The sequence below is a fragment of the Serratia sp. CY40230 genome (genome assembly GCF_052168835.1).
GTDB lineage: Bacteria > Pseudomonadota > Gammaproteobacteria > Enterobacterales > Enterobacteriaceae > Serratia > Serratia nematodiphila.
Genome location: NZ_JBJNLX010000001.1, coordinates 114500 through 170674 on the forward strand (window position 1 = coordinate 114500; position 56175 = coordinate 170674).

A 56175-nucleotide genomic window follows, 5' to 3' on the forward strand; every position below is an offset into this window, starting at 1 on the left:
GCAGTTGCACCAGCAACCGCTGAAAATGCACGTTCTCAACGCTGAAAAAATGCGCCTGAACCACCGAGGCGAAACGTGCCAACACCTGCGGTAAATCCACACTCTCCTGTGTCAGAATGGTGGCAATTGGCGGCTGCATCTTTTCGATAAGATGGTTGAACGTCTCCAACACCAAGGCATCCTTGCTCGGGAAATGATTGTATAAGGTTTGACGGGTGGTTCCCGCCTCGTTGGCTATCTCGTCCAAAGAGATGTCCAAGCCCTGCTGCAAAAACAGAACGCTGGCGGTTTCCAGTATCCGGGGCCTGGCCTTCATCGGCCTTCCCGGTTGACGGTTGATCATATTATCTCCCCTGCCCAGAGGCTCATTTTCGCGCTTTAAGTCGTGCCAACCCTTGTTTAGTCAGAACAAAAAACAGCGGTACGAACAATAATGTCAGCAGTGTGCCAGAAATCATGCCGCCTATCACAGCAATACCGATTTCGCGCCGGCTGGCGGCCCCGGCACCGACAGAAAGCGCCAGCGGGATTACACCAGCGACAAACGCCAATGAAGTCATCACGATGGGCCGCAGACGCAATCGCGCCCCTTCCAATGTCGCCTGCAACAAAGCGGATCCCGTTTTTAGCTGTGTTTCAACAAACTCGACGATCAGGATCGCGTTTTTCGCCGCCAGACCAATCGTCGTCAACATTCCCACCTGGAAGTAAATATTGTTTTCATACCCCGCAAGGCGTGCGGCAACAACGGCTCCGATAATCCCGAGGGGAATGATCAGCATCACAGACAACGGAATAGACCAACTCTCATACAGCGCGGCAAGACAGAGGAAAATGAACAACACCGAGGCTAGATACACCACCAGTGTTTGCCCGGCGGCCAATTGCTCCTGATATGAGAGCCCACTCCACTCAAGGCGGTAGCCGTCTATATCGCCGATGATACTCTGCATACGCGCCATCGCGGTGCCGGAGCTTTCTCCCTCGGCTGCCGCCCCCTGTAACTGCGTGGCCGACAGCCCGTTAAAGCGCTGAAGCATTTGTGGGCCTGAGAGCCAACGCGTAGTCGCGAAGCTGGCAAAGGACGCCATGCTGCCGCTTTCACCACGTACAAACCAACTATCGATATCATCCGGCGCCGAGCGCCAGGCCGCATCCCCCTGCATGTAGACCCGCTTCACGCGGCCGCGATCGATAAAATCGTTAATATAAGCGCCTCCCCATGCGGCAGAAAGCGTGTTGGTGATGTCAGCCTGCTGCAGCCCTTGTGCGCTAGCTTTTTGCTGGTCGATATCGACCTGCAATTGCGCTTTATCTTCGAGGCCGTTTATGCGCACCGCCGTTAACAACGGATCTTCGGTAGCGGCGGCGATCACCTGCCTCTGAGCAGCTTGCAGCGCGTCATGCCCGACGCCGTTTTGATCTTGTAACCACAATTCAAATCCACTGGACTGCCCCAACCCGCGCACCGCCGGCGGCGACAACACATTGATCTGCGCGTCACGATAGCTTTTGAAATGGCGATTGGCGCGGCTAATAATCGCCTGCGCGTTATTTTCATCACCGCTGCGTAGCGACCAATGTTTCAGTTCGGCAAACGCCATACCGACATTCTGACCACTGCCGGCGTTATTGCGCCCGACAACCATGAAGATTACATTCAGGTTGTCCCGCTCGGCGGTCATGAAATAGTCGGCGATAGCGTCAGCAGTCTGTTGCGTTCTGGCCATCGGGGCACCTGGCGGCAGAGAAAACTGGACCATTACCGAGCCCTGATCCTCAACCGGGAGAAAACCGGTAGGCATACGCAGATATTGCCAGATCATGAAACTAACCAGCAGCAGCGCCAACAGGCAAAAACGCCCCTTGCGCGCCATCACATGGTTCAATCCCAGTCCATAACGCCGCTGCCCGTATTCCACCAGGCGGTTAAAGCCGCGAAAAAAACGGCTGCGCGGCCGGTGCACCGGCGGTTTCAGCAAACCGGCACACAGTGCCGGCGTCAAGGTCAACGCAACTAAAACCGACAGCACCATAGCCGCGACCAGCGTGATGGAAAACTGTCGGTAGATCATCCCGGTTGAACCGCCGAAAAATGCCATTGGAATAAATACCGCCGAAAGTACCAGCGCGATGCCGATCAGAGCGCCATTGATCTCCCGCATCGAAAGCAACGTCGCCTCGCGCGGTGACAATTGCGCCTCCTCCATCACGCGCTCAACATTTTCAACCACCACAATCGCGTCATCTACCAACAGGCCGATCGCGAGCACCATGGCGAACAGTGTCAAGGTGTTTACGCTGTAACCCAACAGCGCCAAAACACCGAAAGTGCCGAGCAACACTACGGGTACCGTAATGGTGGGGATCAGCGTGGCGCGCCAATTTTGCAAAAACAGATACATCACCACAATCACTAGCGCGATCGCTTCCAACAGCGTTTGTACGACGCCTTCAATGGAAACCAGTACGAACGGCGTGCTGTCTCGGGGATAAGCCACCTGCAACCCCGGTGGAAACTGCGGGGCCCTGCGATTCACTTCGGCCCGTACCCGCTCTGCCACCTCCAGCGCATTGGCGCCGGAAGCCAACTGAATCGAAATACCCGCCGCCGGGTGACCATTGAGGCGCGTTTGGTTTTGATAGTTTTCCGCCCCGATTTCAACACGAGCAACATCGCGCAAATACACCGCCGAACCGTCGGTATTGGTACGCAGAATAATATCCTCAAACTGTTCCGGCGTTTCCAGCCGCGATTGTGCGGTCACGGTCGCGTTCAACGACTGGCCTTCTATCGTAGGCAAGGCTCCGATCTCACCGCTGGTGACCTGGGCATTTTGCGCTTCTATGGCGACCTGCACGTCAGACGGCATCAAACCATAGCCGCTCAGTTTGATCGGATTGAGCCAAATGCGCATAGCATATTGGGCACCAAACACCGTCGTCTCCCCGACGCCATCCACCCGGCTCAGCGGATCTTGCAGCGAACTGACCAGAAAATCATTGATATCAACGCTGTCCATACGGCCTTGCGTGTCGTACAAGGCAACCACCATTAGGCTATCACCCTGCGATTTAGTCACAGTGATGCCTTGCTGCTGCACTTCTTGCGGCAATCGCGACGTTGCTTGATTGACCGCATTTTGCACTTGAACCTGAGCAATGTCCGGATCGGTTTGTTGTTCGAAGCTAAGGCTGATGCGAGCCTGGCCCGCCGAACTGCTGGTTGATGAGAAATACAACAGGCCATCGATGCCTTTAATTTGTTGTTCGATAATCTGAGTCACGCTGTCCTCTACCGTTTTGGCCGAAGCACCGGGGTAATTGGCTGTCACCGTGACACCAGGTGGCGCGATGTCGGGATATTGCTCAATCGGCAATGTCCAGAGCGCCAGAACACCCGCTGCCATAATGCAGATGGCCAGCACGGCCGCAAACACCGGTCGAAAGATGAAAAAATGCGCTAGCATGCCTGACCCCTCTGATTATCTTGCTGACGGATGCTTTGATGGTACGTTTAATAATTAAATTTACTTTACAGTAAAGTAAATAAATTAAATCAAACCTGAAATCAAGCAGGAATAGACACCGTATTGTCATCTGACTATGGCACCCTGCACACTAAACTTTGTTTGGAATACTGCCTGCCATGACGTCACTCTCTCCACGGGACATCGAGGCGCGCTACCGCTTCGCGCGTGAGATCGCCCGCGCCGCCGCCGATCTCGCCTTCAGCTTTTATCAGCGCCGGCAAAGTCTGGCCGTCGAGTTTAAACAGGGCCTGCAGGACGTGGTCAGCGAAGCCGATCGCCGCGTCGAGGCGCTGATCCGCCGTATGATCAACCGCCGATTTCCCCAGGACGGGTTTCTCGGCGAAGAGAGCGGCGGCAGCGGTGATAACGCCGCCTGTATTTGGGTGGTCGATCCGATTGACGGCACCGCCTGCTTCCTGAACGGGTTGCATACCTGGTGTATCGCGATAGGCGTGGTGATCGACGGCGAGCCAACGATCGGCGTGGTCTACGATCCCAACCACCGCGAGATGTTCCGCGCCTGCCGCGGCCAAGGCGCTTTCCTCAACGGGGAACCGATCGGCGTGCATGCCGGGCGCAGCGTCGCGGATGGCGTGATGGGCGTCGGGATATCACCGCGCGCCTCTGCGGCGGAATTCAGCGGTTTTCTCTGTCGCCTGCTGCAGGCGGGCGGCATGTTTGTGCGCAGCGGCTCCGGCGCGTTGATGACCGCCCAGGTGGCCGCCGGGCGCCTGCTGGGCTATTACGAACCGCATATGAACGCCTGGGACAGCCTGCCTGGGCTGGTGCTGACGCGCGAAGCCGGCGGCGTGGCGAACGACTTCATGAACAATAACGGGCTGCGGCGCGGCAACCCGCTGCTGCTGGCCAACGCGGCGCTCTATCCGCAATTGGCCGAGCTGATTCAAACGCCGGGCTTGATCGGCTCGACGTGCCCTATCGCGCGTGAGATGGCCGGATAAAGCGCGCGCAGCCGCCGCTCGACCCGATCGACCGCATCGTGCGCGGCGGCGATGGTTACCGCCGGCGACACCCGGCAGTGGAAGTTGACGATGATGCCACCGTCGGTTCTGCGCGCCCGGATGTTATGGACGTCTTGCACCTTATCCCCCTGCTCCAGCGCCGACTGCAAAATCAGCCGGATATCGGCCAGCTCGGCGGCGGAAACATCCTCGCTGGCCAGCCAGTGCGGCGTCTGCGGTTCCAGATGGGTCTCTATCTCGGTGTCCTCGCCGATCGTCTGACGCAGGATCCCTTCTATCTCCGTGGCGATATCATGCGCCTGCGCCACGCTGGCGTTGGCCGGCACCGCCAGATCCATGCCGATCGCCATGTGCGTCGGCAACTGCTGCAAGGTGACGTTCTGCACCTGCGCGCCGTGATTGGCGGCGATCGCCCGAATGCGCGTCGCCATGTCTTCGTCGCTGCGGGTCTGCGGCACCGCGATGACGGTAAACTCCGCCTTGGCATACTGCTCCCGCAGTCGTTCGACGATTTCTCGCTTCAACGCATCGATGCGCTCCAGCGGCAAGGTGCGGCACACCGCCACCGTGATCTCGACAAACAGTACGGCGCCGGCGTTGCGAATGCGCACGCTGTCGCAGGCCAGCACCGCCGGGAAGCTGTCCAGCGTGGCGCGAATCGCCTCGGTGGCTCCGGCCGGCGCGGCATCCATCAGCGAGTCGAAGGAGCGTTTACCCAGTTTGATTGCCGCGACAAAGATAAAACCGGCGACGATCAGCGCGGCGATGGCGTCCGCACGGCCAAAGCCCAGCAGCACAAACACCATGCCCAGCAGCACCACGCCGGACGAAAGCATGTCGGAGAAGAAATGCAGCGCATCCGCCTCCAGCGCCGCGCTGTCGGTCGCCTTGGCGACGCGGTTGAGCGCCCGCACGCGGAAAAAATCGACGCAGATGGAAATCAGCAGCACCGCGATCACCACCGGCGCCGCGACGATCTCATGCGGTTGTCCGAGCAGGCTGCTGCCCGCCTCGTAGACGATCCAACCGGCGGCGCCGAGCAACAGCAACACCTCGAACAGCGCCGCCAGGTTTTCCACCTTGCCGTGGCCGAAGTGGTGATCGTCATCGGCGGGTTTATCGCTGATGCGCACCGCCAGCCAGGTGATGCTGGTGGAGATAAAATCGGTGAAAGAGTGGATCCCTTCGGATATCAGGCCAATACTGCCGGTAAAAATGCCGGCGACGAATTTGCCCGTGGCCAGCAACCCGCTGGCGATCATCGAGTTTCTGGCCACGGCCTGTTTTTCATTTTGCATGATGCTGCTCACATTCGGACGGTGATTTATTTTTTTACTTTAGAGGATAATTGCCAGACAAAGGCGATCAGCAGCATACTGCCAGAGAAAGTCAGCATGAGGCTAGTAAGAAAATTGGATTTCCCGGTGGAATAAAAATAAATCTCATTCACCCCCACCGAAATCATTAAAATGGCGTAGAGCAATCCCAGAATAAGAATCGTCATTATTATCAACTCCCGTATCAGGCCGCGCGTTCAGCGCGCCGCTAAATCCTCCCCATAATAAATAGCGGTTACGGGGAGGATGCATCTAGGCGGATCTTTAGCGTTCATCAATCATCCCATTTGGTACTCATATAGGCCGCCAACAGGCCCAGCGAGCTGATCATTGCCAGGAATCCCATAAAAATAGTCATGTTTCCCATTATTTTGTCCTCAGGTTAAATGTTATCGATAAAATCCCCTTGCGTTAAATGTCGGGGTTGGTCGGCGTCCATGGTTTTTAACGTCCTCCTCAGGTTTGTCACATTTCCGCCCTTTACGGGCGGAGCGGTTTAAATACCCAAAACGTGCTGGGCGATTTTGAAATAAATAATCAGGCCGGTGCCATCGATAAAGGTGGCGATAAACGGCGCCGACACCACGGCAGGATCGATGCCGAGACGTTTCAGCAGCATCGGGATGATCGACGAAACAATGGCGCTCCACACGGTGATCGCCACCAGCGACAGGCTGACCACCAGCGTCACCTCCATGCCGACGCCCATGATCCAGGCGCGCACCCAGGCCGCCAGGCCGATGGTGACGGCGATCAGCAGCGAGGTCGTGACCTCCTTGCGGATCACCGCGCCCAGGTTGCGCAGGCTGACCTCGCCCAGCGCCATGGCGCGCACCAGCGTCGAGGTGATCTGGGTGCCGCTGTTGCCGCCGGTGCCGATCAGCAGCGGGATAAAGAACGCCAGCGCAATCGCCGCTTCGAGCTGATCTTCAAACGCTTTCAGCACGTTGCCGGTGTAGGCTTCAGCGACGAACAACATCAGCAGCCACACCGAGCGTTTACGCCACAGCGCCCACGGGCTGGTCTCCAGATAAGGCTTGTCCAGCGGCAGGCTCGCGCCCTGGCGTTGTGCATCCTCGGTGTTTTCATCCTCGACCAGCTGGGCGATCTCACGCTCGCCCAGTACGCCGACCAGCGTGTTATTGGCCACCACCGGCACCACGTCCAGCCCCCCTTTGCCCAGCAGATGCGCCACGTCGTTGCGGTCATCGTCGGGCGAAACCTGGAAATAGCTGTAATCCATCATTACGCCGACGGCTTTATCCTGTTCTTCGCACTGCAACAGTTTTTTCACCGACAGTGTGCCGCGCAGATGATAATCGTCCGCGGTAATAAATACCCGGCTGGGAATTTCGTCCGTTTTGAGCTGCGAAAGTAAATATTCCCGGGCATGATTGACCGTCATCGTTGCGGGAACGGTAATAAAATCGGCGTTCATATAACCGGCGACCGAAGTCTCGTCGAGAGTTTCAGTCGCGTTCAGCGCCGGAGAAGAATAGTGTTGATGTGACTTGATCATTTTGTCAGTCCCTATTTCTGTTGTGAACTTCAACAGCGAATCGCATAGGGGCGTAACCACAGAGGGAGTGCAGACTGCCTATCTCCGCGTCCAGGTTTTAGCACTATACAACGTATCCGAGTTGTTGCTCGGAAGTTACTTTGGGCTAAACCTTAATCCGATAAAGCCTGTCTTAACCTTGGGCATCTCTCGATGTCGTCAGATCAGTAACCTGTGTTTGTATAGGAGCCTCGCCAAACGAGATACTGCATATAAACTACCGGCGCAGTATAGGCGTTGTTTTATCCGGCGGGAAGAAAAGATTGCCCGTCGTTTATGGAGTATTTAGGATAATTTTAATTAAACGGCCATTTATAAAAACGGCTGATATAAATCAGCCGTTTTTTATTTTTCAGTGTTCGAGAATGTAGACGTTTTTATCGTATAAGGCGCCCTGACGAGTAAAGTCGATCCCCTTCACGTAAGGTTTGATGAGCGTGGCGTTGGCTTCGTAGTACACCGGCGCGACCGGCGTATCGACGGCCAGCACCGCCTCGGCCTGCTGGAAATACTGCTGCACCTGCTGCGGTGTCGGCGCCGCCGTCGCCTGATGCAGAATGCGATCGTACTCCGGATTGCGGTATTTGGGGCTGTTCTCGCTGCTGTCGGAACGGAACACGTTCAGGAAAGTAGACGGATCGTTGTAATCCGCCAGCCAGCGGGTAAAGGCCACGCCGTACTGCCCGCGGTTGATATTGTCCAGCGTGACTTTGCGCTCCTGGCTTTGCAAGGTGGCCTCTGCGCCGAGGTTCTTTTTCCACATGGCGGCGGCGGCGATGACGATCTTCTTGATGGTGGCGTCATTGCTGTACAACACGGTAAAGCGCAGCGGATGCTCGGCGTTGAATCCGGCCTGCGCCAGCAGTTGCTTCGCCTGGGCGTGGCGTTGTTCCGGCGTCAAACCGGCCGCGGCGCCGGGCTGCAGGCTATAGCCGCCCGCCCCGGTTGGGGTAAAGGTCCAGGCCGGCTGCTGGCCGTATCCCAACACTTTGCCGGCGATAATCTCTTTGTCCAGCGCCAGGTTCAGCGCCTGGCGCACCCGCACGTCGTTAAACGGCGCCTGGCGGTTGTTGAAGGCGAAATAGCTGGTGGAGAGCAGTGGATAGGTCACCAGCTGTTGCTCGCCGAGCGTTTTTTTCAGCTGCTGATACAGCTCCGGCGGCGTGGTATACCCCAGCTCAACCTCACCGGCGCGAAAACGCGCCACTTCCGGGAAGCCCTGGATCGGCAAGAAGGTGACCTTGTTGAGCACGGTATTGGCGTTATCCCAATACTGCGGGTTACGTTCCACCACCACCTTTTCGTTGACCACCCACTGGCTGAGGCGGAACGCCCCGTTGCCGACAAAGTGCGCCGGCTGCGTCCAGTTTTTGCCGTACTGCTCCACCACCTTGCGGTTAACCGGCAAAACCGGGAAATGCACCAGTTGCTTGAGCAGATAGGAATTAGGCTCCGACAGCGTCACCTGCAGAGTGTGCGCATTCAGCGCCTTAACGCCCAGCTCGCTCGGCGGTTTGCTGCCGGCGTTGATCGCCGACGCATTCAGCACGTAGGCCGAAGCCAGATAGCTACCGTACGGCGAGGCGGTTTTCGGATCGGTGAGGCGCCGCCAGCTGTAAACGAAATCGTCGGCGGTCACCGGATCGCCGTTCGACCATTTGGCCTGCGGCCGCAGATGGAAAGTCCAGACGTTGCCCTGATGCTCCCACGTCTGCGCCAGTGCCGGGATCACTTCACCGTCTTTTCCGACGCGCAGCAAGCCTTCGAACAGATCGTTGAAGATGTAGAACTCCACATTGCTTTCGGCCAGGTTTGGATCCAGCGTCGCCGGTTCATACCCGTTGGCGCGCACCAGTTCTTGCACCGCCGCCAGTTTAACGCCTGCCGGCACCTCGGCGGCATGGGCAGCCGTAGCGTTAAAAGCCAGGAGGATTAAACCAGCCAGTTTCTTGCCATTAAATGAATATTTCACGTCGATATCCCTGATTAGTGTTTTATCGCGTTTAATATGCAATGAGGCAGTGGAATAAATTAAATCATTAATCGCTATGAGTCATAACCAAAAGCGGTGTTGAATTTCTTTCATTATCAAAGAAGTACTGGCGACAGAACGATGAAAAACACGAGGATAAACGCGGAGACCGGCATTGCCGTCAGGAACGCCGTGAACCGGCGGTGACATAAATTCAGGCAATCAATACAGATTATTCCAGCCGAAGCTTAACTTATCCTTAGGGCAATTCATTTTGTGAGCGATCGTCAAAAATAATTTAATACGAATCGTTTTCACTATCATTATTGATGTTCTTGGCTAAAATCGGCCTGCTTGCGCTCGCCAGGCGATATTCGTTTTCTTCATTCGAACGCTAAAAAGGATAACTGCATGAAGCTGCGTATTTCATCTCTCGGCCCCGTCGCCCTGCTCGCCTCCTCGATGATGCTGGCCTTTGGCGCTCAGGCGGCCTCCGCCGACCAGGGCATCGTTATTTATAACGCCCAGCATGAAAATCTGGTGAAATCCTGGGTCGACGGATTTACCAAAGACACCGGCATCAAGGTGACGCTGCGCAACGGCGGCGACAGCGAACTGGGCAACCAACTGGTACAGGAAGGCAGCGCTTCACCTGCCGACGTGTTCCTGACGGAAAACTCCCCGGCAATGGTGTTGGTGGATAACGCCAAGCTGTTCGCCCCGCTGGACGCTGCCACGCTGGCGCAGGTGGAACCACAATATCGCCCAAGCCACGGCCGCTGGATCGGCATCGCCGCCCGCTCTACCGTATTTGTTTATAACCCGGCCAAACTGAGCGACGCGCAGCTGCCGAAATCACTGCTGGATCTGGCCAAGCCGGAATGGAAAGGCCGCTGGGCCGCTTCGCCGTCGGGCGCCGATTTCCAGGCGATCGTCAGCGCGCTGCTGGAGCTGAAAGGCGAGAAAGCCACGCTGGCGTGGCTGAAAGCGATGAAAACCAACTTTACCGCCTATAAAGGCAACAGCACGGTGATGAAAGCGGTCAATGCCGGCCAGATCGACAGCGGCGTGATCTATCACTACTACCCGTTCGTGGACGGCGCGAAAACCGGCGAGAACAGCAACAACATCAAGCTGTATTACTTCAAACATCAGGATCCGGGCGCATTCGTCAGCATCTCCGGCGGCGGCGTGCTGGCTTCCAGCAAGCATCAGCAGCAGGCGCAGGCGTTCATCAAGTGGATCACCGGCAAACAGGGCCAGGAGATCCTGCGCACCAACAATGCCTTCGAATACGCCGTCGGCGTCGGCGCGGCCTCCAACCCGAAACTGGTGCCGCTGAAAGATCTGGACGCGCCGAAGGTAGACGCCGCGCAGTTGAACAGTAAGAAAGTTGTCGAACTGATGACCGAGGCCGGCCTGCTGTAAGGCCCGCCGGCAAACCGAGAGTTTTTGATCGTTATGTCAAACCTGAGTACCCACGCCGCGCAGACCGCGCGGCGTTATTCTGTTGTCCCCCGTCACCCGCGGCCAGGGGCGATCGTGGTGGTCAGCGCCGTGTTGCTGTCGCTGCTGGCGCTGTTGCCGCTGGGATTCGTTATCGGCGTGGCGTTTGAAACCGGCTGGCAAACGGTCAAAGCTCTGGTTTTCCGCCCGCGCGTGGCGGAACTGCTGTTGAATACCCTGCTGTTGGTGGTACTGACGCTGCCGATCTGCGCCGTGCTGGGGGTGGCCCTGGCCTGGTTGACCGAACGCACCACGCTGCCGGGCCGGCGTCTCTGGGCGGTATTGGCGACCGCGCCGCTGGCGGTGCCGGCCTTTGTGCAAAGCTATGCCTGGATCAGTCTGGTGCCGTCGATGCACGGCCTGGGCGCCGGCGTTTTCATCTCGGTGCTCGCCTATTTTCCGTTTATCTACCTGCCGGCCGCCGCCGTGCTGCGCCGCCTGGATCCCGGTATCGAGGACGTCGCCACCTCACTCGGCTCCCGGCCGCCGGCGGTGTTTTTCCGCGTGGTATTGCCTCAACTGAAACTGGCGGTCTGGGGCGGCTCGCTGCTGATCGCGTTGCACTTGCTGGCGGAGTATGGCCTGTACGCCATGATCCGTTTCGATACCTTCACCACCGCGATCTTCGATCAGTTCCAGTCGACCTTCAACGGCCCGGCGGCCAACATGCTGGCCGGCGTGTTGGTGCTGTGCTGCCTGGGGCTGCTGTTGCTTGAGGCCATAAGCCGTGGCCGCGCACGCTATGCCCGCGTCGGTTCCGGCAGCGCCCGCAGCCAAACGCCGCGCCGCCTTTCGCCGCCGCTCGCCGCGCTGGCGCTGCTGCTGCCGATCGCGCTGACTGCGCTGGCGTTGGGCGTGCCTTTCATCACCCTGGCCCGCTGGCTGTGGCTGGGTGGATTCGAGGTGTGGCGCAACGCCGAGCTGTGGCCCGCGCTGTGGCAAACGCTGTCGCTGTCCGCCGCCGGCGCGCTGCTGATCACGCTGTGCGCCATTCCGATGGCCTGGCTGTCGGTACGCTATCCGGCCCGGCTGTATCGGGTGCTGGAAGGCTGCAACTACGTGACCAGCTCGCTGCCCGGCATCGTGGTGGCGCTGGCGCTGGTGACCATCACCATTCACAGCTTCCGGCCGATTTACCAGACCGAAATCACCCTGCTGCTGGCGTATCTGCTGATGTTTATGCCGCGGGCGCTGATCAATCTGCGCGCCGGTATCGCGCAGGCGCCGGTGGAATTGGAAAACGTGGCGCGCAGCCTGGGTAAATCGCCGGCGCAGGCGTTGTGGAGCACCACGCTGCGGCTGGCGGCGCCGGGCGCCGCTGCGGGCGCGGCGCTGGTATTCCTGGCGATCGCCAATGAACTGACCGCCACGCTGCTGCTGGCGCCGAACGGCACCCGCACGCTGGCCACCGGCTTCTGGGCGCTGACCAGCGAGATAGACTACGTCGCCGCCGCGCCTTATGCGCTGATTATGGTGGCGCTGTCGCTGCCGCTCACCTGGCTTCTTTATTCTCAATCTAAACGCACGGCGGGACTATGAGCACGCTCGAACTGCACGGTATCGGAAAATCTTACAACGCCATCAGAGTGCTGGAACACATTGACCTGCAGGTTACCGCCGGCAGCCGCACGGCGATCGTCGGCCCTTCCGGCTCCGGCAAAACCACTCTGCTGCGCATCATCGCCGGCTTTGAAATCCCCGACGGCGGCCAGATCCTGCTGCAGGGGCAAGCCATGGGCAACGGCGGCGGCTGGGTACCTGCGCATCTGCGCGGCATCGGCTTCGTTCCGCAGGATGGCGCGCTGTTCCCGCACTTTACCGTCGCCGGCAACATCGGTTTTGGTCTCAAGGGCAGCAAACGCGAGAAACAGCATCGCATCGAGGCGTTAATGGAGATGGTGGCGCTGGATCGCCGTCTGGCGGCCCTGTGGCCGCATGAACTGTCCGGCGGGCAGCAGCAGCGGGTCGCGCTGGCGCGCGCTCTGTCGCAGCAACCCCGGCTGATGCTGCTGGACGAGCCGTTCTCGGCGCTGGATACCGGCCTGCGCGCCGCCACCCGAAAAGCGGTGGCCGAACTGCTGACGGAGGCCAAAGTAGCGTCGATCCTGGTCACCCACGATCAGAGCGAGGCGCTGTCGTTCGCCGATCAGGTGGCGGTGATGCGCAATGGCCGGCTGGCGCAGGTGGGCGCGCCGCAGGATCTTTATCTGCGCCCGGTCGATGAACCGACCGCCAGCTTCCTTGGCGAAACGCTGGTGTTGACCGCCGAACTGGCGCACGGCTGGGCCGACTGCGCACTGGGGCGCATCGCCGTCGACGATCGCCAACGCAGCGGCCCGGCGCGCATCATGCTGCGCCCGGAGCAGATTCAAATCGGCTTGTCCGATCCGGCGCAGCGCGGCCAGGCGGTGATCACCGACATTGATTTCGCCGGCTTCGTCTCTACGCTCAACCTGCGGATGGTCGCCGGCGGCGCGCAAATCGAGATCAAAACCGTCAGCCGCGAAGGCCTGCTGCCCGGTTCTCAGGTCACTCTCAACGTGATGGGCCAGGCGCATATTTTCGCCGGCTGACTCACTTAAGGCCGGGCTGCTCCCCGGCCTTCTCAGCGGCAAATCTTGTCACGGCGCGGCTTTTTCGGCGCCAGCAGATAATCCACCACGCTTTCGTCAACGCAGCTGTCGATGCCGTTCAGCGCCAGCGTATGCCCGTCGCGTTCGCGGGTGATCAGCGGGCTTTTAAAGGCGGCGGCCATCACTTGCGCATTGCGGTACGGGGTGGTCGGATCGTAGCGCTGGGCGACGAACAGCAGCGGCGGCAGCGCGGCGGACGCCGCCGGGGTGTGCGGCCGATCTTTGCCGCGGTACGGCCACAGATCGCACATTTCCAGCGGGTATTCGTGCAGCGGCAGATAGTGGGCATACAAAGCGGCGGTATTGATCTCCTGCCGCTGCCGGCGCAACTGCTGCGGATCGGCCGTCGGGTTGGCGACGTCGGCGCAGGTGATGACGTTCAGGGCGTCATCGGCATCCGGCGAATAGCTTTCGTCGATCAGATCGGAAACCTGCTGCCCGGCGATGCCGGCATCGAGCTGGCGCAGCACGGTGGCCAGCTCATGCCAGCGCTCCGGCCACAATAACAGCGAACGCGTGACCGTCAGCACGTCGTCGGCGGAGATTTCATAGCCTGCCGCAGTGACGAACGGCTGCTCGTGCAGCTTGCGCAGCAAGGCGTGATAGCGCTGCAGCGCCTGATTGGCGCCGCCGCCCAGCTGACAGCTGTCGGTTTTACCGCAGTAGGCGGCGAAGCGCAGGAAGCTTTGCTGGAAACCCCGTTCCTGGTTCAACCGCTGGGTGAAATCGTCCTCAGCCAGATCCACCACCCCGTCCAGCACCAGCGCGCGCGTTTTCTTCGGAAAACGCTCGGCATACAGCGCCGCCACCTTGGTGCCGTAAGAGTACGCCACCGCCGTCAGCCCTGGCTCGCCCAGCGCGTGGCGGATCGCATTCAGATCGTTGACCGCTTCGTCGGTGCCGATATGTTGCAGCACGTCCGCGCCGGTCTGTTTGATGCAGGCGGCAATCAGGGCGCGCGTCTGGTTCTCCGCGCCGGCCACGTCGTTGTCGTCCGGTTCAGGGAGTTCGTCACCTTCGGCCAGCTGGCAGGAGATTTTCGGCGTCGATTGGCCGACGCCGCGCGGATCGTAACCGATGATGTCGTAGGATTTACGCAGCCTGGCGACGTGGGCGTCGTTGCCTAAATAGGGGTTGATGCCCGGCAGGCCCGGCCCGCCGCTGATCGTCACCACGCTGCCCTTTTTCGGCCCGGTGGCGGGCAGCAGGGTCAGCGCCAGGCGCACGGTCTGTTCGCCCGCCTGCGCCGCATGAGCGGGCGGCGTGGCGTACGCCAGCGGCACCTCGAGATAGCCGCAGCGCAGCCCCGGCGGCGGCGCCTCATCGAACCAGCGCTGAAAGCCGCTGTTGAGACAAGATTGCCAACGAATGCCGTTTCCGGCCGCCGCCCCGTGGAGCGCAGGCTTAGCCTGAGCGGGCAACGCGGCGGCAGTCGCGGCGAGCAGCGCCAGAATACGCAGTACTGACATGGGGAGTCCTTTCAACTCAACGAATCGGTCAAAGGTTAACGGTACCCGGTTAAACCGCTAGCCAATAGAACACAAAAAGCCGCGCGGGTGAAGCCGCCACCGCGCGCCCGGCAAGACTTTTCTCTGCTCGGATTGCTCTTATAACGCACAGAATGCTGCAAAAAACGTCGTTTGCCTGCTAGGCTTAGGGTTCATTATCCCACAAGGAACAGGAGAGCAGCATGTTTGGAAAAGCGGAAGACAAAGCCAATGAAGCCGCAGGCGCGGTAGAAGAAGCGTTCGGCAAAGCCGTTGATTCGCCGGAGCATCAGGTGCGCGGCGCGGCGCGCAAATACGCCTCCCAGGCCAGCTATGCCGCCCGAGACGCCGCGGACAGCGTAAGAACGCAGGTGGAAGCCAACCCGCTGGCCGGCGTGGCCGTTGCGGCAGCGGTCGGCATCGTTTTCGGCTTCCTGCTGGGACGCAAATAAGCGGCGAACGCGCCGCTCGACAACAGGCCCGTTACGGGCCTTTTTTTCGCCTGCGTGCAAACTTTCATCTATCACAGCCATCGCTTAAAAAAACCAACGCCTTCAACTACGATTAGTTTGTGACCAGAGCGAGGCTCTGCGATCCGACGGATAACCCTATGAGGATTATCACCATTATCCATGCTGTTTAAGCCGCTCTCCTTCACGCGGCTAAGAAAGGTTGATTATGGCTCGCACCACCCCTATCGAACGTTACCGCAATATCGGCATCTCCGCGCATATCGATGCCGGCAAGACCACCACCACCGAGCGGATTCTGTTTTACACCGGGGTCAGCCACAAGCTGGGTGAAGTGCATGACGGCGCGGCGACCATGGACTGGATGGCGCAGGAACAGGAGCGCGGCATCACCATCACCTCGGCGGCCACCACCTGCTTCTGGAACGGCATGCAGCATAACTATCCGCAGCACCGCATCAATATCATCGACACCCCCGGGCACGTCGATTTCACCATTGAAGTGGAACGCTCGATGCGCGTGCTGGACGGCGCCGTGATGGTCTATGACTCGGTGGGCGGCGTGCAGCCGCAGTCGGAAACCGTCTGGCGCCAGGCCAACAAGTACAAGGTGCCGCGGCTGGCGTTCGTCAACAAGATGGACCGCATCGGCGCGGATTTTTTCCGCGTGCGCAAAATGATGATCGAGCGCCTGAAAGCCAACCCGGTGCCGATCGTTATCCCTATCGGCGCCGAAGACCGCTTCAGCGGCGTGGTGGATCTGGTGCGGATGAAGGCCATTCTGTGGGACGAAGCCTCGCAGGGCATGAACTTCAGCTTCGAAGAGATCCCGGCCGACCTGCGCGAATCGGCGCAGGAGTGGCGTGAAAACATGATTGAGGCCGCCGCCGAAGCCTCGGAAGAACTGATGGAGAAATACCTCAACCAGGTGCCGCTGAGCGAAGAGGAGATCGTCCACGGGCTGCGGGTGCGCACCGTCGCCGGTGAAATCCAGCCGATGCTGTGCGGATCGGCGTTCCGCAACAAAGGCGTGCAACGCATGCTGGACGCGGTGATCGAGCTGATGCCCTCGCCGCTCGATGTGCCGCCGATGGAAGGCCACGGCGAACACGATGAAATCATCACCCGCAAAGCAGACGACAACGAAAAGTTCTCGGCGCTGGCGTTCAAGCTGATGACCGATCCGTTCGTCGGCCAGCTGACCTTCGTGCGCGTCTACTCCGGGGTGCTGGCCAAAGGCAGCAGCGTTTACAACCCGATCAAAGGCAAAAAGGAGCGCATCGGCCGGATCGTGCAAATGCACGCCAACGATCGTAATGACATCGACGAGCTGCACGCCGGCGACATCGCCGCCTGCGTCGGCCTGAAGGACGTCACCACCGGCGATACGCTGTGCGATCCCGGCGCCATCATCACGCTGGAGCGCATGACCTTCCCCGAGCCGGTGATCGCCCAGGCGATCGAGCCGAAAACCAAGGGCGACCAGGAGAAAATGGGCATCGCGCTGCAGCGCCTCTCTTCGGAAGATCCGTCGTTCCGGGTGCGCACCGATGAAGAATCCGGCCAGACCATTATCTACGGCATGGGCGAGCTGCACCTGGAGATTATCGTCGATCGCATGCGCCGTGAATTCGGGGTGGAGACCACCACCGGCAAGCCGCAGGTGTCGTACCGCGAAACCATCCGCAAACGGGTGGCCGACGTGGAAGGCAAGTTCGTGCGCCAGTCCGGCGGTAAAGGGCAATACGGCCACGTGGTGCTGACCGTCGAGCCGAACGAACCCGGCAAAGGCTTCGAGTTCTTCGATGAAATCAAGGGCGGCGTCATTCCCGGCGAGTTTATCCCGGCGGTGAAAAAAGGCGTGCTCGAGGCGCTGAACAACGGCGTGCTGGCCGGTTACCAGGTAGTGGACGTCAAGGTGCACCTGACCTTCGGTTCTTACCATGACGTCGACTCGTCGGAACAGGCGTTTCGCATGGCGGCGATCTTCGGCTTCAAGGAAGCCTGCCGTCTGGCGGATCCGGTGATCCTGGAACCCATCATGTCGGTGGAGGTGGAAACGCCGGAGGATTACGCCGGCAACGTGATGGGCGATCTCTCCTCACGCCGCGGCCTGGTGCAGGGCATGGAAGAGATCCCGGGCGGCGGCGGCAAGGAAATTCGCGCCAAGGTGCCGCTGTCCGAGATGTTCGGCTACTCGACCACCCTGCGTTCGATGTCCCAGGGCCGCGCCACCTACACTATGGAATTCAGCCACTACGCCGAAGCGCCGCGCAACGTGGCCGAAGAGATCATTCACCACAGCAAGCGTTAACCCTCGCGCCCGCCTTCGCGGCGGGCGTCACCTCGGCTTGTCCTCCAGCGCCACCACTACCGGCTGCGGCTTGATGCGCATGGCGTACACCACGCCGGCCATCAGGCAGAAGATGCCGGCCAATGTCAGCAGTGGCGGCCAGGCCTGACGCAGCAGAAAGGTATACGCCAGCCCCGCCAGAATTTCGAACACGATGAGCGGCCCCACCAACACCGTCGGCAGCCGCTGGCTGGCTTCGTTCCAGCACAGCGCCCCCAGCCAGGAACAGAACACGCCGATGACCAGCATCAGAGGGATAAACACCTCAGGGCGCGGGCCGAACGGCAAGGTGAACGCCGGCTCGCTCAGCGCCAGCTGGCCGCAGACCGCCAGATAGCCCAGCAGCGCCAGCGGCAGCGTCACCAGCCCTTGGGCCGTGGCCCAGGTGGCCGGACGCTGCGTCGGATTCTCCCGCAGCCAGCGTGAATTGCGCAGCGGGAACCAGGTCCAGCACGCCACCGCCAACACGGCCAGCCCAAGACCGCTGAGATAGCGCCAGCCGTCGATCGATACCGCATTGCCGCGCAGCTCGGCGACGTTCACGCACGCCAATCCACAGACGATCAGCAGCAGCGCCGGCGCCAGCTTGCCCCAGGCCAGGCGCCCGTCGTGCCGGCCGTAAAACAGGTTGGCGCAGATGGCGATCACCACCGGCAAAGTGCCGATGATCATGGTCGAGACCGGTGCGCCGGTGCGCTGAATGGCGCTGGCCAAACACAGGTAGTACAGCAGATTGCCGATGGCCGTCAGCTTGAGCGCTTCCAGCCAATCCTGACGCCGCAGCTTGCGCAGACGGCGACGATCAAACCACGCCAGCGGCAAGGTAATCAGCCCAAAGGCCAGATAGCGCCCGGTGGACTGCAGCGCGGCGGGATAGTCCGGTACCAGCAGCGGGCCGACGAAAATCAGTCCCCACATCAGCCCGGCGGCCAGGGCAAACACAACGCCAATGAACATAACGACTCCGACAAACGGCCGGCGCGGCCAACCCGCCCGACAAGACAGCGGCAGAGTAGCGAAAACGCGGGGAGGAATTATTGTAGCAGGTTGCTGTTTTAGCCCAATTTCACCTGTTTCTGGAAACGCACCGGCGTGACGCCGTAACGGTTAGCGAACGCGCGCGTCAGATGTGCCTGATCGGTCAGCCCCGCCGCCGCCGCCACCTGTGCGGCGGGTATGCCGCGCTCCAGCATGCGTTTAGCCTGCGACAGCCGGATCGCCATCAGCATCTGCTGCGGCGAGACGTGATATTCGGCCTTGAACTTGCGCTGGAAATGGTACGGGCTGAGCGAGACCAGATCGGCCAGTTGGTGGAGGGTTACGGCCTCGGCATAATTATCGTGCAGGTGGCTTTTCACCACCTCGAAACGGTGCGCCGCCTCGGCTTTCTCTCGTTGCCCGGTGCGGATATGCGGTTGCAGCAACTCGACGGCCTCCAGCAGCAGGCCGTCGAGCGTAAGCGGATCCTCGGTTTGCCACAGCATGGCGAGAATGGCGGACAGGCGGTGCGCCGCCCGCGGATCGTGGCGCACCGCCTCGGTAAACCACTGGCTCCGATCGCCGGACAGCTGCTCCAGCGCCTCGGGCGCCAGATAGAGCATGCGGTAACACCAACCGCCCGGCGTTTCGGCTTCGCCGGTGTGCAGCTCGTCCGGGTTCATCAATACCAGCGCGCCCGGCGCCGCTAAATGCTGCGCCCCGCGATAGCGAAAACGCTCCGCCCCGGTGTCCACGGTGCCGATGGCGAAGGCGTCATGGGTATGCGGCTCGAAGGCATAGCGCTCAATGTGCGCCTGATAGAGTTCGACGCCGGGCAGATGCGACAAATGCCGGAACTGCGCGCAATCCTTCTCGAACGGAAACTGTTGTGGAACCCCTTGCACCCGACCTCCTCATCCGTGCTGACAATCTGCTCAGCATAGCCAAAACATCGCCGATTGAGTAGCCGCCCTGGTCCTTTCGTGCCCCTCGCCTGGACGATCGCCGCCATTCGGCGTAGGGTTAAGGTCCCTGTCCCATTCAGGCGCGCCGCATCGCAAAACTCAGCGGCCCCTGACCACTCCGTAAACAAGAGGCAACAATGTATCCGGATACTCAACTGTATATCGATGGACAATGGCGCAACGCGCTGGCCGGGAAAACCCTGCCTGTCACCAACCCCGCCAGCGACGAGGTCATCGGTCAGGTGGCGCACGCCGCCACAGAGGATCTCGATCTGGCGCTGGCCGCCACCGAGCGCGGATTTAACCTCTGGCGCAACACCGCCGCACACCAGCGCGCCAACCTGATGCGCAAAGCCGCTGCGCTGCTGCGCGAACGCGCCGACGCCATCGCCGCCATCATGACGCAGGAACAGGGCAAACCGGTGGCGCAGGCCAAGATTGAAATTCTCAACGCCGCCGACGTTATCGACTGGTTCGCCGGCGAAGCCACCCGCACCTACGGGCAGATCATTCCGTCCCGCGCCCGCGACGTGCAGCAGCAAACCCTGAAACTACCGGTCGGCCCGGTGGCCGCCTTCACGCCGTGGAACTTCCCGATTAACCAGATCGTGCGCAAGCTGTCCGCCGCGCTGGCGGCAGGTTGTTCCATCATCGTCAAAGGTCCGGAAGAAACCCCGGCCTCACCGGCAGAGCTGATCAAAGCCTTCGCCGACGCCGGTATCCCAGCCGGGGTGATCGCACTGGTGTACGGCACCCCGGCGGAAATCTCGGAATACCTGATCCCGCATCCGACCATTCGCAAGATCTCCTTCACCGGCTCCACCCGCGTGGGCAAACATCTGGCGGCGCTGGCCGGCCAGCATATGAAAAAGGCCACCATGGAGCTGGGCGGCCACGCGCCGGTGCTGATCTTTGACGACGCCGATCTCGACGCGGCAGCCAAAGAGCTGGCGCAGTCGAAGTTCCGCAACGCCGGCCAGGTCTGTATCGCCCCGACCCGCTTCCTGATCCAGCAAGGCGTTTACGAGGCCTTCGTGGAGAAATTCACCGCCGCGGTGCGTGAGCTCAAGCTCGGCAACGGGCTGGAAGACGGCGTGACGATGGGCCCGATGGTGCTGGGCCGCAGCGTCGACAATATCGAGGCGCTGGTGCAGGACGCTATCGCCCACGGAGCGAAGGCCAGCACAGGCGGCAAACGCGTGGCGGGCAAAGGCAACTTCTTCGAGCCGACGGTGCTGCGCGACGTGCCGCTGAGCGCGCGCGCCATGTCGGAAGAGCCGTTTGGCCCGGTAGCCCTGCTGCGCCCGTTCGCCACCTACGACGAGGCGATCGCCGAAGCCAACCGTCTGCCGTACGGGCTGGCCGCCTACGCCTACAGCCGCAACATCGCCACCGTCAATGCGCTGGGGCGCGACGTGGAGAGCGGCATGCTGAGCATCAACCACATCGGTTTTGGCCTGCCGGAAACGCCATTTGGCGGCGTGAAAGACTCCGGTCACGGCACCGAAGGCGGCAGCGAAGCGATCGAATCCTACCTGGAAACCCGCTTCGTCACCGTCGCCGGCCGTTAATCACGTGTCTGATGAATAGCCAAACGCCCCGCAATGCGGGGCTTTTTTTTACTCGCCGGCCAGCTCGAACAGCCGTCGCGCCGCCGGGGTCAGCCCCAGCATGTGTATGCAGGCATGCACCATGCCCGGCAACCGTTCGCAGCGTACCGCCACGCCCGCCTCGCGCAGCCGCTGCGCATACTCCTCGGCCTCATCGCGCAGCGGATCATATTCGCAGCTCAGAATGGTGGCCGGCGGTAACCCGCGCAGCGTGGCGGCGTGCAGCGGTTCGCCGTAGGGTTCGCGCCGCTGAGCCAGATACTGCTGCCAACAAAATACCATCGCGTCGCGCGTCAGAAAGTGCCCCTCGGCAAACTCGCGATAGCTCTCCGTCGCCATTTCGCGGCTGAGCGCCGGGTACAGCAGCAGCTGGCGCTCGATATGCGGGCCGCCGCGATCCCGCGCCAGCAGCGCGACCGCCGCCGCCAGATTGCCCCCGGCGCTGTCGCCCCCCACCGCCAGACGGTCAGCGTCAATCCCTAACTGCGGCGCCTGTTGCGCAGCCCAACAGAGCGCCTGATAGACATCTTCCAGCGGCTGCGGAAACGGATACTCTGGCGCCAGACGATAGTCGACCGACAGGATCACCCGGCCGGTGGCGTTAGCCAGCGCCTGGCAGGGCTGGTCATACAGCGCCAGCGAACCGAGGCACCAGCCGCCGCCGTGGGCGAACAGCATCGCCGGTTGTGCGGCAGCGCGCCTTTCCCCCGCCGGTAGATAGACGCGCAGCGCAATCCGGTGCCCATCGGTGGCGACCACCGTATAGTCCCTGACGCCGCCGCTCGGTGCCGCTTCGCCCTGCAGCAAGCGCAAACCGGTTTCCGTGGCCGCGCGCATTTCCGCCAGCGACGCGGGTGGCGGCACATCGGCCGATGCCGTCAAAAAGGCGGCGATGCGTTCATCAAGCGGCATGCTGTTCTCCCGCAAGGAACGGCGTAATCAGTGCGATAAACGCCTCATGACACTCCTCGGTGATGAAATGGCCGCAGCCGGCGACCGTTTCGCCCCGCAGATCGCGCGCATTGCCCTGCAGCGTCGTCAGCGGCGCGTCGCCGGTGGCGTGTTCCGCCCCCACGGTCAGCACCGGCATCGTCAATGGCGTGGCGGCGCGCACTCGGTTCTGGCGAACGGTCTCCGGGATCGCCCGGTAATAGTCGAATCCGGCGCGCAAGCCGCCCGGCGCCGAATAGGCGGTGATATAGACCTCAGCCGCCACCCGGTCGCGCCGATAGGACCAGCGGTTGAAGATATAGCCAAGATACTCCCGCTCGCGCCCCTGGGTCAGGGTCTCCGGCAAATCCGCCAACTGGTTGAACATGAAATGCCACAGGAAGATGTTCTCCTCCGGCGCGACGAAAATCGGCGGCGGCGGCGCCAGACCGGGGATCACCGCCTCCGTCAGCACCAGGCGCTCCACCGCCTGCGGGAAATCGCTCGCCATGGCGTAACCGACCCACATGCCGATGTCGTGGCCGACCAGTTGGTAACGTTCGTGGCCCAGTTGCGCCATCATCGCGTGCAACGCCGCACCGATGCTGCCGGTGTCGTAACCGCCGACGGGCTTGTCAGAGTCGCCGATGCCCGGCGGATCGACGGCGATCGCCTGAAAACCGGCCGCCGCCAGGGCGCGCATCACATGGCGCCAGGTGTACCAGGTTTGCGGCCAGCCGGGGATCAGCAACACCGGCCGCCCTTCACCGGCTATCACGCAGTGGATACGTTGGCCATTGACCTGGGTATAGACGTGTTCCGCCCCGAGATCCTGCAACAGGATCTCGTTCTCTTGTTGTTTCATGGGGTGACTCCCTGTGATGGACTGGCTCAGCGAATGCCGAGCAAGGCATTGATCTGCTGTGGGTTAACCGGCGCGCCGGCGAAGTCATCGAACACTTTGTCGGTGACACGGATAATGCGATCGCGAATGAAGGCCGCGCCCTCGCGCGCGCCGTCCTGCGGATTTTTCAGGCAGCATTCCCACTCCAGCGTCGCCCAGCCCGAATAGCCGTACTGCGTCAAACGGGAAAAAATGCCGTTGAAATCGACCTGACCGTCGCCCAGCGAGCGGAAGCGGCCGGCGCGATCGATCCATGACTGATAACCGCCGTAAATGCCCTGGCGGCCGGTCGGATTGAACTCGGCGTCCTTAACGTGGAACATGCCGATAACCTCTTTATAGATATCGATAAACTCCAGATAGTTGAGCTGCTGCAGCACCATATGGCTCGGATCGAACAGCACCCGGCAACGCGGGTGGTGGCCGACGCGTTCCAGAAACATCTCGTAGGTCACGCCGTCATGCAGATCTTCACTCGGGTGAATTTCATAACATAGATTGATGCCCTGCTCGTCGCAGGCGTTGAGCACCGGCAGCCAGCGTTTGGCCAGCTCGTCGAACGCGGCGTCGATCAATCCTTCCGGGCGCTGCGGGAACGGGAACAGATAGGGCCAGGCCAGTGAACCGGAAAAGGTGCCCAGCTCGCTGAGCCCGAGCCGCGCCGAGGCTTTTACCGCCAGCAGCATTTGCTGCAGCGCCCACTCGCCGCGCGCTTTGGCATCGCCGTGCAGCGCCGGTGGCACGAAGCTGTCGCACAGCGCATCGTAAGCCGGGTGCACCGCCATCAGTTGGCCGAAAATATGGCTGGTCAGTTCGCTGACCACCAACCCATGCTCCGCCAACATACCGGTCAGATCGTCGCAGTAGGTTTGGCTTTGCGCAGCGGTAGCCACGTCGAATAAACGCCGATCCCAGGCCGGGATCTGCAACGCGCTAAAACCGGTCTGCGCCGCCCACTCGGCAATGGCGGGCAGGCTGTTGAACGGCGCTGTCTCATCGCTGAACTGCGCGAGATGCAGGCTTGGACCTTTGAGGGTTTTCATCGTAAACTCCTATTGGTTGTCAATTGACAAACAATAGGAGCAAAGCGCGGCGACCGCAAGCGAAATTTATAAAGGCATTGGTATTCCCGCCGATTTAAGCGATCCTATGTCGCTGAATGGCAGGTAAATTGGAGCAGCGAATGGCAGGCAGACCGCGCGAGTTCGATCGCGAACAGGCGCTCTTGAAGGCGCGAAACTTATTCTGGCGGCAAGGTTACGAAGGTACTTCGATGTCGGATCTGGTGGCGGAGTTGGGCATCGCTTCCGCACGCATCTACAAAGCGTTTGGTTCCAAAGAGCAGCTGTTCCGCGAGGCGATCGCCAGTTACGAAACCAAGGAAGGCGGCTTTGCCGATCGCGCCTTCGCGCAGGAAAGCGGCATTCGCCCGGCGATCAAACGCCTGCTGGAAGATGCCGTGCGGCTCTATAGCAGGCCGGATCTGCCGCAGGGCTGCATGGTGGTCTACTCCGCCGCCAGCGTCAGCGCGGAAAACGACGGGCTCAAAGTCTGGCTGGCAGAGCACCGGCTGCAGCGCACGCAGCAGATCGTCGAACGGCTGCGCCAGGCGGTGCAAACCGGCGAATTGCCGGCCGACACCGACGCCGACAGCCTGGGTGACTATTTCGCCGTCTTCCTGCACGGCCTGTCGATTCAGGCGCGTGACGGCGTCACCGAGGCGCGGTTATTGGCGGCGGTAAACGTGGCACTGACGGTCCTGGGCGACCGTGCCTAATCGATTCTTGAATGCGGTTCAAACTCATGCGCGTTTTACCTATGGCCGTGGAGGAACTGCGTTTTTGACAAAATCCGCGACGTGGGGATTGATATTTTCCGCCTTGTGAATCAGAGCAACCTGATACGGGATCTGTTCTCCATTAAGCCGACAAAAAGAAACGTTTACCCAGCCGCTTTTTTGCATGAATTCAGGGACCAGACTGACTCCTAATCCCGAAGCAACAAGGCCGACTATCGTTTCCATCTGCACGGCTCGCTGAACAACCTCAGGAATAAATCCTGCCTTTTCGCAGGCTTCAATAATAGAGCGATAAAGACCAGGCCCTTCCTGCTCTGGGAACAATACCCACGGCTCCCTGGCCAGGGCAGAAAGCGAAAGAACGCCGCTTGTTCCGGCAGGATGTTTACTCGGCAAAACGGCAATCAGCGGGCAGCTAAAAAATGGATGGCAAGACAGTTTCGGTATGGCGTATTCAGGAACAGGTAAAACCGCAATGCCAATATCAAGCGTGTCTTCCAAAAGGCTCGCAACCTGTCGCGCTGTCGTCATTTCTTTCAATTCAAGCACCACCTGCGGACAGGAAAAGTGAAAACGGGCGACCATTTCGGGAAGCAGATGTCTGACGGCGGAAGCGACAAAACCGATGCGCAAAGCCCCCGTCATTCCCTGGCCGGCGCGTCGTGTCAGTAACATCGACCTTTCCATCTGCATCAGCGTCGCAACCGCTTCCTTCTGCAACACTTTGCCTGCCGGGGTCAGTGCCGTTATACGATTGGTTCGTTCAAAAAGCCGGGTGCCCAACGCCTCTTCCATTTGACGGATCGCGTTTGTCAGCGGGGGTTGAGCCATATGCAAACGCTCAGCCGCTTTACGGATATTCATTGTTTCTGCAACCACAAGAAATTGACGGAGCTGACGCAGGGTGAGCATATCGCGATACCTTCAACGTATTAAGAAAGCCCCTCGATAGTATTAGACACACTAGCCAGGTAGCCTGAAGATGCTTCCTGTATATATTCGCGGAGCAGAAATAACAATGAACATACTCAGATCGTTGTCACTGACTTATCGAAACCTAAATACGTTGCTGGCCCTCCTTATCATGTCAGCGTCGTCAACGCTGGCTGCATCAAAAGAAAATGAAATCCCCACACCTGTAAGTCGAACAGACAGATACATTTTGCTTGCGGGCGGAGAGCAACTGCACGTCAGGGAAGTCAGCCTGAAATCTGAGGGCAAACCTGTACTGCTGATTCATGGCGCACGGGTTCCCGGCCTGGCCTCTTTTGATTTGCCCGTCAAGGGCGGCTCTTTGGCTGCAGATCTGGCATTAGCCGGTTTTCGGGTATATATCCTCGATCTGCGGGGATACGGGTTATCCAGCCGGCCGGCCGCGATGGATAGCCCCCCTGACCGGTCGACGCCTTTGATCCGCACGGCGGATGCCGTGACCGATATCGCTCACGCCGTGCAGGCTATTCAGGCGTGGAGCGGCTCCCCTCGTGTTAGTCTCTTGGGATGGGCGACAGGAGGACACTGGGCTGGCGCTTATGCAACCCAATATCCACAGAATGTGGAACGGCTGGTGCTCTATAACACGCTTTATGGCGGAACCGCCCACCACCCGCTGCTGGGCCAGGGATCGCCGCTGGACGATCCTCAAAATCCCGGGCATTTCAACGCCGCCAAATTTGGCGGCTGGAGCCTCAACACGCGGGACAGTCTGTTTGTCGCCTGGGATAACAGCATTCCCGTGGCGGATAAAACACAGTGGCGTGATGAAACAGTGAAACGCGCTTACGGCGATGCCGCACTGGCATCGGACAACACCTCGCAGCGCAGAACGCCACACAGTTTCAGGGCGCCAACCGGTGCCATGGCAGACAGCTTTGAGCTGGCGACGGGCAGAAAACAGTGGTCGGCAACCGCCTTAACCACCGTTCCCGTGTTGGTTATTCGCTCAGAACGGGATTTTTGGAGCCGCCCTGAAGATATGGACGCCATCATGAAAGATGCCCCTTCAGCCGAAAAGCTGGTCATTCCTGAAGCGACACATTTTGTCCATCTCGATAGAGATAACGCCGGCAGACAACGCTTTCTCCAGGGCGTTGTCAGATTTCTGGCGCAGCCTCAGCCCAACGACGGCACTTAATCCTCCGGCAAATCGACAATCACCAGCGTGCCTTCGCTGCCCGGCAACACGCGGTGCGGTACGCCGGCCGCGGCCTGATACAGCTGCCCGGCTCGCACCACCACTTCTTCCCCCGCCACCTGCAGCCGCAGGTGGCCGCTGATCACCAGCAACCCTTCGCTGTAATCATGCACTTCATCCGCAATGCTGCGCGCATCCATACGCAGCACTTTGATGTTGGCCGCACCGACGCGGCCCAGCACGGCAGAGCGCCAGGCCTCGGGCAGTTCGGCCGCCTGCTGGTTTAAATCGAACAGCATCGTCATACCTTATCGCTACAGAGGAACCGGCACTCTACTGCAAAGCCGTCACCTGCTGAAAGACGCGTTGGTTGTAGATTATGCCCCGGCGTTCTGAGCCGCCGCCTCCCGGCGCAGCCACTGCCGCAGATTTTCGCCTTCCTGCGACAGTTCACTGTCCAGCCGAGCGCACAGGTAATAATCGCGGCCGTCATCGATCGGCAGATCGAACATTTTGATCAACTCACCGCTCTCAAGGTACTGGGCGATTAACGGTTCACGCATCAACGCGCACCCTAACCCCGCCTGCACCGCCGCCAACGTCAACAATCCATCCTCGAACATCGGGCCGATACTGCGCAGCGGGCGCTTGACGCCGGCCTGCTGAAACCATTGCATCCAGGTATTGCGCTCCTCGTCGTGCAGCAGCGGCAGCGTCGCCAGCTGATCCGGCGTATCGAGCAGACCGTGCAGTTTACTGAATGCCCGGCTGCACACCGGCACCATTTTTCCGGACATCAGCTTCTCGCTGCGATAGCCGGTCCACTGCCCGACCCCGAAGCGGATCGACAGATCGGCGGCGTCGCTCAGGTAATTGCGGTGGTTGGCGTAAACCACATTGATGTCGATATCCGGATTTTCACGCAGAAAACCGCGCAGCCGCGGAATGAACCAGCCCATGCCGAACAGCGGGATCAGGCTGATGGTCACCTGCCGCGACGCGGATTGTTCACGCACGTGTTCGGTCGCCTGCCGCAGCACGTTGAACGCCGAGCGAATCGAGCGGTAGTACTCCCGCCCCTCGCTGCGCAGCACCAGGTTGCGCCCCTGCCGTTCGGTCAACGGCATCTGCAAAAATGCCTCCAGCGTTTTGAGTTGATGACTGACCGCCGAAGGCGAAATCATCAGCTCGTTAGCCGCCGCGCTGATGCCACCCAGGCGCGCGATGGCTTCGAACGCCCGCACGGCGCGCAGCGGCGGATCGTTCGGCAGCATCGGCAATGGCTCATCGTACTGTTCTGTTTTTTTCATATATTGACTGTTTTTGGGAAATCGACACTGAAGGAATGGATTCAATATACATAAAAATCAATACATTAAAATCACTCGTTTTTTGTATAAGAAAGTATTTTTCCGTATTTTACAATTTTTTTAAATTCTCTACTGTGAGCCTCTGACTCATTATCTCCGGACTCTCCTTATGGATACGCTGGTACAGCAAACCGTCAACGGTTTGATGCTCGGCAGCATTTATGCGCTGATCGCGCTCGGCTACACCATGGTGTACGGCATCCTGCGCATCATCAACTTCGCGCACGGCGACGTGCTGATGGTCGGGGCGCTGAGCGCGCTGTCGGCGATAAACGTGTTGCAACACCACTTTCCCGCGTTATCGCCCTACGCCACGCTGCTGCTGGCAGCCCTGTGCGCCATGGCGGTCTGCGCCATCACCTCGATGGCGATCGAGCGTCTGGCCTATCGCCGGTTGCGTAATGCACCGCGCCTGGCCCCGCTGATCAGCGGCATCGGCGTCTCGCTGCTGTTGCAAACCCTGGCGATGCTGATCTGGTCACGCAATCCCCTGATGTTTCCGCAGCTGTTGCCGATGACGCCCATCGCCCTGACCGCAGGCAGCGCCGAACATGCGCCGGCGGTGATCACCGGCACGGCGATCGTCACGCTGGCGGTGGCCGTCGCGGTGATGGCCGGTCTCTGGCTGCTGGTCGAACACAGTCGTTTCGGCCGCGCCATGCGCGCCACGGCGGAAAACCCGCAGGTCGCCGGCCTGATGGGCATCAGTCCTGACCGCATCATCGTTCTGACCTTCGCGCTCGGCGGCGCGCTGGCGGCGGTCGCCGGCATCATGATGGCCAGCAACTACGGCAATGCCGGTTTCTCGATGGGCTTTCTGCCCGGCATCAAGGCGTTTACCGCCGCCGTGCTCGGCGGCATCGGCAACCTGCGCGGCGCGATGCTCGGCGGATTGCTGCTGGGCCTGTTCGAATCGCTGGGCACCGGCTATCTCGGCGAGCTGACCGGCGGCGTATTCGGCAGCAACTACCAGGACGTGTTCGCGTTTCTGGTGCTGATCGCCGTGCTGGTTTTCCGCCCCTCCGGGCTGTTGGGCGAACGCATCGCCACGCGCGCATAAGGACATCACGATGACCGTTTTGACTCCCCCCGCTCCTCTGGCCACGCCGCGTCGCGCCGGGCTGGGGCTGACGTTGTTCATTCTCGCCCTGCTGCTGGCGCCCTGGGTGGCGGGCGCCGCCGGCGGCAACTATTGGGTGCGCGTTGTCGACTTCGCCTTGCTGTACCTGATGCTGGCACTCGGGCTGAACATCGTGGTGGGCATGACCGGATTGCTGGACATGGGCTTTATCGCTTTTTACGCCGTTGGCGCCTATCTGGCCGCGCTGCTGTCGTCACCGCATCTGACGCAGCAGTTCCCGCTGCTGCTGCAGTGGTTCCCCGACGGACTGCACCTGTCGATGCTGTGGCTGATCCCGCTGGCGGCGCTGCTGGCGGCCGCGTGCGGCATCCTGCTCGGCGCGCCGACGCTGCGGCTGCGCGGCGATTATCTGGCGATCGTCACGCTGGGCTTCGGCGAGATCGTGCGCATTCTGATGCGCAACCTGGATCGCCCGGTCAACCTCACCAACGGCCCCAAAGGCATTTCCGGCGTCGATCCGGTCAGCCTGTTCGGCCTGAAGTTTTCCGGCATGCATGAGTGGTTCGGCGTGCGTTTTTCCGGCCTGTACCTGTATTACTACCTGTTCGCCGCGCTGCTTCTGGCGATCCTGTTTATCAGCCTGCGGCTGCAGAATTCGCGCATTGGCCGCGCATGGACGGCAATCCGCGAAGACGAGGACGCCGCGCGGGCGATGGGCATCAACACCCGCAACTTCAAGCTGCTGGCCTTCGCCATCGGCGCCACCTTCGGCGGCGTGGCCGGCGCGCTGTTCGCCGCGTTTCAAGGCTTCGTGTCGCCGGAATCCTTCACCCTGCAGGAATCGATCGCCGTACTCGCGATGGTGGTGCTCGGCGGCATGGGGCACATTCCCGGCGTGATCCTGGGCGCGCTGCTGCTGGCCGCCCTGCCGGAGCTGCTGCGCAGCAGCATGGGGCCGCTGCAGCAGGCGCTGTTCGGCCAGGTGCTGATCGACCCGGAAATCATCCGCCAACTGTTCTACGGCCTGGCGCTGATCCTGGTGATGCTGTATCGCCCGGCGGGCCTATGGCCGGCTCGCCATGCCGGGAGGAACGCCGCATGACGCCGCTGCTCGCTTTAAATCACGTCAGCAAACGTTTCGGCGGCCTGACGGCGGTGGATGACGTCAGCATGAGCATCCGCCAGGGGGAAATCTACGGCCTGATCGGGCCGAACGGCGCCGGCAAAACCACCTGCTTCAACCTGATCACCGGCCTGTATCGCGCCGACGAGGGCGAGTTCAGCCTGTTGGGCCAGCGCTATAAACCGCAGGCCATCGACAAAGTGGCGCAGGCCGGCATCGCCCGCACCTTCCAGAACCTGCGGTTGTTCAACGAAATGAGCGTGCTGGAAAACGTGATGGTCGGCTGCCATGTGCGCACCCGCAACGGCCTGTGGGCGGCGATCGCTCGCCACGGGCGCGCGAAAGAGGAGGAACAGGCGGTGCGCGATAAATCTCATGCGCTGCTGGAGTACGTCGGCATCAGCCAATTCGCCCATTACCGCGCCGGCGATCTCGCCTATGGCCATCAGCGGCGGCTGGAGATCGCCCGCGCGCTGGCGACCGAGCCCCGGCTGCTGGCGCTGGACGAACCGGCGGCGGGCATGAACGCCGGAGAAAAAGTGGCGCTGCGCGAACTGCTGCTGCGCATCCGCGACAGCGGCAAAACGCTGCTGCTGATCGAACACGACGTCAAGCTGGTGATGGGCCTGTGCGATCGGCTGACGGTGCTGGATTACGGCAAAGCGATCGCCGAAGGCGAGCCGGCGCAGGTGCGGCGCGAACCGGCGGTCATTCAGGCCTATCTGGGAGGCGGCGCGCATGTCTGAAGCCCTGCTGAGCGTTAAACGACTCAAAGTGTCTTATGGCGGCATTCATGCGGTCAAAGGCATCGATTTTATGGTCAACGCCGGCGAACAGGTGACGCTGATCGGCGCCAATGGCGCGGGCAAGACCTCCAGCCTGCGAGCGCTGACCGGCCTGCAGCCGTTCGAAGGCGACATCCTGTTCGACGGTTGCTCGATTCGCGGCGTGCCGCCGCACCGGTTGCTGCAACGGGGGCTGGTGATGGTGCCGGAGGGACGCGGCATTTTCACCCGTTTGACGGTGCGGGAGAACCTGCAGCTCGGCGCCTATGCGCGGCGCGACAAATCGGCGGTGCGGCAAGATTTCGAACAGGTGTGCGCCACCTTCCCGCGGCTGAGCGAGCGCCTGCACCAACCGGCTGGGCTACTTTCGGGCGGTGAACAGCAGATGGTGGCGATGGGCCGCGCGCTGCTCAGCCGCCCGCGATTGCTGATATTGGACGAGCCCTCGATGGGGCTGGCGCCGATTGTGGTGGAAGCCATTTTCACGGTCATCAAGCAGTTAGCCCGTGACGGCGTCACGCTACTATTGGTCGAGCAGAACGCCCGCCTGGCGCTGGAGTCCACCGATCGCGCCTACGTGTTGGACAGCGGCAGCCTGAGCCACAGCGGCCGTTCCGCCGACATGCTGGACGATGAAAAAATCAAACAGATCTATTTGGGTGAATAACCGTTGTTTCTTTTAACCGCACCAGGAGTATGACATGCAACAGAACATTCGCATCAAACCGTTGGCGCTGGCTGCCATGACAATGATTCTTAGCCTCCCGGCGCTGGCGGCCGACACCGTGCTGATCGGCCTGGCCGGGCCGCTGACCGGCCCTTCCGCGCGCATCGGCAAAGATCTCGAAAACGGCGCGCAACTGGCGATCGCCGACGCTAACGCGCAGAAACCGACGCTGAACGGCAAACCGGTCACCTTCAAACTGGTGTCCGAGGACGACCAGTCCGATCCGCGCACCGCCGTGGCCGTGGCGCAGCGTTTGGTCGACGAAGGCGTCGCCGGCGTGGTCGGCCACTGGAACACCGGCACCAGCATCCCGGCGGCGCGCATCTATCACGACGCCGGCATCGCCCAGGTGGCACCGGTCGCCACCGGTCATGGCTATACGCAACAAGGTTTTGACACCAGCTTTCGCGTGATGGGCCACGACGACGACGGCGGCAACTACGCCGGGCAATATGCGGTCAAGACGCTGAAAGCCAAGCGCATCGCAGTGATCGACGATCGCACCGCTTTCGGCCAGGGGCTGGCGGACGAATTCATCAAATCGCTGCAGGCCCAGGGCGTGCAGCCGGTCGCCCGTGAATACGTCGATGACAAGACCGTCGATTTCAGCGCCGTGCTGACCACCGTGCGCAGCAAAAACGCCGATCTGATCTTCTTCGGCGGCGTAGATTCCCAGGCGGCGCCGCTGGCGCGCAAACTGAAACAGTTAGGCATGAACGCGCAGCTGATGGGCGCCGGCGGCTTTGTCAGCCAAACCTTCCTGACGCTGGCGCAGCAGGAAGGTGAAGGCGTGGTGGCGCTGGAGCCGGGGCTGCCGCTGGAACAGATGCCGGGCGGCAAGGCGTTTGAGCAAGCCTACCGCGATCGTTACCACACCCACATCGAACTGCATGCGCCCTTCGCCTACGACGCCACCCGAGTGCTGATCGCCGCCATCGAACAGGCCGGCTCAGCCGACCCGGCCGATTATCTGCCGAAACTGCGCGCCATACATTATCAGGGCGTGACCGGCGCCATTGCCTTCGATGCGCAGGGCAACCTGCAACAGCCGAGCTTCACCCTGTATCGGGTGGTTGACGGCAAATGGCAGCCGCAAACCGTGTTGGGCGGCGCCACACCACAATAAATCAAGAGGAGCAAGGCGATGAGCTGTGCAAACAACGAGTTGGGCATTTTGGCCCGCAGAAAAATCGAGGCGGAGATCATCAAACCGATCTACCAGATCCTGGTGCGTGAAATCGGCAAGGCGCGCGCCCAGGCGGTGATCGGCGAGGCCATCGAGAATGCCGCCATCGAGGCGGGCAAACAGTTCGCCGCCCAGGAACCGAACGGCGCGGATCTGCGCAGCTTCGCCGCCTTGCAGTACCTGTGGGAAAAAGACGATGCGCTGCGCGTCGAGGTGATCAATCAGGACGAACAGCACTTCGACTATAACGTCACCCGCTGCCGCTACGCCGAGATGTATCACGAGATGGGGCTGGGGGAGATCGGCCACCTGCTCTCCTGCGCTCGCGACAGCCAGTTTATCGTCGGCTATGCGCCTGACGTTGAACTGCAGCGCAGCCAGACCATCATGTCCGGCGCCCCCTGCTGCGATTTCCGCTACGCCGCTAAAACGCCGGGAGAAGATCAATGACGTATCGAGTCAACGGCGAGCGCCTGTGGCAAAGCCTGCAGACGATGGCGCAGTTCGGCGCCATCGCTGACAACGGCGTCACCCGCCTGGCGCTCAGCGAAGAGGATCGTCAGGCGCGCGACCAGCTGCGCCGATGGGCGCTGGAGGCCGGTTGCAGCGTGCGCGTCGATCGGATGGGCAACATGTTCCTGCGCCGTGAAGGCACGCGGCCCGAGCTGGCGCCGGTCGTCACCGGTTCTCACGGCGACTCGCAGCCCCGCGGCGGCCGTTTCGACGGCATCTACGGCGTGCTGGCCGGATTGGAGGTTATTCGTACCCTTAACGATCGGCAGATCGTCACCGAACGCGCGATTGAAGTGATCAACTGGACCAACGAAGAAGGCGCGCGCTTCGCGCCGGCGATGATCGCCTCGGGCGTGTTCGCCGGGGTATTCGACCTGGAATACGGCCTGACGCGCCACGACGAGCACGGCGTCAGCCTCGGCGAGGCGCTGGAGCGAATCGGCTACGCCGGCGAGTATCCGGTGGGCGGCACGCCGATCCATGCCGCCTTCGAGTTGCACATCGAACAGGGGCCTATTCTGGAAGCGGAGCATCTCGACATCGGCGTAGTCACTGCCGCACAAGGGCAGCGCTGGTATGAACTGGAGGTCGTCGGCTTTAGCGCCCATGCCGGCACCACGCCGATGGACCGCCGCCGCGACGCCCTGCTGGGCTTTGCGACGCTGGTCACGGCGGTCAATCGCATCGGCTGGGATTTCGCGCCCGACGCGCGCGCCACGGTGGGCATGGCGCAAATTACCCCCAATTCACGCAACGTGGTGCCGGGGCGCGTCTTTTTCAGCGTCGAATTCCGCCATCCAGAGGAGTCAATTCTGGAGCAGATGGAGCAGCGCCTGCTGGCGGCTGTGAACGCCGTCAACGACGGCAGCCTGACCGCGCGCGCCGAGCGCATCTTCCAGTATCCCCCGGTCGCTTTCGATCGGAGCTGCATCGACAGCGTACGTCATGCCGCGCAAGCGTTGGACTATCGCCATCGCGACATGATTTCCGGCGCCGGCCACGATGCCTGTTACCTTAACCGCGTCGCTCCGACCGCCATGATTTTCATTCCCTGCGTGGACGGCATCAGCCACAACGAACGGGAAGATATCACCCCCGCCTGGGCCACCGCCGGCGCCGACGTATTGCTGAACGCCCTGCTGGCGCACGCCGGCGCCTGATCCTTGCCCCGGTTTCTCGCCGGGGCAAAAAATATTCAACAAAACGGTTGAATATTAGCCCGTCTGTTCTATATTCAACCATATGGTTGAATTATCTTCCTCACAGCTGGACGCCATTTTTCATGCGCTGGCCGACCCGACCCGCCGCTCGATGTTACGCGCGCTGGCCGGCGGTGAGCGCAGCATCGGCGAACTGGCCGCGCCGCTGCAGATGTCGTTCGCCGGCGCCTCCAAGCACGTGAAAGCACTGGAACATGCGGGCCTGGTGCAACGCACCGTGCAAGGAAGAAACCATATCTGCCGGCTCGAACCCGAGCCTATGGCGCAGGCCATGCACTGGCTGCAAACCTATGAACATTTCTGGACTGAACGGCTGGATGCGCTCGAACAGGCGCTGCTGCAGCCCGAACAGCTTCCTCCCAAGGAGTGAACCATGAATGATTACGGCATGATTATCGAACCCGGCACGCTGCGCATCCAGCGGCTGCTGCCCGGCCCCATCGAGCGGGTGTGGGCTTACCTGACCGAATCCGACAAGCGCGCCACCTGGCTGGCGGCCGGCGCCATGAAGTTGGAAAACGGCGCGCCGCTGGAGCTGGAGTTTCGCAACTCCGATCTGGCGGGCGAACACGAGCCACCGCCGGCCAAGTACAAACAGCACGGCGGCTGCGTCAGCAACCGCGGCCACATCACCTGCCTGTTCCCGCCGCGCCTGCTGAGCTTTACCTGGGCCGAACAAGATCAGGGCCGCCCTTCCGAGGTGACCTTCGAGCTGACGGAACAGGGAAACGCGGTGCTGCTGACGGTCACCCACCGGCGCCTGGCCAACCGCGACGAGATGCTCAGCGTCGCCGGCGGCTGGCACACCCATCTGGATATCCTGCTGGATCGTCTGCACGATCGGGCGCCGCAGCCGTTCTGGAGCACCCATGCCCGGCTGGAAGAAGAGTACCGCGCCCGCCTGTAATTACGACTCGTCCCTGCGCCTGAACGCCAGATAACCGGCGATCAGCGTAAAACTGCCGACCAGCAACACCAGCAGGATAAAACCGTGGTGATTGCTGGCCAGCGGTATCCCTCCGACGTTCATGCCGAAGAAACCGGCGACGATGTTGATCGGCAACGCCAGCACGGTGATCACCGTCAGGGTGTAGAGCGTGCGGTTATTCTGCTCCATCAGCTTGGCGCCCAGTTCTTCCTGCAGCAGCCGGATGCGTTCGGTCAGGCTGGCGAGATCGTTCAACACCACGGTGAACTCTTCGGTAAACTGCCGCAGATCCTGCACCACCTCACGGCTCAGCCAGGCCGGCGGCCGGTTCAACAGGCGAAACAGCGCGGCCGGTTCCGGCGCCAACAGGCGCTGAAAGCGCAATAACATGCGGCGCATGCGCCCCAGTTCGGCGCGGTTGCGCTTGACGCGGCGGGTCAGCAGGCGATCCTCGATGGTATCGACATACTGGTTAGCCTGCCGCACCACCTGCTCCAGCACGTCCTCCTGCTCTTCCAGCAGGTGCGCCAGCAGCTCGGTAGACGATGCCAGCTCCAGCGCCGTCAGGCGGCCAAGCAGCCGTTCAATCAATCGCACCGGTTTGTGACGCACGGTGACCACCAGCCCACGGCAGCAATAGAGCCACAGCGTCGCCGTTTCCGGGTTGCTGTCCTCAGGGTGGAAAATCACGTCGTTGAGCACCGCGAACAGATCGTCGCCCTGGCGCTCGATGCGCGTGGTGTGGGAACCATGCCGGATTTCATGGAAGAAAAAATCGGAAATGGCGAAATGGTTTTTCAGCCACTTCTCCGCCGCCGCGTGGTTGAGATTGAGGTGCAGCCAGACAAAGCCGTCGCCGGACGGCAAAGCCTGGTAGGCCTGACAGATCTGCTGCGAGTTCAGGCGCACCGGCGGCTCACCGGAACGAAACACATGGCCGTAGATCAGCCCGGTCACTTCATCATCGAAATCAAGCTTGTGCATCTTTTCCGCTAACCGTTGCACCATAACGCCTTATCCTGCCTATTGCCGTTAGCCCAGATCGTCCACGCTGTTATAACAATCTTTATCGCTCGGCGTTAATGATTTTCAACGCTCTTGCTCATTAATATTTTCGTCATAAAAACGTCATTTCATTTTAAAAAGTTTTCATCCCTTGCCCGTTCAGCAACCGCACAATGGCTAAATGAATATAGCGGCTGATACCCTCCACCATGCAAGACACATTCATTTAAGGAACACGCTCAATAAGGAGATAACGACAATGAACAAGTTTATTACGGGCGGATGGAGCCAGTCTCTGGCTGGCCAACCGCATAAAGCGTTCGATGTCATGATGTACGGCATGGTAACCAACCTTGATGGCTTAACCACAGGCACCTCATCCCAGCCAGGATGGAGTCCGGAAAAACAAAACAAACCCGATACGCTTCCCGGCTTTAACGGAAAGACGCTATGGGTTTACGGCGGCGGCGGATGCTCCCCGCAGCAAAAGCCGGCCAATGAGGATGAAGTGTTGAGGATCGTCGCGGCCACGGTCGATCGGGGCTGGGATGGCGTCGATTTTGATGACGAATGCAATATGAACACCGAACGGGTCATCGAAGCCATGAAACAGCTAAAAGAGGCCGGGAAAGAGACCAGCTTTGGTTTTATTGCCGGTTATTCTTACAACCACCCCAATACGGAAAATGGCAACAAGCTCAACGAGAAAGTCAGAAAAATCATTCAATCAGACCAATGCGACCGCTTTATCCATTACTGTTATGCGGCAGCGATGTGGAGCAATGACGATATTCTCGCTAATGTGATCCCGGCATTAAAACAATCGTTGGCGAACGGGGCCGAAAATAAAAAATGCATTCTGGCCCTGACGACCAAAGGATTGACCGACTGGAATTTAAATTACTTTATCGATCAGGTTTTGGACTTTAACCTTGGCGGATTATTTATTTGGAATTACGCTAACCTGACGGATGAGCACGATAAAATTATCCAGCGCCGGCTAGGCAATTAGCGCAGTTCGATTTGTCGCCGCACAAAAAGCGGCCGCATTCGCGGTCGCTTTATCAGCTAAAGAATGGGCTATTCAATAAATCCCAGTTTGAACTGCGCCTTGCCCGCCAGCGACATCAGGCTCGCATCTTCAGGATAGGTCGCCAGCAGCGGGAAAAAGACTGCGCCGCCGATAATGCTGCGGCGCTTTGAATCTGCCGGGCGCAGCCCCCAGATATTCTGGTACGTCATCGGCACGACCTGGCCGTCAACGAGCGCATTGCCGATATACAGCATGATATGGCCCGGAATGTAAACCAGCGTGGTGAAGGGTTTGCCGTGATCTTTGAGATAGCGCAGCCGTTCACTGGTGTTCGCTTGAGCAAGATCAACCACCCGGGTGGCGGCCTGTATCTGCGCGGCGGAATTTCTGGGAAGAAAGAGGCCAAAAGGCATCAACAGACTGCGCAGTTCGGCGGAGCAGTCATTATTGAAGTTATAGTTCCCCCAGCCATAAGGCCTGCCGCTCATTGACCGCATCAGTACGGCAAAATGTTCGGGCGTCATTTTCCACGGCATGGCGGCAAATTCCCCCTTCTTGACAACGATCCGGCGCATCTGTGCGCGGCCATCCTCTCGGCGTACCGGCACGGCGACCACAAAAAGACCCTGTCGGTGACGGTAAAATGGCAGGATCGTGCCGTGGCGCGCCGTAAAATAAAATTGGCCGCCGGCTTGCACCGAGACCGGCTGTTTAATGAATGCCCCCAGATTTTTCTCCGCCAGCGCCAGCCATTCGGTGACAAACTGCCGATCCACCGCCGCGATGTCTTCGCTATGCACCCATCCGATCACCGTTGGCGACGCGACGTAGTTCCAGCGTTTATCGCGGCTTTGCGTAATAACGTATACAGGCGTACCGGGACGGATAGATGAATCCTGTAAATTATCAAACGGATAACCCTGTCCAGCCAGGCGAGGATCGTCATAAGCCGGATCGGCCGTCGGCAGGATCCTGACCAGCGTTTCCCTGACTGCAATGCCCCTGCCCGCAGGATGGAACGCCTTATCCATGTCGGTCGACGCGTTATCTCTGACTTGCTGTTTCCAGCGGTCAGTGTGAGTCCTGAAGTTTTCCCCCCAGGAGACACTTTCACTTCCCAGGTATTTATCCATTGCGGCATCACGGCGGCTTTGCGCTTCACGGTTCAGGACGGAAGCGATGTAATGCGGATTCCAGGGGGATTGATCATTCGGCCCCATGCCAAAATAGTGGGATTTGAGGGCGGAGAAATGGCGCTGCTGCGCGGCGGCATCCATCACGGGCACCCACCGTTGCGGGCCATAGGGGATCCATTTATCGACAGATTGCGAGTAGTTACCCAGCGGGAATAGCGATTTGGTCGCATCGATAGGGGTTGTCGCTACGGCGTCTTGAGGTGGCTCTCTGACCGGCGCACTATGGCAGGCCGACAGCAACAGAAGCATCATCAATACAAAGGGTTTTATTCCATTAGGCATTTTTTATCATCTCCGTGACAGGTGAAAATTTCTTCTTCATCCTGACCAGAAGTGATTGCAAATGATACTCAATAACACTATCGATTGACGCCCGGTTGAGGAACAAAACGCAAAAGCAAGCCCGCCCGCTTGCTCCTGCGCCCTCACATTCTCACCACGCCAACAGACGTTCCAGCGCCGCCGCCGGCCCTTTACGGCCGATAAGCGCCGCCCGATGCCAGATAGAGCCGCTGTCGCTCACCCACTGCTCGCTTACCCACTGGCGCCGGGCCAGGCTGCGCAGTGCCTGGATGCTGTCGACGGTGTTATACACCAGCCAGGCGCCGAACAATACGCCGGCCAAGGCGATCCACAGATTGACCGTTGCCGCCAGCTGCGCGATCAACAACAGCAACAGCGCCATCTGCAGTAAGGTTTTAGCGGTGAAAGCGCACAGAAAGAAGGTCCGCATTCGGTTTTCCAGCGCAAAACAGGGGTTGGTTAACACCTGGCGGGTTTCCTGTACCGGAATGCCTTGCACATAGACCATCCATTGCGAAGCCCGTCGGGGATTCATCGCCACGCCCTTTTCCGCCAGCTGGTGTAACCGCATCGAAACGGCGACCGGCCAGACGAGCGCGAGCAGCAGGCAATAGAAGAACGCCGCACTGACGCCGCACACGCCCAATCCGATCGCGGCCAGCACCGCCAGCAGAGCCTTGCCGGAGTAAAACCAAAACGGCACCACTTGGTAATTCATAAAGTTCCCTTTTAAGTCCATTAACCAGTCCGATAGATTACGCCCTTATCAAGGCGTTAAACGCGAGGGAACAAAAAATTTTTGCTGTTACGCTGAACGCGATCGGCCCCTCTATCCTGCGCCGCCAAACCTGCTAACCTGCGCATTTTGATTTTTGACAGGAGTCTTCCATGCGCCAACGCATCATTGTCTGCCCGCTGATTGAAAACGATAACGCCTTCCTGCTGTGCAAAATGGCGGCGCACAAGGGCGTGTTTCCCGGCCAGTGGGCGCTGTCCGGCGGCGGCGTCGAGCCGGGTGAACAAATAGAACAGGCGCTGCGACGCGAAGTGCGCGAAGAGTTGGGCGCCGCGCTGATCCTCGACAACATCACGCCCTGGACTTTCCGCGATGACGTGCGCATCAAAACTTACGCCGACGGCAGCCGGGAGCAAATCTACATGATTTACCTGATTTTCGACTGCCATGCCGCCAACCGCGACGTGACGATCAACGACGAGTTCGATGACTACGCCTGGGTGCCGCGCGAGCGCCTCGCGGACTACGATTTGAACGAGGCCACCCGCTTCACCCTGCGGCAAAAGGGATTGTTGTAACAGTTTGAGCGATTATCGCCCTATTTCCTTCACATTTGCCCGGCAGACTCTTTTGATATTTTTTAATCACTTAGGGTCACTATTGCCGCCGTTATGCTTTTATCTCACGCTTTTCTCCGTCTGCCTGTCCGGCGCTTCGGCGCCGCCCTGCTGTTCAGCCTGCTGTTCGTTTTGGCGCCCGTGCATGCCGCTGCACCGCCGCTGGTGCTGAATGCCAAATCGGTGCTGGTCGTCAATCAACGCACCGGAAAGACCCTTTATCAGAAGCAGCCGAACCGCGTGCTGCCGATCGCCTCGCTCACCAAACTGATGACCGCCATGGTCGCCCTGGACAGCAAACGCCCGATGGGCAGCAAGCTCAAAGTCACCGCCGCCGATCGCGATCTGCTGAAGAAAACCCATTCGCGGCTGACCATCGGCTCGGTGCTCAGCCGCCGCGACATGCTGCACATCGCCCTGATGTCTTCGGAGAACCGCGCCGCCGCCGCGCTGAGCCGCAGTTATCCCGGCGGGCGCAAGGCCTTCGTGGCGAAAATGAATCAGAAAGCGCGCGCCATCGGCATGAAACGCGCCCGCTTCTACGATCCGACCGGGCTGACGCCGCGCAATGTGGCGACCGCCAACGATCTGCTGAAGATGGTCAATCACGCCTATCGCTATCAGTCGATTCGCCGCTTCAGCACCGACAAGCAGCAGATCGTGCGCCCCGGCCGCGGCCAGTTGGTTTACCGCAGCTCCAACGGCCTGATCAACAACCCCGCCTGGAAGATCCAGCTGCAGAAAACCGGCTTTACCGACGAGGCCGGTCACTGCCTGGTGATGCGCACCACCATCAAAGGGCAGCCGGTGGTGATGATCCTGCTCGGCGCACAGCCGCGCTACGGTCACTACCGTGACGCCATTCGTCTGAAGGCCTGGCTCGAGGGGTAACATCGCGGCGCTTTACCGTTCTGCGCATATTCAAATCCGTTTTGGATCAATGGAATATCCTATCGCCAATCAGTATTAAGGCGTGCGCCGCCCGCATGGTATTTGTCAGGCATATCTGATGAGGAAAGGAGCGGGAAAATGGCTTATGCCTTGAGCATATTGGAAAAGAGTCCGATCGCCGAAGGGGAAAGCGCCGCGCAGGCGCTGGCGCGCACGCTGCATCTGGCGCAACAGGCGGAACGCTGGGGATATCGGCGTTTCTGGTTAGCGGAGCACCACAATACGCCGCAGCTCGCCTGCCCGTCGCCGGAGGTGCTGATCGGTTATCTGCTCGGCCAAACGTCGCGCATTCGCATCGGCTCCGGCGGCGTGATGCTGCAGCACTACAGCGCCTACAAGGTAGCCGAAAACTTCAACCTGCTGGCGGCGCTGGCGCCAGGGCGCGTCGATCTCGGGGTGGGCAAAGCGCCCGGCGGGCTGCCGCTCGCCACCCAGGCGCTGCAGGCCGCCCATGACCGGCAAAATAAACCGGCCTTCCCGCAGCAGCTGTCGCAGCTGACCGCTTACCTGAACGACGACGCCGAACCGGGCCTGAGCGCCACGCCGTTGCCGCCGCACGCCGCCCAGCGCTTTTTGCTCGGCGCCAGTAAAGAGAGCGCGACGCTGGCGGCTGAATCCGGCTGGGCCTTCGTGTTCGCCGCGCATCTGAACGGCAATCCGCAAGACATTAGAGAAGCGCTGGAGCACTACACCGCACACAGCGGCGGCCGCAAGGGGCTGCTGGCGGTGGCGGCGATCGTGGCGCAGAGCCCGGAGCAGGCCGCGACGCTGGCGGCGGAGATTCAGCAATACCGCGTGCACGTCGCCGGTGAGCAGAGCGTGACCGTCGGCAGCCTGGCGCAGGCCGAGAGTTTCGTGCAACAGGCCGGCGCCACCGACTACCGCATCGAGCCGCGAGAAAGTCATGTTCTGCTCGGCACCGCGCAGCAGGTGCATCAGCAACTGGCGCAGCTGCAGCTGCAGTACGGCGTGGACGAGTTCATCATCGACACGCCGATCGCCGAACCGACCGCCCGGTTAACCTCGCTACAGCGGCTGGCGGAGGAAAACCTGACGCCGGCTTAGTTGATCGCCGCCTCGGCCCGCATGGCTTCGGACAGATCCTGCGCCAGCGGCGCCAGCTGTGCCGGTACCACGTTGGCCAGGCTAACGCGGAGTGCCGGGCCGCCCTTCAGGCGGAAAGGCTCACCGCCCTGCACCAACCACCCCCGCTGCGCCATCAGCTGCGCGGCGGCGCTTTCCGACCTCACCGGCAGCCACAGATGCAACCCTTCACCTACCGCCAGCGCCGTGTGATTCAATGCATTGAGCCGCTGCACCAGTTCATCCCTTCTGGCCTGATATGCCTGTTGCGCCCGCGGCAGTTGCCCTTCCTGCAAGGCCTGTCTCCACAGCCTGGCGGCGATCTGTTGCAAGATATGGCTGACCCAGCGTTCGCTGATGTACTGATCGGCGCGCATCGCCTGCAGCAACGTCGGGTTGCCGCAGGCCAGCGCGATGCGCAGATCCGGGCTGAGAAACTTGCTCAGCGACAACACGTACAGGCCGCGATCGCCGTCGAACGGCAGATGCAGCGGCTGCTGCGACAGCGGCCCCCAGAAGTCGTCGACGATCGCCAGACACTGCGGGTTGTCGCGCAGAAAACGCCGCCACTGTTGCGCGCGCTGCGCAGAGAGCGAAGCGCCGGTCGGATTGTGAGCGCGCGGCGTCAGGATCACCGCGCCGGCGGCCCCGCTTTCCGGCAGCCGACAGCCCTGTTCATCTACCGCCAGCGGCAGCGGCCGTAGACGCAGATGGCGCAACAGCGTCAATAGCGGCGGCCAGCAAGGATCTTCCACCCACACCGCCGCACCCGGCTGCACATGGCAGCGCAGCGCCTTTTCCATCGCGTCCAGCGCGCCGGAGAACACCGCCGGTTCCCCCAGCGTGACGCCCTGGCGGCTGAGCCACTCGCGTCCCAGACCGGTCAATACCGGCAGATCGCCACTGATGTCATAACCATTTTGCTGCGGGAACACCTCCGTCGCGCCAAGCGCCAATGCCGGCAACAATGCGGCATCCAGATTGCCGCTGGCCAGATCGCACATTCCCGCCGGCACCTGACGCGGCGTATAGGCCGCACTCACCGCCGCCAGCGGCGGCTCCAGCACCACCGTTCCCGCCCGCCCGCGCGTCGCCACCAGGCCGGCATCGCGCAATCGGGCATAAGCGCTGGCGACGGTATTCGGATTGACCTCCAGCTCCGCCGCCAGTTGGCGTACCGGTGGCAACAGCTCGCCCGGCCGCAGCGCGCCGTCTTTGATGCGTGCGGCGATCTGCTCGGCAATCTGGACAGCGCCGCCGCCTTTTGCATACAATAAACTCATACATAAATCCTTTTGTACTAGTTCAAATAAGATTAGCAGCTTCCGCGGCCAAAAGTAAGGGGGTTCCATGGATAAACATTACGTGCTCGACATTCAGTATGCAGGAAAAGCCTTTGCCCGCCTGGAGATGTTCACCCCCTGGGCTGCCGATCAGCTGGAGCAGGCGTGCGCGCTGTTCCCGGCCGCGCAGGGTTATCAGGTGCAGCTCAGCCAGGTCAGCGAACGCCGCATCGTCTATCAGAGCGGCGCGCAGGGCATCACGGTGCTGGGCGAGTCGCTGGCGCTGACGCCGTTCACCCACGCTCACGAGGTTAAACAATGAAAAAAGCCGTCGCCATTCGACACGTCAATTTTGAAAACCTGGGTATTCTCGGTTCCCTGCTCTCGCTGCGCGGCTATCAGATCGACTATTACGATGCCGGTCGCGATGATATTCGTGCTATCAATAATGAAGAGACAGATCTGTTGGTGGTGCTCGGCGGGCCGATCAGCGCCGCCCGGCACTTTTCCGGTGAGCAACGCTATGATTTTCTCGACCATGAATTGGCGCTGGTCAAACAGCGCCTGGCGCAGCGGCGGCCGACCCTCGGGGTGTGTCTCGGCGCGCAGGTGATCGCCCAGGCGCTGGGCGCCGACGTGATTTCGCTCGGCGTTAAAGAGATCGGCTTCGCTCCGCTGACCACGCTCGCGGCCCAAGACGACTCGGTGCTGGCGCCGCTGGCCGATACGCCGGTGCTGCATTGGCACGGCGATATGTTCATGATCCCGGACGGCGCCCGCTGCCTGGCCGGCACGGCGATTTGCCCGCATCAGGCTTTCGACTATCAGGGGTTCGCGCTCGGTCTGCAGTTCCATCTGGAGGCGGATCACCGCGATATCGAACGCTGGTTGATTGGCCATGCCTGCGAGCTGGAGCTGGCCGGCGTCGCGCCCCAGAGCCTGCGCGAACAGGCGGCGCGCCACGGCGCACAGCTGGAACAGCGCGCGCGGCAGGTGTTCGCCCGCTGGCTGGATAATAACGAACCAAGGATGTAACTCATGCAACAGGCTTCACCCTTGCGATCACCGTCCATCGACGTGATCAGCATTCAATCTCAGGTGGTTTACGGCAGCGTCGGCAACGGTATCGCCTACCGTGCCCTGCTGAAAAAGGGGCTGGAAGCGCTGCAGGTGCCCAGCGTGCTGTTCGGCTGCCCGCCCTATTACGGCAAGCCGCATGGCGGCGTCATCTCCGGCGAGTGGTTCGGCGGCTTTCTCGACGATCTGATCGCCCGCGGCGTGATGAAACGCACCCGGGCGGTGATCGTCGGTTACCTGGGCGACGTGATGCAGTGCCATATTCTGGCCAACTGGCTGCAGCGGGTGCGCGCCCTCAATCCGCAGATAAGGATCTATATCGATCCGGTGATGGGCGATTACGGCGAAGGGATCTACGTGGATGAGCGCATCGTCAATTGCTATCGTTCACCGTTCCTGCGGCTGGCCAACGGCCTGACGCCGAACGGCTTCGAACTGGAGCAGCTGTGCGGCCGCTCTTTGAGCAGCCGGGAGCAGACGCAACGCGCCGCGCAGGCGCTGTTGAACGACACCACCGAATGGGTGCTGGTCACCAGCGCGCCGGGCGTGGCACAGCACGAAGACGAAGTGGGTTTAATGTTGGTCACCCGGCAGGAAGCGCAGTGCTTTACCCATCCGAAGGTCAAATCGGCGGTCAAAGGCACCGGCGATCTGTTCACCGCACTGCTGGTGAGCCATCTGCTGCGCGGCGCCGCGCTCGACGCGGCCGTGGTTGCCGCCGGCGGCGAAGTGTGCGACGTGCTGGCCGAAGCGGCGCATTTCGGTTGGGAAGAGATCGGCAGCCTGCGGGCGTTAAAACCGTAAGACCTGTGGGGAGTCAGGGGCAGCATGCCCGCCCCTGATAAATATCAGCGTTTTTTCTTTTTGTTGAAATCCAGCTCGAAGGCGAACACCGCGCTCTGAATTTTGCGCTCCATCGCCAGCCCCAGCTTGAGGAAACGGCACGACAGGCGCGAGAAGTGCACCACCTGGTCGTTATCGTCGGTTTCCTGATCGTCGTTGACCACCACCAGCTCCATATTGACCTTGAAGCTGCCGTAGCTGCCCAGATCCAGCTCCGCTTTTTTGAACTGCAGGCCAGGCTGGAAGAAATCCGGCAGCGGGCCGTCGAAACGCAAACCGACGCCGCCGGCGGAGAGATCGTGGATACGCAGCTCATAAGGCGTGCCGTCCGGGTACTCGCCGGTGCAGAAGAATTGGCGCCAGTGCGGCGTGGTGATGCGGAATTGGCGACGGCGCTGGATATAGACCAACTCCTGCGGCAGCCGGGTCGAGCAGGCCTGGACGCCCTGATGTTCGGTCAGTTCTGCCTGGCCGACGGAAAACTCGATTTTGGCGTCGTGGCTTTCAATCACGATGGTGCAGGCGCCGTCGATGGCGTTTTCCGCTTCCTCACCGCTAAACACGATATTGTCCGGCCCGACGCTCAATAACAGACTTTGAAACCGGTGCTGCTGATTTTCTACGCGCAGCGGCGTGCGTTGTTTGCAAATTTCACGCAGAATCGCCAGAACTTCAAAACGCTCCCGTTTGATAAACAGTCCGTTATCGCTGTGCTCCACACGTCTCTCCTGACTTTTTTTCTAATGACGTCTTATGTATTCCTTATGGTTATCATCTCTGGGAATATTCCTAAAGTCAAATTTGCCAGCGTTGCCAGGCCTGCGGCAGCAGGCGCGCGAAACGTTTCGCCCATGCCTGTTGCCCGCGTTCGTCGGCGATCAGATCCTGGCGAATTTCGATGCCGACGTAAGGCAATCCGCGCCGTTCCGCGTGCACCGGCAACGTGTAGTCGGTGGCGTCGGTCATTGCATAGGGCTCGTTGATCCCCACCTGCAAATCCCCCTCTTCGCGCAGCAGCTCGGCCAACAGATGGGCAAATTCCGGGTAGCGGTTAAACAGCAACCCCACCTGCCAGGGGCGCGATTCCCCTTTGAACACCGGTGTGAAACTGTGCATGGCGATCACCGCTGTCGGCAGTTCGCGCAGCTGACGTTGCCCCAAATGATCGTCGATGGCGTGGTGATACGGCAAAAACACCTCACGCTCGCGCGCCAGCGCGTGCTCGGCGTCAATACCGATATTGCCGGGTATCGGCGTCAGTTCGGACAAATGCGGGATCGAGCTGGCGATGCCTGGCGCCCGGTTGCAGTCGATCACCAGCCGTGAATAACGCTGGTGGATCAGGGTGGCGTCCAGCTGACGGCTCAGATGGCGCGACACGTTCAACGCGCCGATGTCCCAGCCGATGTGGCGTTCGATCTCCCCCGGCGGCAAACCAAGGTCGCCAAGGGATTGCGGTATCGCCTTACCGGCGTGATCGCACAGCAGCAAAAAGGGCGCTTTGCCGCGCGGGATTTCCACGGCGGCGGCAGAGGGTTCATCGGCGGACAATAACGGCGGGATAAACGAATGGGGCATGACGGGCTCCGGCGGTGGAAAGCAAAACGTTTATCGTAGCGCTATCCCGTCGCCGGCCCCAAGGTCGTGCTTAGATCAAAAAGGCATGAGTCAGACTGTAGTCATGCCGTCTCGGCCGGCTGCGGCTGGTGCACCGCGATGTAACGCTGATACCGCGATGGCTTGAGCCGCGTGGTATCCACCAACACCAGCCCGTCGATACAGTTGTTGAACGCCGGATCGGTGCCGAAATCGATAAACTGTACCCCGCCCGGCTCGCACAGTTCGGTGTACTGCTTGTACAGCGTTGGGATCGAGCAGCCGATATTGCTGAGCAGGCTCTTCAGCCGCACCAGATCTTCCTGATAGTTGTCCCCGGCAAACTGCGCCAGCACCTGCGGCAGCGACGCCGGATAAGGCCGCCGCGACTGGCCGAACGCGTGATCCGGCGAGAAATAGAGCCGATAGAAGGCGATCAGCAAATCACGTGCTGCCAGCGGCATGCCGCCGGAGATCGACACCGGGCCGAACAGATAGCGGTACTGCGGGTATTTCGACAGATAGGCGCCGATGCCCAGCCACAAATAGTCCAGCCCGCGCTTGCCCCAATAGGCCGGCTGAATAAAGCTGCGCCCCAGCTCGATGCCCTGCGCCAGGATCGGTTCCATATCGCGGTCATAATGGAACAGGCTGTTGCTGTAGATGCTTTCCAGCCCTTTGCGCGCAATTTGTTCGGCGGTAGGGATAAAGCGATAGGCGCCGACGATCTCCAGCTCCTCCTCGTCCCACAGCACCAGGTGGTAGTAATCGTCGTCGTAGCTGTCCAGATCGCGGCGGCGGCCGGATCCTTCCCCCACCGCGCGGAAGGCGATCTCGCGCAGGCGCCCCAGCTCGCGCAGGATTGGCGTACGCGCTTCGTCATGGCGACGATAGAGATAGATGGTTTTACCGTCCGGCGTTACCCCCAAGCGTTCGCAGTTCGCCAGCGCCTTTTTCAGCTCCAGACGATCTTCCGGCAGCGCGATCGGCGATTCGCTGGCGAACAGCCCCGGCTTGCCCTGGCCCAGACGATAGACGTGGCGGCGAAAACGCTCCGCCAGATCCTTGGCGCTGGTGTGGCCGTCGTGCCAGTTGGCGAACGGCACGCGGCCGCCGACGCGGATCTTGATGCGCCCGCCCCGCTGCTGGAACATTTCGCGCACCAGCAGCAAGGTCGACAGCGGCCGGTAGACCAGAGAGGTAAAGTAAAACAGGTTGCTGTTGCGTGCGCTGATGTGGATCGGCACGATCGGCGCGCGCGCTTTGGCGGCCAGGCGCAGAAAACCGGTATGCCAGTGGCCGTCGCGGATGCCTTTCGGGCTCATGCGCGACACTTCGCCTGCCGGGAACAGGATCAGCGCACCCTGGTTGTCCAGCTGCTGCTGCATGCCTTCAATCTGTTTGCGGCTGGTTTTATAAGCGACGTTATCCACCGGCACGAACAGGCTGCGCAGCGGTTCAATGTAGGTCAGCAGCTGGTTGGCCACCACTTTCACGTCCGGGCGCACCGCGGCAACGGCGCGCAGCAATACCAAGCCGTCGAGCGAGCCGATCGGGTGATTGGCCACGAGCACCACCGGCCCCTGGCTCGGGATGTTTTCCAGATCGCCGTCCACCAGCTCGCAGCTGAGGTTAAAGTAGTCCACCACCTGCTCGATCAGATCGAGCCCTTTCAGATGGGGATAATCGGCGGCGAACTGTTTGAATTCTTTTTCGAAGAGAAGGGTTCTTAGCAGGCTGCGCTGCCAGGCGGGGGTATTGCGGTGTGGAAATGCATCTTGCAACAGAGAATCCAGGCTGAACATCGCGTTATCTCCTGACGTAGTCGCTGCAAACTTAAGCCAGAGCCGTGACTCTGACATGTCAGTTACATGACAATAAAGTGAATCCATCGACTATCAGGTATAGCAAAGTAATGGCGAATTGGGAGCGAAAGACGCATTTTCGCCCCCACTTGCCTTCACATCGGCGCCAGCAACGCTTCGATGCGGCGGTTTACCGCGTCGCGCAGGCGCAGCAGCGGCCCGGCCTGGTGCGGATAACGCTTGAAGGTGATGCGCATGCCCAGCTCACTTTCTATAAGCGCTTCCACCGTCGCCCGATCGGTCAAACTCTCCAGCAGCTGCAGCGCGCGCATGTCCTGCAGCCCCTGGTGCAGCACCCGCAGGCGCAGCGACTCCACCGGCTGCAGATCCTCACCGGGGTAGACCACGAACGGATCGCCGGAGGGAAATGCATGGCCGCTGTCGGTCACCGCGTACGGATTGATGCGTTCACGCGAATGGGCGCTGTTATAGAAGTTGAATCCCCAGTGCAGAAAGCCGGCGATGCGGTACAGATACAGCTGCACGCCCAATATGCGGTTGCGCGCCGAAGGCTGAGCGAAGAAGCGATTGGCGACCTCAGTCTTCTGCACGCAGCAGTAATAGGCCCACAGGCCGGGGACCTGGTGTTCGATAAAAGGTTCGAGGTGGTCGGTCGCAACGACCGGGGTTTCCACCAGGCCTTGCTGATAAAACGCGAAATCCGACAGCGCATCGAAGGTGCGGAAGCCATCCAGCAGCGCGGCGCTGGCGCGCCGGTAGGCCGCCAGGTTGTCCAACGTCGGCTCATCGGAAACATGGAACCATACCTGCCGTTCCAGCCCCCGTTCGCGGAACCAGGCGGTCAACGCCGGCAGCAGCGCCTGTAGGAAACGCTGATACGCTTCGCCCTGCGCATCGGTGTGCCAGCCGAACGGCGTTCGCGTCTCGCCCTGCTCCTCCACCACGATCTTCGGCGCATGCGCCGCGCCCCATTGGGTAAACAGCGGCGCGATTTCGAAGTGCTCGATGCCCTCTTCCTGCGCCAACGCCACCCACTGCGCCAGACGGCTGAAATCGAAGCCATACCCGTGCGCCGAATGTGTCACCCTCACCAACTGTACCGTGGTGCGTTCGCCGCCAACGGCGGTATCCAGCGGCGGCGTGAACAGCGGCGTCAGCAGCATATTGACGCCGGCCTGCACCGCGCAGCGCACAAAGTTGCGCACCGCGCGCCAGTACGCCGGGCTGAACACCGCCAAACGGTAGTAATCCGCCAGGCAGTCGGTGTGCAGCCATTCGGTGTGCAACAGCGTTTGCGGCGGCAACGCCGCGGGCACCAGATGCAGCGTCAGTGTGGCCTCGGCCAGCGCCTCGCCGCTCTGGGCATCCAGCAGCCGCAGGGTCAACGGAAAGTCGCCGGCCAGTTGCGCGTCGGCCGGCGGCGTCAGGGTCAACCACAGGCTGCCATAATAGCGGCAGGCGGCAAAAAAACGCCGTTGCGGCAGCGGCATCAGCGGATCGGGAAATAAGCCCGGCTCGGTGGTCAGGTAATTCTCATCGGTCTCGCGATAACAGGGAAAACCGCTCGGCACCGATTGCACCTGGCGCACGCTGATATACTCCGCCAGCGGCCCGTCGAGTTGATAACACAGCTCATGGCGAGTCTCGTTGCCCGGAGTTTGCAAACAGTACACCGCCTGCCAGGACAGCACCTCGTTATTTAACCCGCTCAGCCGATTTTCCACGGCAATGGGCGGCATATTTTGGCGATGAAATACTTTTTCCAGGCAATGCGTAAATACCAGAGACAGGCGCATGATATTTCGCCCTCTTTATTTTGGATGAATAAATGTTGTGAGATTCAGGCTAGCGTCTTTTATCGCCACAAACAATAGCCGGCAATAAAAAACGTTCAAGCGCCCTCCTCGGACAGCCCCAGCAAGATTTTTTTGTTTATTTGCATCACAAAAATGAAAGAAGCTGAAGCTTGCACAATAAAAATATTTTTAATCCCCATTATGGTGCAAGGGTTATCAGTTATTCCTATGCCTGCGAAGGCCGCTAAATGCCGCGCCACCGGGGAAAAACCCCGTCAAAAGGTTAATGAAATGTGAACAGAAACCCCTTTCACTTGGCCGTAAAAGCCTTTCGATTTTAACAACAATGAAACATTGTCGCCCCATTTTTGGGCGTTTGGGGGTGTATTGACACATTGAAAGTTAAGGGATAGAAAGAATTTACGTTGCGAAAAACGCTATTCGTCGCTCACCGAGGGGAAAGCAATGTCACCGATAAAAAATACCGGCCGCCTGCTGGCGCATTCTATTCTTGCCAGCGCATTATTATTACCCACACTGCTCCATGCAGCAGATAAAATAACTTTACGCTATGCCGTTTGGGACAGAAACCAATTACCCGCCGAACAGGAGATTGCCAAGCGCTTTGAACAGGCTAATCCGGATATAAAAATAGAAATAGAATTAACTCCCTCGGCGCAATATTTCGTTAAATTAGATTCCGCCGCCGCCGGCGGCGTAGCGCCAGATATATTCTGGATCAATATGCCTTATTTTGTGCAGTACGCCAAAAACGGCATTATGGAGCCGCTGGCGCCCTATATTAAGGACAGCGGCCTTAAGCTGGACGACGTGGTCGCCAGCTCGGTGAAAGCCTATCAGTACGACGGCCAACAGATGGCCATCCCGCGCGACGTCGATTCCATCGCCGTGTGGTACAACAAAAAACTGTTCGATCAGGCCGGCGTCAGCTATCCCACCAGCGACTGGAGCTGGGACGATCTGAAGAGCAAGGCCGCCGCGCTGAAAAACGGGCTGAAAGGCGCCGCCTTCCCGCTGGTGATGGATCTCAGCATCGACGGTCAGGACAGTTACATGAACCTGCTGTTCCAAAACGGCAATCACATCGTGCCGAAAGATGGCCAGCCCACCGACATCGCCAACGACAAATCCCTCTGGGTCTATCAGCAGCTGCAGGGCATGATGAAAGACGGCCTGATGCCAAGCGCCCAGCAGATGAGCGAAGTCAAAACCGAGAACATCTTCCAGTCCAACCGCGCCGCGATGGTCTATGCCGGTTCCTGGCTGGCTGCGCCGTTCGCCAATAACCCGCTGATCAACGACCACATCGGCGTGGTGATGATGCCCAAAATTGAACGCCAGTCCGGCGTGGCCCACAGTTTGGCCTTCGCCATGTCGGCGAAAAGCGCCCACAAGCAGGCCGCCTGGAAATATATCGCCTTCATGAGCAGCGAGGCCTCACAGGCGGAGCTGGCCAAGGTGGTGATCCCGGCCAACAAGACGGCGGCCAAGGTCTGGGCGCAGCAGATTCAGAAAGTCGACGTCTCGCCTTACATCCAGACTCTGGAAGTGACCCAGGCTTACCCCACCGCCGGCACCAATACGCCGAAGTGGCAAAACATGTGGATCGCCAGCCTGAAGAAGATCTTTATGGGCGCGGACGCCAAACAGGAAATGGACAAATCGGTCAAGAAGATCGCGCGCGTCATGGAGCAGTAATCGCCCCACCGCGGCGCGCTGCCCCGAGCGCGCGCCGCGGTGGACCCACGCTGAACGTCATAGGTGAGGAATGGCAACATGTCGCTGGCAGAAACGGCTACGGTCACCCTGAAACCATCCCGGCGCATCGCCCGCCCCGCGCTCAATCGGCTCGAACGCGCCGAACGCTTCTGGGGCTGGGTGATGATCCTGCCGCTGCTGTTGGGGGTGACGGTGTTTTACCTGATCCCCTTTTTGCAGAACATTTTCTACAGCTTTACCGATCTGAACCAATTCATGCGCTGGAGCAGCATCAGCGTCGATAACTATCTCAACCTGTTTGAAGACGACGACTTCTACACTGCCGCCGCCAACACCCTGTTTTACGTGGTGGTCTGCGTGCCGATCAGCCTGAGCCTGTCGCTGCTGCTGGCGATTGGCCTCAACCAGAACATCCGCGGCAAAGGCCTGCTGCGCACCCTGCTGTTCCTGCCGGCGGTCACCATGCCCGCGGCGGTGGCCATGGTGTGGCAATGGCTGTTCAACAAGGATTTCGGCCTGATCAATCAGGCGTTGGGCCTGCTGCACATTGCGCCGGTCGCCTGGCTGTCCGATCCGGACGTGGTCCGCATCAGCGTGTCCATCATCATCATCTGGTCGTCGCTGGCGCTGAAGATCATCATTTTGCTGGCCGGGCTGCAGAGCATTCCGCGCCAGCTGTACGAAGCGGCGGATATCGACGGCATCCCCACCCTGCGGCGCTTCTTCTGCATCACGCTGCCGATGATGGTGCCGACGCTGTTCTTCGTGTCGGTGATGAGCTTTATCGAGATCCTGCAAGTCTTTGACGTGGTGTTTCTGATGTTCGACCGCGCACTGGTGGAAAACGACGTGATGACCGTCACCAACCTGTTCTACAAGTACGCGTTTTACCTGCAGGAAAAAGGTTACGCCTCCGCCATCACCGTGGTGCTGTTCGCCGTCACGCTGGTGATCACCCTGATTCAAATGGCGATCGGCAAGCGCCTGAAAGTCAGCTGAGGAGCTGCACATGAACGCAAGCAAGAAAACGCTGGTGTACCTGTTTATGGGGCTGGCGGCGCTGGCCTCGGTGGTGCCTTTTATCTGGATGCTGGTGACCTCGCTGAAAACCCAGGCCGAGAGCATTCAGATCCCGCTGACGCTGCTGCCGGCGCATCCCAGCCTGCAGGCCTACGGCCGGGTGATGCACGAAATCCCGTTCGCCGGTTTTTATCTCAACTCGCTGCTGGCGACCTTCTTCACCGTCACCCTGCAGATGGCGATCGCCACCCTGGCCGCCTATGGCTTCTCGCGCCTGCATTTTCGCGGCCGCGACGCGGTGTTTCTGGTGTGCGTGTCGATCCTGATGGTGCCCGGCCAGGCGTTTCTGATCCCGCAATTCCTGGTGGTGCAGAAGCTGGGGCTGGTCAACAGCATCACCGGGCTGGTGCTGCCGGGCATTTTCAGCGTTTACGCCACCTTTCTGCTGCGCCAGTTCTTCCTGGCGGTGCCGAAGGAGATGGAGGAAGCGGCGTTGATCGACGGTTACAGCTACTTCGCCATCTTCTGGCGCATCATGCTGCCGCTGATCCGGCCCGGCATTATCGCCTGCGTCATCATCAACGGCCTGTGGAGCTGGAACAACCTGATGTGGCCGCTGATCGTCAATACCACCACCGAGAAGCTGACGCTGCCGGTTGGGCTGGCCTCGCTCTCCAGCCGCGCCGGGGTGGAATACCCGTTGCTGATGGCCGGGGCGCTGATGGCGGTGATCCCGATGCTGATGCTGTTCATTATTTTCCAACGCTATTTCATCCAGGGCATCGCCAGCGCCGGGGTGAAAGGCTAACGCGCAGACAAGGTAAACGACATGGCCGGAATTCAGTTAAACAGCGTTAAAAAAGTGTACCCCAACGGTTTCCACGCGCTGCACGGCGTCGATCTGGACATTGAGGATGGGGAATTTATGGTGTTCGTCGGCCCGTCCGGCTGCGCCAAATCCACCCTGCTGCGGATGATCGCCGGGCTGGAGAGCGTCAGCGAGGGGCAGATCCTGATCCACGATCGCTGCGTCAACGACAGCATGCCGAAGGATCGCGGCGTCGCCATGGTGTTCCAGAACTATGCGCTGTACCCGCACATGACGGTGTACAAGAACATGGCGTTCGGCCTGATCGGCAAAGAGAGCAAGGCCGAGATCGACCGCCGGGTGCGCGACGCGGCGGAAAAGCTGGAGATCACCAATCTGCTGCAGCGCAAGCCGGGCCAGCTCTCCGGCGGCCAGTGCCAGCGGGTGGCGGTCGGCCGCGCCATCGTGCGCAAACCCAAGGTGTTCCTGTTCGATGAACCGCTGTCCAACCTCGACGCCAAGCTGCGGGTGTCGATGCGCGTGCAACTGATCGAACTGCACAATCAGCTGAAGCAGGAAGGCGCCGCCGCCACCATGGTGTACGTCACCCACGATCAGGTCGAGGCGATGACCATGGGCGATCGCATTTGCGTGATGAACCGCGGCGCCATCATGCAGGTGGATAAACCGATCAACCTGTACCACCACCCCGCCAACCGTTTCGTCGCCGAGTTTATCGGCAGCCCGTCGATGAATTTGCACGATCTGGCGATCGTGCGCGACGGCCAAACGGTGCGGCTGCGTATCGGCCTGCAGCACCAGCTCGATCTGCCGCCTGCGCTGCAACGGCAATTGGCGGACTACCCGCATGCGCGGGTGTGTCTCGGCATCCGGCCGGAGTCCTTGCGGCTGTGCGCGCCCGGCAGCGCCAACTGTTTCCCGGCGCAGATCGTCACTATCGAGCGCATGGGCAACGAAGAGCTGCTGCACTGCGAACTGGCCGATCTGCGCTTCGTGCTGCGCATGGCGTCGCTGCCGGATTGGGAGCCGCGCCTCGGCGAAAACATTCATCTGGCATTCGATCTGACGCGCGCGCATTTGTTCGACGAGCTCAGCGGCCAAAACCTCAAATAACAACAGCGGAGTATCCAGCAATGTCGTCAACACAACCCAACAGC

Annotated in this window: 54 protein-coding genes and 1 riboswitch (2 of these 55 only partly in view); of the genes, 30 read left to right on the forward strand and 24 right to left on the reverse strand. The window is 60.5% G+C overall.

Annotation, left to right across the window (positions count from 1 at the left end):
* Both ACJ8IJ_RS00490 and ACJ8IJ_RS00495 read right to left on the reverse strand, forming a co-directional pair.
* Positions 1-343 carry the 5' portion of a TetR/AcrR family transcriptional regulator gene (locus ACJ8IJ_RS00490; RefSeq protein WP_265260700.1) on the reverse strand. Its footprint begins 290 nt before the window's first position, so the window shows 343 of its 633 coding nt (coding positions 1-343); the start codon lies at positions 341-343; the stop codon falls past the left edge of the window.
* 22 nt (positions 344-365) lie between these two features.
* The gene (locus tag ACJ8IJ_RS00495; protein ID WP_197753148.1) at positions 366-3470 is read right to left on the reverse strand and encodes an efflux RND transporter permease subunit; all 3105 of its coding nucleotides are present in this window, start codon (positions 3468-3470) and stop codon (positions 366-368) included.
* Positions 3471-3649: 179 nt separating this feature from the next.
* Between ACJ8IJ_RS00495 and ACJ8IJ_RS00500 the strand changes: the two genes are divergently transcribed.
* The gene (locus tag ACJ8IJ_RS00500; RefSeq protein WP_197753149.1) at positions 3650-4495 is read left to right on the forward strand and encodes an inositol monophosphatase; all 846 of its coding nucleotides are present in this window, start codon (positions 3650-3652) and stop codon (positions 4493-4495) included.
* On the opposite strand, the gene ACJ8IJ_RS00505 is transcribed toward ACJ8IJ_RS00500, so the two are convergent.
* The 5 genes from ACJ8IJ_RS00505 to ACJ8IJ_RS00525 all read right to left on the reverse strand — a co-directional run bounded on the left by ACJ8IJ_RS00505 (position 4438) and on the right by ACJ8IJ_RS00525 (position 9383).
* Positions 4438-5814, reverse strand: a complete 1377-nt coding sequence (locus ACJ8IJ_RS00505; protein ID WP_442518167.1) for a cation diffusion facilitator family transporter — start codon at positions 5812-5814, stop codon at positions 4438-4440. The two genes, ACJ8IJ_RS00500 and ACJ8IJ_RS00505, sit on opposite strands and share 58 nt — an antisense overlap.
* 26 nt (positions 5815-5840) lie before the next feature.
* Positions 5841-6020: a hypothetical protein gene (locus ACJ8IJ_RS00510; protein WP_004938106.1), complete on the reverse strand. Its 180-nt coding sequence runs from the start codon at positions 6018-6020 to the stop codon at positions 5841-5843.
* Between the two features lie 107 nt (positions 6021-6127).
* Positions 6128-6220 (reverse strand): protein MgtS, encoded by a 93-nt coding sequence (gene mgtS, locus ACJ8IJ_RS00515; RefSeq protein ID WP_004938109.1) that lies wholly within the window; start codon positions 6218-6220, stop codon positions 6128-6130.
* 129 nt (positions 6221-6349) lie between these two features.
* Positions 6350-7372 (reverse strand): magnesium transporter, encoded by a 1023-nt coding sequence (locus tag ACJ8IJ_RS00520; RefSeq protein WP_154870345.1) that lies wholly within the window; start codon positions 7370-7372, stop codon positions 6350-6352.
* 75 nt (positions 7373-7447) lie between these two features.
* A riboswitch (M-box (ykoK) riboswitch) is annotated at positions 7448-7621 on the reverse strand.
* A gap of 142 nt (positions 7622-7763) precedes the next feature.
* Positions 7764-9383, reverse strand: coding sequence for an ABC transporter substrate-binding protein (locus tag ACJ8IJ_RS00525; RefSeq protein WP_442518168.1), 1620 nt, complete (start codon positions 9381-9383; stop codon positions 7764-7766).
* Positions 9384-9794: 411 nt separating this feature from the next.
* Here ACJ8IJ_RS00525 and ACJ8IJ_RS00530 point away from each other — a divergent pair, with 411 nt between their 5' ends.
* The 3 genes from ACJ8IJ_RS00530 to ACJ8IJ_RS00540 are packed head-to-tail and all read left to right on the forward strand — an operon-like array spanning position 9795 to position 13462.
* The gene (locus tag ACJ8IJ_RS00530) at positions 9795-10811 is read left to right on the forward strand and encodes an iron ABC transporter substrate-binding protein (protein WP_099032645.1); all 1017 of its coding nucleotides are present in this window, start codon (positions 9795-9797) and stop codon (positions 10809-10811) included.
* Positions 10812-10844: 33 nt separating this feature from the next.
* Positions 10845-12428 (forward strand): ABC transporter permease, encoded by a 1584-nt coding sequence (locus tag ACJ8IJ_RS00535; RefSeq protein WP_033640216.1) that lies wholly within the window; start codon positions 10845-10847, stop codon positions 12426-12428.
* Complete coding sequence (locus tag ACJ8IJ_RS00540; protein WP_442518169.1) at positions 12425-13462, forward strand: ABC transporter ATP-binding protein; 1038 nt, start codon at positions 12425-12427, stop codon at positions 13460-13462. The genes ACJ8IJ_RS00535 and ACJ8IJ_RS00540 overlap by 4 nt, the downstream gene beginning before the upstream one ends.
* Before the next feature lie 32 nt (positions 13463-13494).
* Here ACJ8IJ_RS00540 and ACJ8IJ_RS00545 read toward each other — a convergent pair whose 3' ends face one another.
* Positions 13495-14991, reverse strand: coding sequence for an alpha/beta hydrolase (locus ACJ8IJ_RS00545; RefSeq protein ID WP_336955168.1), 1497 nt, complete (start codon positions 14989-14991; stop codon positions 13495-13497).
* A 221-nt stretch (positions 14992-15212) separates the two neighbouring features.
* Here ACJ8IJ_RS00545 and ACJ8IJ_RS00550 point away from each other — a divergent pair, with 221 nt between their 5' ends.
* Positions 15213-15461, forward strand: coding sequence for a glycine zipper domain-containing protein (locus tag ACJ8IJ_RS00550; RefSeq protein WP_004938127.1), 249 nt, complete (start codon positions 15213-15215; stop codon positions 15459-15461).
* Between the two features lie 226 nt (positions 15462-15687).
* Positions 15688-17793: an elongation factor G gene (gene fusA / locus ACJ8IJ_RS00555; RefSeq protein WP_442518170.1), complete on the forward strand. Its 2106-nt coding sequence runs from the start codon at positions 15688-15690 to the stop codon at positions 17791-17793.
* Positions 17794-17820: 27 nt separating this feature from the next.
* Here fusA and ACJ8IJ_RS00560 read toward each other — a convergent pair whose 3' ends face one another.
* Positions 17821-18789, reverse strand: coding sequence for a DMT family transporter (locus tag ACJ8IJ_RS00560; RefSeq protein ID WP_442518171.1), 969 nt, complete (start codon positions 18787-18789; stop codon positions 17821-17823).
* 98 nt (positions 18790-18887) lie between these two features.
* Positions 18888-19715, reverse strand: a complete 828-nt coding sequence (locus tag ACJ8IJ_RS00565) for an AraC family transcriptional regulator (RefSeq protein WP_442518172.1) — start codon at positions 19713-19715, stop codon at positions 18888-18890.
* Positions 19716-19912: 197 nt separating this feature from the next.
* Here ACJ8IJ_RS00565 and ACJ8IJ_RS00570 point away from each other — a divergent pair, with 197 nt between their 5' ends.
* Positions 19913-21346 carry an NAD-dependent succinate-semialdehyde dehydrogenase gene (locus tag ACJ8IJ_RS00570; protein ID WP_004938137.1) on the forward strand — a complete coding sequence of 478 codons (1434 nt, stop codon included), beginning with the start codon at positions 19913-19915 and terminating at the stop codon, positions 21344-21346.
* 48 nt (positions 21347-21394) lie between these two features.
* Here ACJ8IJ_RS00570 and ACJ8IJ_RS00575 read toward each other — a convergent pair whose 3' ends face one another.
* Genes ACJ8IJ_RS00575 through ACJ8IJ_RS00585 form a run of 3 tightly spaced genes read right to left on the reverse strand, consistent with a single transcriptional unit; the run spans position 21395 to position 24262 of the window.
* On the reverse strand, positions 21395-22297 hold the full coding sequence (locus ACJ8IJ_RS00575; RefSeq protein ID WP_442518173.1) for an alpha/beta hydrolase: 903 nt from the start codon (positions 22295-22297) through the stop codon (positions 21395-21397).
* The gene (locus ACJ8IJ_RS00580; RefSeq protein ID WP_015377949.1) at positions 22287-23180 is read right to left on the reverse strand and encodes an alpha/beta fold hydrolase; all 894 of its coding nucleotides are present in this window, start codon (positions 23178-23180) and stop codon (positions 22287-22289) included. The genes ACJ8IJ_RS00575 and ACJ8IJ_RS00580 overlap by 11 nt, the downstream gene beginning before the upstream one ends.
* 26 nt (positions 23181-23206) lie before the next feature.
* Positions 23207-24262 (reverse strand): sugar phosphate isomerase/epimerase family protein, encoded by a 1056-nt coding sequence (locus ACJ8IJ_RS00585; protein ID WP_442518174.1) that lies wholly within the window; start codon positions 24260-24262, stop codon positions 23207-23209.
* A gap of 140 nt (positions 24263-24402) precedes the next feature.
* On the opposite strand from ACJ8IJ_RS00585, the gene ACJ8IJ_RS00590 reads away from it, so the two are divergent.
* Positions 24403-24996, forward strand: coding sequence for a TetR/AcrR family transcriptional regulator (locus tag ACJ8IJ_RS00590; protein WP_442518175.1), 594 nt, complete (start codon positions 24403-24405; stop codon positions 24994-24996).
* A 39-nt stretch (positions 24997-25035) separates the two neighbouring features.
* Here the strand turns inward: ACJ8IJ_RS00590 and ACJ8IJ_RS00595 are convergent, their stop codons facing one another.
* Positions 25036-25929: a LysR family transcriptional regulator gene (locus tag ACJ8IJ_RS00595; RefSeq protein ID WP_131164714.1), complete on the reverse strand. Its 894-nt coding sequence runs from the start codon at positions 25927-25929 to the stop codon at positions 25036-25038.
* A gap of 106 nt (positions 25930-26035) precedes the next feature.
* Here ACJ8IJ_RS00595 and ACJ8IJ_RS00600 point away from each other — a divergent pair, with 106 nt between their 5' ends.
* On the forward strand, positions 26036-27151 hold the full coding sequence (locus ACJ8IJ_RS00600; protein ID WP_286093320.1) for an alpha/beta fold hydrolase: 1116 nt from the start codon (positions 26036-26038) through the stop codon (positions 27149-27151).
* Here ACJ8IJ_RS00600 and ACJ8IJ_RS00605 read toward each other — a convergent pair.
* Together ACJ8IJ_RS00605 and ACJ8IJ_RS00610 are read right to left on the reverse strand one after the other, a co-directional pair.
* The gene (locus tag ACJ8IJ_RS00605; protein WP_047026060.1) at positions 27148-27450 is read right to left on the reverse strand and encodes a cupin domain-containing protein; all 303 of its coding nucleotides are present in this window, start codon (positions 27448-27450) and stop codon (positions 27148-27150) included. The genes ACJ8IJ_RS00600 and ACJ8IJ_RS00605 overlap by 4 nt on opposite strands.
* 78 nt (positions 27451-27528) lie before the next feature.
* Positions 27529-28461, reverse strand: a complete 933-nt coding sequence (locus tag ACJ8IJ_RS00610) for a LysR substrate-binding domain-containing protein (RefSeq protein ID WP_049188959.1) — start codon at positions 28459-28461, stop codon at positions 27529-27531.
* A gap of 169 nt (positions 28462-28630) precedes the next feature.
* Here ACJ8IJ_RS00610 and ACJ8IJ_RS00615 point away from each other — a divergent pair, with 169 nt between their 5' ends.
* The 9 genes from ACJ8IJ_RS00615 (at position 28631) to ACJ8IJ_RS00655 (ending at position 36063) form a co-directional block, all read left to right on the forward strand.
* Positions 28631-29581, forward strand: a complete 951-nt coding sequence (locus ACJ8IJ_RS00615; protein WP_004938163.1) for a branched-chain amino acid ABC transporter permease — start codon at positions 28631-28633, stop codon at positions 29579-29581.
* 10 nt (positions 29582-29591) lie between these two features.
* Positions 29592-30704 carry an ABC transporter permease subunit gene (locus ACJ8IJ_RS00620; RefSeq protein ID WP_075684418.1) on the forward strand — a complete coding sequence of 371 codons (1113 nt, stop codon included), beginning with the start codon at positions 29592-29594 and terminating at the stop codon, positions 30702-30704.
* Positions 30701-31471 carry an ABC transporter ATP-binding protein gene (locus tag ACJ8IJ_RS00625; protein ID WP_004938167.1) on the forward strand — a complete coding sequence of 257 codons (771 nt, stop codon included), beginning with the start codon at positions 30701-30703 and terminating at the stop codon, positions 31469-31471. Before ACJ8IJ_RS00620 ends, ACJ8IJ_RS00625 begins: the two co-directional genes overlap by 4 nt.
* A complete protein-coding gene (locus ACJ8IJ_RS00630) occupies positions 31464-32177 on the forward strand; it encodes an ABC transporter ATP-binding protein (protein ID WP_442518176.1) in 714 nt (237 codons plus the stop codon). The genes ACJ8IJ_RS00625 and ACJ8IJ_RS00630 overlap by 8 nt, the downstream gene beginning before the upstream one ends.
* Positions 32178-32253: 76 nt before the next feature.
* A complete protein-coding gene (locus tag ACJ8IJ_RS00635) occupies positions 32254-33363 on the forward strand; it encodes a branched-chain amino acid ABC transporter substrate-binding protein (protein ID WP_442518391.1) in 1110 nt (369 codons plus the stop codon).
* Between the two features lie 18 nt (positions 33364-33381).
* Positions 33382-33873, forward strand: a complete 492-nt coding sequence (locus ACJ8IJ_RS00640; RefSeq protein ID WP_442518177.1) for an L-2-amino-thiazoline-4-carboxylic acid hydrolase — start codon at positions 33382-33384, stop codon at positions 33871-33873.
* The gene (locus ACJ8IJ_RS00645; RefSeq protein WP_442518178.1) at positions 33870-35096 is read left to right on the forward strand and encodes a Zn-dependent hydrolase; all 1227 of its coding nucleotides are present in this window, start codon (positions 33870-33872) and stop codon (positions 35094-35096) included. The genes ACJ8IJ_RS00640 and ACJ8IJ_RS00645 overlap by 4 nt, the downstream gene beginning before the upstream one ends.
* 82 nt (positions 35097-35178) lie before the next feature.
* Complete coding sequence (locus ACJ8IJ_RS00650; RefSeq protein ID WP_004938187.1) at positions 35179-35526, forward strand: ArsR/SmtB family transcription factor; 348 nt, start codon at positions 35179-35181, stop codon at positions 35524-35526.
* A 3-nt stretch (positions 35527-35529) separates the two neighbouring features.
* Positions 35530-36063, forward strand: coding sequence for an SRPBCC family protein (locus ACJ8IJ_RS00655; protein WP_015377962.1), 534 nt, complete (start codon positions 35530-35532; stop codon positions 36061-36063).
* Here the strand turns inward: ACJ8IJ_RS00655 and ACJ8IJ_RS00660 are convergent, their stop codons facing one another.
* A complete protein-coding gene (locus ACJ8IJ_RS00660) occupies positions 36064-37092 on the reverse strand; it encodes a transporter (RefSeq protein ID WP_049240912.1) in 1029 nt (342 codons plus the stop codon).
* A 256-nt stretch (positions 37093-37348) separates the two neighbouring features.
* Between ACJ8IJ_RS00660 and ACJ8IJ_RS00665 the strand changes: the two genes are divergently transcribed.
* Positions 37349-38101: a hypothetical protein gene (locus tag ACJ8IJ_RS00665; protein ID WP_004938199.1), complete on the forward strand. Its 753-nt coding sequence runs from the start codon at positions 37349-37351 to the stop codon at positions 38099-38101.
* Positions 38102-38169: 68 nt separating this feature from the next.
* Here the strand turns inward: ACJ8IJ_RS00665 and ACJ8IJ_RS00670 are convergent, their stop codons facing one another.
* Together ACJ8IJ_RS00670 and ACJ8IJ_RS00675 are read right to left on the reverse strand one after the other, a co-directional pair.
* The gene (locus ACJ8IJ_RS00670; RefSeq protein WP_442518179.1) at positions 38170-39600 is read right to left on the reverse strand and encodes an SH3 domain-containing protein; all 1431 of its coding nucleotides are present in this window, start codon (positions 39598-39600) and stop codon (positions 38170-38172) included.
* 151 nt (positions 39601-39751) lie between these two features.
* On the reverse strand, positions 39752-40339 hold the full coding sequence (locus ACJ8IJ_RS00675) for a hypothetical protein (protein WP_046898269.1): 588 nt from the start codon (positions 40337-40339) through the stop codon (positions 39752-39754).
* Between the two features lie 170 nt (positions 40340-40509).
* Here ACJ8IJ_RS00675 and nudI point away from each other — a divergent pair, with 170 nt between their 5' ends.
* The 3 genes from nudI (at position 40510) to ACJ8IJ_RS00690 (ending at position 42990) form a co-directional block, all read left to right on the forward strand.
* Positions 40510-40935 (forward strand): nucleoside triphosphatase NudI, encoded by a 426-nt coding sequence (nudI, locus tag ACJ8IJ_RS00680; protein ID WP_004938207.1) that lies wholly within the window; start codon positions 40510-40512, stop codon positions 40933-40935.
* 93 nt (positions 40936-41028) lie between these two features.
* On the forward strand, positions 41029-41865 hold the full coding sequence (gene pbpG / locus ACJ8IJ_RS00685; protein WP_004938210.1) for a D-alanyl-D-alanine endopeptidase: 837 nt from the start codon (positions 41029-41031) through the stop codon (positions 41863-41865).
* Positions 41866-42003: 138 nt separating this feature from the next.
* Positions 42004-42990 (forward strand): MsnO8 family LLM class oxidoreductase, encoded by a 987-nt coding sequence (locus tag ACJ8IJ_RS00690; RefSeq protein ID WP_049188967.1) that lies wholly within the window; start codon positions 42004-42006, stop codon positions 42988-42990.
* Here the strand turns inward: ACJ8IJ_RS00690 and ACJ8IJ_RS00695 are convergent.
* A complete protein-coding gene (locus ACJ8IJ_RS00695) occupies positions 42987-44291 on the reverse strand; it encodes an aminotransferase class I/II-fold pyridoxal phosphate-dependent enzyme (protein WP_442518180.1) in 1305 nt (434 codons plus the stop codon). The two genes, ACJ8IJ_RS00690 and ACJ8IJ_RS00695, sit on opposite strands and share 4 nt — an antisense overlap.
* Before the next feature lie 67 nt (positions 44292-44358).
* On the opposite strand from ACJ8IJ_RS00695, the gene ACJ8IJ_RS00700 reads away from it, so the two are divergent.
* Genes ACJ8IJ_RS00700 through ACJ8IJ_RS00710 form a run of 3 tightly spaced genes read left to right on the forward strand, consistent with a single transcriptional unit; the run spans position 44359 to position 46172 of the window.
* Positions 44359-44613 carry a hypothetical protein gene (locus tag ACJ8IJ_RS00700; protein ID WP_004938217.1) on the forward strand — a complete coding sequence of 85 codons (255 nt, stop codon included), beginning with the start codon at positions 44359-44361 and terminating at the stop codon, positions 44611-44613.
* Positions 44610-45326 (forward strand): glutamine amidotransferase, encoded by a 717-nt coding sequence (locus ACJ8IJ_RS00705; RefSeq protein ID WP_049188969.1) that lies wholly within the window; start codon positions 44610-44612, stop codon positions 45324-45326. Before ACJ8IJ_RS00700 ends, ACJ8IJ_RS00705 begins: the two co-directional genes overlap by 4 nt.
* 3 nt (positions 45327-45329) lie before the next feature.
* Positions 45330-46172, forward strand: a complete 843-nt coding sequence (locus ACJ8IJ_RS00710; RefSeq protein ID WP_049240901.1) for a PfkB family carbohydrate kinase — start codon at positions 45330-45332, stop codon at positions 46170-46172.
* Between the two features lie 44 nt (positions 46173-46216).
* On the opposite strand, the gene ACJ8IJ_RS00715 is transcribed toward ACJ8IJ_RS00710, so the two are convergent.
* From ACJ8IJ_RS00715 to ACJ8IJ_RS00730, 4 genes are all read right to left on the reverse strand, one after another.
* A complete protein-coding gene (locus ACJ8IJ_RS00715) occupies positions 46217-46930 on the reverse strand; it encodes a flagellar brake protein (RefSeq protein WP_004938226.1) in 714 nt (237 codons plus the stop codon).
* Positions 46931-47006: 76 nt separating this feature from the next.
* Positions 47007-47789 (reverse strand): N-formylglutamate amidohydrolase, encoded by a 783-nt coding sequence (locus ACJ8IJ_RS00720; protein ID WP_154870320.1) that lies wholly within the window; start codon positions 47787-47789, stop codon positions 47007-47009.
* A 101-nt stretch (positions 47790-47890) separates the two neighbouring features.
* Positions 47891-49612, reverse strand: coding sequence for an ornithine lipid synthase OlsF (gene olsF, locus ACJ8IJ_RS00725; RefSeq protein ID WP_004938233.1), 1722 nt, complete (start codon positions 49610-49612; stop codon positions 47891-47893).
* 155 nt (positions 49613-49767) lie between these two features.
* Positions 49768-51429 (reverse strand): DUF4091 domain-containing protein, encoded by a 1662-nt coding sequence (locus tag ACJ8IJ_RS00730; protein WP_442518181.1) that lies wholly within the window; start codon positions 51427-51429, stop codon positions 49768-49770.
* A 465-nt stretch (positions 51430-51894) separates the two neighbouring features.
* Between ACJ8IJ_RS00730 and ACJ8IJ_RS00735 the strand changes: the two genes are divergently transcribed.
* The 5 genes from ACJ8IJ_RS00735 to ACJ8IJ_RS00755 all read left to right on the forward strand — a co-directional run.
* Positions 51895-53148: an ABC transporter substrate-binding protein gene (locus tag ACJ8IJ_RS00735; RefSeq protein ID WP_049188973.1), complete on the forward strand. Its 1254-nt coding sequence runs from the start codon at positions 51895-51897 to the stop codon at positions 53146-53148.
* A gap of 78 nt (positions 53149-53226) precedes the next feature.
* Positions 53227-54168 (forward strand): ABC transporter permease subunit, encoded by a 942-nt coding sequence (locus ACJ8IJ_RS00740; RefSeq protein ID WP_197753168.1) that lies wholly within the window; start codon positions 53227-53229, stop codon positions 54166-54168.
* Between the two features lie 10 nt (positions 54169-54178).
* Positions 54179-54997: a carbohydrate ABC transporter permease gene (locus ACJ8IJ_RS00745; protein WP_004938251.1), complete on the forward strand. Its 819-nt coding sequence runs from the start codon at positions 54179-54181 to the stop codon at positions 54995-54997.
* Positions 54998-55018: 21 nt separating this feature from the next.
* Positions 55019-56131 carry an ABC transporter ATP-binding protein gene (locus ACJ8IJ_RS00750; protein ID WP_004938255.1) on the forward strand — a complete coding sequence of 371 codons (1113 nt, stop codon included), beginning with the start codon at positions 55019-55021 and terminating at the stop codon, positions 56129-56131.
* Positions 56132-56151: 20 nt separating this feature from the next.
* Positions 56152-56175 carry the 5' end (the start) of a Gfo/Idh/MocA family protein gene (locus tag ACJ8IJ_RS00755; protein ID WP_131164727.1) on the forward strand. Its footprint extends 1260 nt past the window's final position, so 24 of the gene's 1284 nt are visible here — the first part of the coding sequence; it begins with the start codon at positions 56152-56154; its stop codon lies beyond the right edge, outside the window.

Coding starts and splice junctions, on each gene's coding strand:
- ACJ8IJ_RS00495 (WP_197753148.1), bottom strand. CDS start 3,470: ATGCTAGCGCATTTTTTCATCTTTCGACCGGTGTTTGCGGCCGTGCTG.
- ACJ8IJ_RS00500 (WP_197753149.1), top strand. CDS start 3,650: ATGACGTCACTCTCTCCACGGGACATCGAGGCGCGCTACCGCTTCGCG.
- ACJ8IJ_RS00505 (WP_442518167.1), bottom strand. CDS start 5,814: ATGCAAAATGAAAAACAGGCCGTGGCCAGAAACTCGATGATCGCCAGC.
- ACJ8IJ_RS00510 (WP_004938106.1), bottom strand. CDS start 6,020: ATGACGATTCTTATTCTGGGATTGCTCTACGCCATTTTAATGATTTCG.
- mgtS (WP_004938109.1), bottom strand. CDS start 6,220: ATGGGAAACATGACTATTTTTATGGGATTCCTGGCAATGATCAGCTCG.
- ACJ8IJ_RS00520 (WP_154870345.1), bottom strand. CDS start 7,372: ATGATCAAGTCACATCAACACTATTCTTCTCCGGCGCTGAACGCGACT.
- ACJ8IJ_RS00530 (WP_099032645.1), top strand. CDS start 9,795: ATGAAGCTGCGTATTTCATCTCTCGGCCCCGTCGCCCTGCTCGCCTCC.
- ACJ8IJ_RS00535 (WP_033640216.1), top strand. CDS start 10,845: ATGTCAAACCTGAGTACCCACGCCGCGCAGACCGCGCGGCGTTATTCT.
- ACJ8IJ_RS00540 (WP_442518169.1), top strand. CDS start 12,425: ATGAGCACGCTCGAACTGCACGGTATCGGAAAATCTTACAACGCCATC.
- ACJ8IJ_RS00545 (WP_336955168.1), bottom strand. CDS start 14,991: ATGTCAGTACTGCGTATTCTGGCGCTGCTCGCCGCGACTGCCGCCGCG.
- ACJ8IJ_RS00550 (WP_004938127.1), top strand. CDS start 15,213: ATGTTTGGAAAAGCGGAAGACAAAGCCAATGAAGCCGCAGGCGCGGTA.
- fusA (WP_442518170.1), top strand. CDS start 15,688: ATGGCTCGCACCACCCCTATCGAACGTTACCGCAATATCGGCATCTCC.
- ACJ8IJ_RS00560 (WP_442518171.1), bottom strand. CDS start 18,789: ATGTTCATTGGCGTTGTGTTTGCCCTGGCCGCCGGGCTGATGTGGGGA.
- ACJ8IJ_RS00570 (WP_004938137.1), top strand. CDS start 19,913: ATGTATCCGGATACTCAACTGTATATCGATGGACAATGGCGCAACGCG.
- ACJ8IJ_RS00575 (WP_442518173.1), bottom strand. CDS start 22,297: ATGCCGCTTGATGAACGCATCGCCGCCTTTTTGACGGCATCGGCCGAT.
- ACJ8IJ_RS00580 (WP_015377949.1), bottom strand. CDS start 23,180: ATGAAACAACAAGAGAACGAGATCCTGTTGCAGGATCTCGGGGCGGAA.
- ACJ8IJ_RS00585 (WP_442518174.1), bottom strand. CDS start 24,262: ATGAAAACCCTCAAAGGTCCAAGCCTGCATCTCGCGCAGTTCAGCGAT.
- ACJ8IJ_RS00590 (WP_442518175.1), top strand. CDS start 24,403: ATGGCAGGCAGACCGCGCGAGTTCGATCGCGAACAGGCGCTCTTGAAG.
- ACJ8IJ_RS00595 (WP_131164714.1), bottom strand. CDS start 25,929: ATGCTCACCCTGCGTCAGCTCCGTCAATTTCTTGTGGTTGCAGAAACA.
- ACJ8IJ_RS00600 (WP_286093320.1), top strand. CDS start 26,036: ATGAACATACTCAGATCGTTGTCACTGACTTATCGAAACCTAAATACG.
- ACJ8IJ_RS00605 (WP_047026060.1), bottom strand. CDS start 27,450: ATGCTGTTCGATTTAAACCAGCAGGCGGCCGAACTGCCCGAGGCCTGG.
- ACJ8IJ_RS00610 (WP_049188959.1), bottom strand. CDS start 28,461: ATGAAAAAAACAGAACAGTACGATGAGCCATTGCCGATGCTGCCGAAC.
- ACJ8IJ_RS00615 (WP_004938163.1), top strand. CDS start 28,631: ATGGATACGCTGGTACAGCAAACCGTCAACGGTTTGATGCTCGGCAGC.
- ACJ8IJ_RS00620 (WP_075684418.1), top strand. CDS start 29,592: ATGACCGTTTTGACTCCCCCCGCTCCTCTGGCCACGCCGCGTCGCGCC.
- ACJ8IJ_RS00625 (WP_004938167.1), top strand. CDS start 30,701: ATGACGCCGCTGCTCGCTTTAAATCACGTCAGCAAACGTTTCGGCGGC.
- ACJ8IJ_RS00630 (WP_442518176.1), top strand. CDS start 31,464: ATGTCTGAAGCCCTGCTGAGCGTTAAACGACTCAAAGTGTCTTATGGC.
- ACJ8IJ_RS00635 (WP_442518391.1), top strand. CDS start 32,254: ATGACAATGATTCTTAGCCTCCCGGCGCTGGCGGCCGACACCGTGCTG.
- ACJ8IJ_RS00640 (WP_442518177.1), top strand. CDS start 33,382: ATGAGCTGTGCAAACAACGAGTTGGGCATTTTGGCCCGCAGAAAAATC.
- ACJ8IJ_RS00645 (WP_442518178.1), top strand. CDS start 33,870: ATGACGTATCGAGTCAACGGCGAGCGCCTGTGGCAAAGCCTGCAGACG.
- ACJ8IJ_RS00650 (WP_004938187.1), top strand. CDS start 35,179: ATGGTTGAATTATCTTCCTCACAGCTGGACGCCATTTTTCATGCGCTG.
- ACJ8IJ_RS00655 (WP_015377962.1), top strand. CDS start 35,530: ATGAATGATTACGGCATGATTATCGAACCCGGCACGCTGCGCATCCAG.
- ACJ8IJ_RS00660 (WP_049240912.1), bottom strand. CDS start 37,092: ATGGTGCAACGGTTAGCGGAAAAGATGCACAAGCTTGATTTCGATGAT.
- ACJ8IJ_RS00665 (WP_004938199.1), top strand. CDS start 37,349: ATGAACAAGTTTATTACGGGCGGATGGAGCCAGTCTCTGGCTGGCCAA.
- ACJ8IJ_RS00670 (WP_442518179.1), bottom strand. CDS start 39,600: ATGCCTAATGGAATAAAACCCTTTGTATTGATGATGCTTCTGTTGCTG.
- ACJ8IJ_RS00675 (WP_046898269.1), bottom strand. CDS start 40,339: ATGAATTACCAAGTGGTGCCGTTTTGGTTTTACTCCGGCAAGGCTCTG.
- nudI (WP_004938207.1), top strand. CDS start 40,510: ATGCGCCAACGCATCATTGTCTGCCCGCTGATTGAAAACGATAACGCC.
- pbpG (WP_004938210.1), top strand. CDS start 41,029: ATGCTTTTATCTCACGCTTTTCTCCGTCTGCCTGTCCGGCGCTTCGGC.
- ACJ8IJ_RS00690 (WP_049188967.1), top strand. CDS start 42,004: ATGGCTTATGCCTTGAGCATATTGGAAAAGAGTCCGATCGCCGAAGGG.
- ACJ8IJ_RS00695 (WP_442518180.1), bottom strand. CDS start 44,291: ATGAGTTTATTGTATGCAAAAGGCGGCGGCGCTGTCCAGATTGCCGAG.
- ACJ8IJ_RS00700 (WP_004938217.1), top strand. CDS start 44,359: ATGGATAAACATTACGTGCTCGACATTCAGTATGCAGGAAAAGCCTTT.
- ACJ8IJ_RS00705 (WP_049188969.1), top strand. CDS start 44,610: ATGAAAAAAGCCGTCGCCATTCGACACGTCAATTTTGAAAACCTGGGT.
- ACJ8IJ_RS00710 (WP_049240901.1), top strand. CDS start 45,330: ATGCAACAGGCTTCACCCTTGCGATCACCGTCCATCGACGTGATCAGC.
- ACJ8IJ_RS00720 (WP_154870320.1), bottom strand. CDS start 47,789: ATGCCCCATTCGTTTATCCCGCCGTTATTGTCCGCCGATGAACCCTCT.
- olsF (WP_004938233.1), bottom strand. CDS start 49,612: ATGTTCAGCCTGGATTCTCTGTTGCAAGATGCATTTCCACACCGCAAT.
- ACJ8IJ_RS00730 (WP_442518181.1), bottom strand. CDS start 51,429: ATGCGCCTGTCTCTGGTATTTACGCATTGCCTGGAAAAAGTATTTCAT.
- ACJ8IJ_RS00735 (WP_049188973.1), top strand. CDS start 51,895: ATGTCACCGATAAAAAATACCGGCCGCCTGCTGGCGCATTCTATTCTT.
- ACJ8IJ_RS00740 (WP_197753168.1), top strand. CDS start 53,227: ATGTCGCTGGCAGAAACGGCTACGGTCACCCTGAAACCATCCCGGCGC.
- ACJ8IJ_RS00745 (WP_004938251.1), top strand. CDS start 54,179: ATGAACGCAAGCAAGAAAACGCTGGTGTACCTGTTTATGGGGCTGGCG.
- ACJ8IJ_RS00750 (WP_004938255.1), top strand. CDS start 55,019: ATGGCCGGAATTCAGTTAAACAGCGTTAAAAAAGTGTACCCCAACGGT.